The following is a 57,671-nucleotide window of genomic DNA, read 5'->3' as shown; positions in this document are numbered from 1 at the left end:
GATTATCGCAACCGTCACGCCCTCTATAAAACTGATCCCAATCTGCAAGCAACTCATGCGGCGTTCCCTTGGATTGTCACCTGGGATGACCACGAGGTGGAAAACAACTACGCCAATGCTATCTCAGAAGTTGATAATGAACCGGATCAAGACCCCCAAGTCTTCCTACAACGGCGAGCCGCTGCTTATCAAGCTTACTATGAGCATATGCCGCTCCGACCCTTCTCCAAGCCTGAAGGACCGGATATGCAACTTTTCCGTCGGCTTTCCTTCGGGAACTTGGCAACCTTCCATGTGCTAGATACGCGCCAGTATCGCACGGATCAGCCTTGTGGAGATGGTACCAAGGAACGTTGCCCAGAGAATTTTGACCCAGAGGCAACGATTACTGGTAAGCGTCAGGAAGAATGGCTATACCAAGGTTTAGACCGCTCAAAGGCTCGTTGGAACATTGTGGCACAGCAGGTTATCGTTGCTCAGAGAGACTTGACACCTGGGGAAGGCGCAACTTTCAGTATGGATAAGTGGGATGGGTATTTGGCTTCGCGCGATCGCCTGATGCATTTCCTGGAACAACGCAAACCATCTAATCCAGTCGTCTTGACAGGCGATGTGCATTCCAACTGGGCAATGGATCTCAAGGCTGACTTTAATAAACCAGAATCCGCTACAGTTGGGAGTGAGTTCGTTTGTACCTCGATTACCTCAGGTGGAAATGGGGCAGACTCAAGTCCCACAGTTGAAGCCTACTTGCCGGACAACCCACACATTAAGTTTTACAACGGTCAACGCGGATATGTCCGCTGTGTGCTGACTCCGGCAAGTTGGCAAACAGACTATTTAGTCTTGTCAGACGTGACAACCCAATCTGGCACAATCAGCAACCGTGCTTCATTTGTGGTTGAAAACGGTCGTCCGGGAATACAGAAAGTCTAGAAGAATTGCTGCTTTTTGTTGTAATAAAGCCGGTATCACATCTCGAAGGGATGCGATACCGGCTTTCTTTGTTCCATAATTTTGGCAAATTGGCAACCTATTTATTGCAACTGGTGCGATATCTAAATATACCGAATTTGAATAGGTAATCTAAGCTTCAACCTATAAAAAATTTATTTTTGAAAATCACAGGAGATTAAGTATGTCCCCGGTGCTGAAGCGTCGTCAATTTCTTCAGGGTTCGCTTGCGGCTGCGGCGAGCGTAGGTGTATCTGCCGTTCGTGCTTCCGCTGTTCGTAGTAAGGAAAATTATGTTGAGGCAATAGTTATCGGTAGCGGTTTTGGTGGAGCAGTCGCATCACTGCGCCTTGGTCAGGCAGGAATTGAGACAATCGTATTGGAGCGAGGGCGACGATGGCAAATTACCGACGCTGGTGACACTTTCAGCACATACCAACAACCAGATGGTCGCTCTACCTGGCTTAGCCCTACTACGGTTGTATTTAACAAGGTTCCCATTGACATCTATACTGGTGTCCTTGATGTCAAGATAGGCGATGGCATCATTGCCTATCGGGGAGCAGGCGTCGGGGGAGGTTCTCTTGTCTACAACGCTGTTACCTATCAGCCGACACGAGAACTGTTCTACCAAGTCTTCCCACGCACCATTAACTACGAAGAACTCGATTCTGTCTATTACCCACGGGTACGTTCTATCCTCAACCCTTCTCCAATCCCAGACGACATCCTACAAACGAACTACTACTTGTCAAGCCGCATCTTCTTGGAGCAAGCAGCAAAGGCAGGTCTAAAAGCCCGCAAGCTTGACATAGCTGTTGATTGGGACATCGTGCGTCAGGAAATCGCTGGTCAGAAGGTTCCTTCCGCTATCACAGGTCAAGTGTATTACGGTATTAACAGTGGTGCTAAAAACAGCCTAGACCGCAACTACCTGAGCATGGCAGAGGCGACTGGAAAAGTCGAAATCCGACCCCTACATGTGGTCACTTCAATAGAGGAATGCGATAAAGAGCGTTTCCGAATTACTTGCCATCAAATCAACGAGCAAGGAGAAGTGCTTGCCCAAAAGTCCTTTGTTTGTCGCTATCTGTTTTTGGCAGCTGGTTCGATTGGAACCACTGAATTGTTGCTGCGTGCCAAGGCAAATGGCACATTGCGCCGTCTGAACAATCAGGTAGGGAAATTTTGGGGGACTAATGGCGATGTAGTGAGCGCTGTCATCACCAATGGTCCGACGAATCCTACACAGGGTGGTCCCGCAGCGACAGTCATTGAGCATTTCGACAATCCAATTGCCCCAGTGGTGAGCGAGCAACTTCCCTTTCCCATTGTGCCGGAAGGTATCATTAGTTCTATTGGTCAAGCAATTGCCAAGCCAGAGGGCTATCTCACCTACAACGCCTCTACCCAGTCAGCTGATTTGTTCTGGCCCAGCGACTCAGCCAACAATCAGAAAAATGCTCAGGCTCTCCAGTATACCTACCAACTGCTCAATCAAGCCAATGGTACAACTTTGGCTCAACCGCTTGACTTTAGTGCCACAGCTCACCCCCTTGGCGGTGCAACAATTGGGCAAGTATGCAACACCTACGGGCAGGTTTACGGCTATCGTAACTTGTTTGTTGTTGATGGTTCGTTCATCCCAGGCTCGACAGCCTGCACTAACCCCTCGTTCACTATTGCTGCTTTGGCGGAACGGAGCATGGAGCGCTTTCTCAACCGGAGTGCTTAACATCAAAAAATATAAGTTTCAAAAGCTCGTAGCGGCGAAGTTTCGAGTTTTGAGTTATTTTGTAGTTTATGAATACTGCCACTCGCCTACAAATACTCTTAGCCGATTCCCCTATTGGCAATGTATTACCTGCGATCGCTCAAATTAACCTTCCTTATTGGTGGTTAGCAGGTGGTGCGGTAAGAAATACTGTTTGGAGAAAGCTTTTTGGCGATGACTGTCAATTAATCATCAAAGATTTTGACATTGCATTTTTTGATGCCGAGGGAGACCGTTCCCAAGAATTAGCAGCCAAGTCCACCCTCACAGAACAATTTCCTGATTACCTATTTGATGTCAAAAATCAAGCGAGTTTTGCTCGTTGGCGTTCTGGTCGCAGAACATACACTAGCACAGAGGATGGCATCACAAACTGGTTGCACACCGCTACTGCTGTGGGTGTGAGGCAAGATGCACAAGGGCAATGGCAATTTTTCACCCCCTATGGCTTGGATGATTTATTTGCTGGCATTATTCGACCGACACCAGCACATACCAATAACCCAGATGCAGAACGCAAGGCGGCTGAGTTCTTGCAAAAATGTCCTTGCTTACAGCGCTTATTCTTATGATTAGACCACAAATCGTAGGGTGGGCATTGCCCGTAAAAACCCGGTGTACATTTGAGATATTGGTGAGCAATGCCCACCTTACAGAAAACCAGTGTAACGCTGGCATAAGTCAATACGCTTGGTGATAAGGCAAGATCCCCCTTAACCCCCCACCAATTCAAAAAATGTTTGCGACAGATAACCCCACCCGCCCTATCGGGCACCCTCCCCGATGCCTTGGTCCGGGTTGGGGAGGGGTCTTATCCATGTGTTGCATTCTTTTTTCAAATTGGTATTACTTATAAAGGGGGGGAATGTAGCCCCCTTTTTAAGGGGGTTGGGGGATCTTTAAGGATTAAGACCACTAACACCAACCGTATTGTGGCATAAGTGGTTTTTGTTGATGCAAGCGTTAGCAACTTAGGAAAAAACTATCTATCCCGCAAGCGGCGTCACCCAGACAATGTAAAGACGCGCCATGACGCGTCTCTACACATCCTCAAGTTTCAGTAAAAATCTTAACTCAACCGTATTATGTTATACTTATAGAAAGCAGCTTAATTCGCTGCAGGTTGCGCTTCTTGATAAATGATTTCCTGAAACTGAATCACATCTTTATGTGGATCGGCGTGAAAGACTTTAACTAACAGCTGTTCGCCCAACTTCACAGAACGTTTAAATAACATTGGCAACTGCAAGCCCAAATCTTCTAGCAAAATCAGAGCCAAGCCACTGTCTTCTCTCAACCACATCAGCACTGTTGCTTCCCAAATTTCCTCAGGATGACGGCGCAGATACTCTAAAGCCCAATATCTATTCGTTTGCCGTTCTACCATCGTCACCTCTTGGGTGATTGAAGAGACGGTCATCATGACTTCTTTCAATTGTTCTGCGGAAAAGGGCAGATTTTCACCGCGCAGGTGAGCTTTAAGTTGAAAGTGAGTGAGCAAATCACTATAGCGACGGATGGGGGAAGTGGCTTGGGTGTAAGTCTCTAAACCTAAACCAGCATGACGCACGGGGGTAATGCTCATTTCGCTCTTGGGCATACAACGCCGCATAGCACAGGCGCGGACGAATCCTGCTGGCAGCTGTAATAATTCCTGCTCAGGAGGTAATTCCGGCTGTGGCTGACCGCGAAAGGGTAACGGAATGTTATGCTTTTGACCATAACGAGCAGCAACTTCACCGGCAACAATCATCATTTCGGCTACCAATTGCCGTGCTGTGGAGTCTTCTAAGATTTCAATACTAATATCATCGCCTTTGACTTTGATCATTGCCTCCGGCATGTTGATACTGATTGCTCCTTGGGCATACCGCCAACTTTTCCGTCTTCGTGCCCAATTGGCGATCGCCGCAATTTCTGATTCCGCCTGTACGCCCAAATCCAACATTTCATCGACATCTTCGTAGGTTAGGCGATAAGTCGGTTTAATAAAACTTGGATGAATGCTATAATCTTCTACTGCCCCAGTGTCATCTAAAACAATCCCAAAACTCAGGGCACAACATACCTTTCCCTGCACCAGACTCATTGGTCCTGTTGCTAGAACCTCAGGGAACATAGGAACCATGCCTGTGGGCAAATAAACTGTACTGCCTCGCTTTCTCGCGTCTAAATCTAACTCATCTTCTGGCATCAACCAACGCGTAGGATCAGCAATATGCACCCACAACCGCTCTGTGCCATCGGGAAGTAATTCCCAACTTAGACCATCATCTATCTCGGTAGTACTTTCATCATCGATTGTATACACCTTCAGATGGGTCAGATCCAAGCGGTTGACATCTTGATCGGGCGGATGTGATTCCAATCGCTGTTGCGCCACTTCTAATACCTTGCTAGCAAATTGTACGGGAATTGACGAACGACGCACAAATAAGTTCTCATGCGGACTCCACCACCCCAAGTCTACTAACAATTGAAAGGATCCTTGGGGGGTTGCGGGGCGTCCCAGCATATTCATCGTTTCCAAGACTAACGCTGGGGGAGGATAGGCGCGAGCGAGAGAGTCATAGTTTAACCCCACACGTATAATATCAGCAAGTAGCGCCGCATATTTTTCCAGGGCTTCCAAGCGGTGGCGGTCGTGGCGTTGCCACTCTACTGGTTCACCCCTGAGCGCTTGTTCTACTCTAGCGAGAAATTCTTGCTGTCCCTTAGCTTTTAGCGCCTCTATCTCAAGCTGGTGTTTGCGTTCCGCTACTTGAGATGCACTCCGTGGCTCGTAAGCCTCTCCCTTCTGCTTAAAGTAAATTTTATCGTCTGATAACAAGTAATACGCTGCGTAGCGATGAGGTGCTTCTGATTCTGAAAACAGGAGATTTGCCATTTCGGCTGGCGTCACTGTTTCCCCGCCTTCTACCAGTAATTCCCAAGCCACCTCTAAACTGGAGGGATCTAAATAAGGCTTTACCTCCTCCAGAAACTCCGGGATCTGCGAAGGCTTGTAGGCTTCCCCGGTCACTGCGTAGCTGATTTGCCGAGGTGCGAGACTGTGGGCTTGACCCCGTTCATCTACCACAAACATACGCGCTTTGCCGTCTGGACGGTCTACTACACCCAAACGGCGATCGCTACCAACTCGAAATTCAACTAGCGTCCCCTTCTCCACAAGCCTTGCAATTATTGATAGAGTTTTGAATTTTGATTTTTGATTTCGCTGTTGAGTTACGAGTTAGGAGTAAATAACTCATCACTCTTAACTCATCACTCTTAACTATTATTAGCCTTCGGCATTGATAAACGGCAACAAAGCCACAAGGCGAGCGCGTTTAATTGCTAATGTCAAATCTCGCTGTTGCTGAGATGTCAGCCCAGTAATGCGCCGAGGTAGTATCTTACCCCGCTCGGTGACAAACTTACGCAACAAATCTACATCTTTGTAATCAATTGGTTCTCCCGGCTTAATCGGGGATAGACGACGACGGTAGTAGCTCATTGTTACTTAATTTCCTTGTGAACGGTATGTTTGTTGCAGTGAGGGCAGAACTTTTTCAGTTCTAGTCTGTTGGTTGTGTTCCGACGATTCTTCGTACTTGTATAACGCGAAACACCGGGAGAGCGCTTGTCTACGTTAGTCCGACACTCAGTACACTCCAGTGTCACTATTATGCGGACACCTTTACTCTTAGCCATAATCTTACAAAAATCGGATGAAGAGAATTAACACAAATACCTATTGTCTCATATTACTGCGTGCTTTTTCAACTAATTTTTTAATTTTAATGTCTAGCGAATAGCCACGACGCGACGAAACGACCATAGTCTTGACGTAGCGGTCATGCAAAGCTTGCCGCAGTTGGGTATCAGAGAAAGCTGCACCACAGTCAATTGCTAAGGGAATCAATAGCAGTATAGCAGTGGGATTACGTATGATGTTACTCAGGGCGATGGAAACGAGAAGCGCACCAAGCCCAATTATTCCTTCTCGCTTCAAAAGAGATTGCAAATCAGGAAGTTTGCCCGCCTCGACTTCCAGCACCTTGATATCAACAGCATAACGCCCTAAACTCTGCCCTTGATTGTTATAAGGCACAATGACCCGCAAAATCACCCAAAAAATTGCGAAGACCAGTATCTGAACAACTTGGACACCGACTTGGGAACTTCCCAATAGGGAACTCACTATCCAGACACAAAGGAAATCAATCCCTAATGCCATGCCTCTTCGCCCAAAGTCAACTTTGGGATAGTGTTTTGGGGTAACTCGTTCAATCGACATAATAAAATACGTATTTTTTATATAGAATTTGGAAGCTAGTTTTGTTTTCCCTCTACCTTAATTTAAATTGAATTGGGGATTGGGGATTAGGGATTGGGGATTAGGGATTAGGGATTAGGGATTATTATGGACGGGGATTCAAACCCCCCCAAATCCTGTAAGGGACTTCCAAATAAAAAAGTATCCAAAAATCTCTTGTGGAACGGGCGTCTCGCCTGTTCAGATCGAGGGCGGGCTTTCCTGCCCACCCCACAAAATGGATAATTTATTTCTTGGAAATCCCTAAGAACATTTTCCCAGTCCCCAGTCCCCAGTCCCCAATCCCCAGTCCCCGTGAATAAGAACAAAGCAGTTGATTTCTGTAAATTTTAGTAACTTTCAACAAGTTCCAAAGACTGCGCATCGTGATGATTCAAGGGGAGTTTCACTGTAAATGTTGTCCCTACTCCCACTTGGCTTTGTAAGTAGATCTGACCTTGATGCAGATCCACACACTTTTTGACTATCGACAGCCCTAGTCCCGTTCCTGGAATACCACCCACATTGCTAGCGCGATGGAAAGTTTCAAACAAACGTTGTTGGTCTTTCAATGGAATACCAATCCCAGAATCTTGGATTTGGAAAGTGGCGGTATCATCTTGACAGAGGACGTTAAATCGAATATTGCCGCCTTGAGGAGAATACTTGATGGCATTGGAAAGTAAGTTAGTCAAAATGTAACGCAGCAGGTTTTCATCCACTTCAACTGAGGTCTGTTCCCCTTGAAAGCTAAAGATAATTTGATGTTTACCACTAGCAGCCAGTTGCAAAGTTTGTGTGAGTTCGCTGCAGAAATCTTCTAAATCTAGCGGTGTCGGTTCATATTGTAGTTTGCCTGCATCACTTCTACCTAAAAATAAAATTTCATCTAATAATTGCAGCATCTGACGAATGGCAGTTTGAATTTTGCCAAAGTATTGACTTTTTTGCTGGTCACTCAGCTGGTGGTTGTATAATTCCAGGAGTTCTACTGCTGTCCGAATCACAGTCATCGGATTACGGAACTCATGAGAAACCATCGAAACAAAGTTAGATTTCATTTCGTTGAGTTCTCGTTCCTGTACCCATGCGTTGACAAGTTCTGCTTCAGCGCGTTTGCTCTCGCTAATATCCCGACCTTCGACAATCAGCAGCACCACTTTCCCGGTTTCGTCTTTTAATGGTTTGAGAGAAAAGTCAATCCACACCATCATATTGTTTGCGCTGTGTACCTGTAATTCATGGCGGACAAATTCACCATCAGCAGCTTTGGCAATAAGACTTTTCAACCACTCCTGATTTGTAGAAGAGAAATTCCAGCTTTCAAGTTCCCAAAACGGTTTGCCAACACAATCTTGTTGTTCACCACCACATAAGTTAAGGGCAGTTTGATTAATTTCTAGAATCATTCCCTCAGGAGTTAACAGCGCCATCGATTGGAATGTCTGTTCAAAAATTGCCCGTAATCGATGCTCACTTTCTCTGAGTTGCTTAAGAATTTGTCCCCGCTCAATAGCATAGCGAATAGCACGCCGTAGTAAGTTGGGCGTGATTTGTCCCTTGACCAGATAATCCTGTGCCTTTTTTGCCACTGCTTGTAAGGCAATTTCTTCATCCTCACACCTTGTCAATACCACAATCGGGATATTCGGTGCTGCTGCGTAAAATTCTGCTAGGGTGTTCAATCCTTTAGAATCAGGCAGAGAAAGGTCTAATAAAACTATGTCAAAGGTACTTTTGCTACAACTATCGATTGCGTCACTTAGCCGTTCAAAATGTACCACCTGCCATCTTTCCCCGCCTAAGTGCCAAAGTGTTTGCTGTAGCAATTTGGCATCACTGGCACTATCTTCTACTAAAAGAATATTAATTGATGCCGTGTCCATAAAAGAAATTTATTTTGGTGGGAACTTAACTGCTGCTAGGGAAAAATCATTAATCAACTGTACGATTTAGCAATCCTAAATGAGCGCGCGAAAATCTCTTCCTCCTGTGTGTTCCACTCTCAGTTCTAATCGGAGGTTTCCTCAAATCAGACTTTTCTGTCCGAAGGCGTGCAGTTTATTTACTAAAGGTCTATTTCACAAATTCGAGAAAACTGCTGTATGAAGAAATTAATAAATATCAATCCGCTTTGCAAGTGCAGTTGCCATTTAGGTGATAAAACCTTAATATATCCTGCTTATCCACACTAGTAGTGACAACGACCACTGGAAGTTGTGTCAGCGATCACTGTTGGTAGGAGATCATGGATAATGGTGGCATAACTTTGTTGTCATATCCATGCACCTACTTGTAACCGATAATGACTCCCTTCGGTGAACTCATAAATTTGCAATATTTTTAGCAGCATAAAAATTAAACGTTACAAAGTCAGAGGCAATACCATGCTGTCAGCAAGCGATGCAGAAGCAATTATTTTAAATTTGGTGCAACCCCTGAATATTGAACAGGATACAGAATTTGTTGATTTGTTGGCAGCTAGCGATCGCATTCTGGCATCTCCCGTCACCAGTCAACTCGATTTTCCTCACTGGGACAACTCAGCGATGGATGGCTACGCAGTACGGTACGAAGATGTGCAGGACTGTAGCGAGGAAAAGCCGGCAGTTTTAGAAATTGTTGCAGAAATCCCTGCTGGGGTGCAACCTCAATCTACAATTCAATCAGGGCAAGCGGCGCGGATTTTCACAGGTGGGGTAATGCCTACGGGTGCGGATACAGTTGTGATGCAGGAAAGAACACGCACAGAAGAAAACCGTGTGTTCATCCTTGCTGCCCCAAAACCGCAAGAATTTGTTAGGTATCAGGGAAGTTACTACAAAGCTGGGACGCAATTACTACCAGCAGGGATTCGATTGCAACCTCCAGAAATTGCTGTATTAGCTGCAGTTCAGTGTACGCAATTGAAAGTTTTTCGCCGCCCTCGTGTCGCTGTTTTGTCTACAGGTAATGAACTAGTCACACCTGACAAACCGTTGCAACCAGGGCAAATTGTGGATTCAAACCGATATGCCCTCTTCAGTTTGGTCAAGCAGAGTGGTGCCCAACCCTTAATGTTAGGAATTGTTAAGGATGAACCAGAAGCACTCAAGGAAGCGATCGCCGACGCCATAACTCAAGCTGATGTGGTTCTCTCTTCCGGCGGTGTCTCTGTGGGAGATTATGACTATGTTGAGCAAATTCTAGAGTCACTAGGAGGCAAAATTCACATTCGTGCTGTTGCGACCAAACCTGGGAAACCCTTAACAGTTGCCACATTTGGCAACGATACACGTCCAGTTTTGTACTTTGGTTTGCCAGGAAACCCTGTTGCTGCTTTGGTGACATTTTGGCGGTTTGTACAAAGCGCCATCAAAAAACTTTCAGGGCTTGCTGAAGGTTGGGAACCAACGTTTGTCAAAGCAGTGGCGCGTCAGGAATTGCGCTCTGATGGTAAGCGCGAAACTTACGTTTGGGGTCAGTTGCGCGTCTTAGATGGAGTTTACGAATTTCAGCCAGCAGGTGGGCTGCAAAATTCTGGGAACTTGATTAATTTGGCTCAAACCAACGGCTTAGCTATTCTACCAGTGGGTCAGACACTTATTTCTGCGGGAGTTGAGGTGCAAGTGTTACAGGTAGGGTCTTAAGCAATTCAAAATTCACGCATTCGCTCATTCAAAAATGTAAAGGCGATCGCAGGTTAACTTAGGCGTGTACCTATAGGTTTCACCTCTCTCGCCAAACCAATATGCGCCAATGACAGGGAGATATCTTTATACTTTATCCCGGCTAACGCCCACTGAAGCTCAAGTGTCCCTACCCAGAAGCGTGCCCGATCGATGACATCCGGTAACATAGGATAGTCGCTTTCCATACGCCTCACAATACTTTCTCCGTAATTACCGAGTTGCACGGCAATGTCACAAGCCGGGTCGCCCAAGCCAGCAGTACCAAAATCGATAAGACCGCTAATCTTGTCTGACATAGGGTCAAACAGGATGTGATACACAGCCTTATCGCCGTCGATCAGTACGGGCGTGTAACTCAGGTCAAGTTCACCAGATACCACAGGCGCAAAAAGTTCGTGTATCCAAGTTTGCTGATGACGCCACAAGTGAGGAAAGAGGGTTTCTTGAACTTGCTCGTATAACTGTAACCAATTTTGGGGCGATCGCACTGCACCAGAGGAAGATACCCCAGCATTCATTAACACTTGATTTGGGATGCTGTGCAACTGTTGGTGAAATCTGGCAAGTTGGGAAATAACATGGGCTTGTTTGTTTGCATTCAGCTTCAGCAGCGTGTTGCGGGAAAGCGGTTCACCTTTAATAAATCTGTAGCTGACAAAGCCTTCTTCTAGGTGTTCAAAGCGCGGAACTCGTAAATCAACATATTTTTGCACCACTTCCAGCACTTTGGCTTCATGAGAAAGAACCTCTTTTCCCCAATCTGTTTTGGCAAAGCGACAGACGAGGTCATGATTAACCACTACCACGTCATTGACCATTCCATCTTGATTAAAATCCAGATGGTCAAAAGAAATATTTGGATAAACAGAACGAATCTTTTCCAGATAAGAGGAAGGAATATTCACAGCGACTCCAATAACGATGACAACAAACAGATAATCAGAATGACTCGGACATTTAGTCCGATTGAAGCGGCTTAACTGATAGGCGTGTTTGTTGTGCTAACGTACCACTGTCGTTAAACTTCCCAGAACTCGTTATAAACGAGTATAACATTATATTCTTTTCATTAATTTATATTACATCTTTCCTATTGTTTAAAAAAAAGTTACAATAGATACAGAAATAAAACCGTTCATCTTTAATAAGCCACTGAAAAATTGATTTTTTCAGTCAGAAGGCTTGTGAAGACGGAAGTAGGGAAATATCCCCAAGGAACGCGCCTCATTTCATTCATAACCTTAGACAATCAATTTCTCAAAGAGGCGAAGCAAATGAAACTCACATATCGTGGTGTTGATTATGAACACAATCCCCTGATCCTTGAACCCACCGCTAGTGAAATCAGCGGAAACTATCGGGGTGGGACATGGAAACGCAACTACCCCAGACATATTCCTCACACTCAACCAACTGCTGAGTTGAAGTATCGTGGTGTGTCTCATTACATCGGCGATCCAGTACAGGTGGAGTTCATGATTTTGTCCAAGCAGCATAGCGATGCAACAAGTGCTGCACAGGTTGGTAAACCAGAAAAAATGGGCGGTGAGTTAACTGAAACTCATCTCACCAATATCCGCCGTAATTTAGAACGTCGCCTGCTAGCAGCAAGAGAAAAAGGGGACCAACAACTCATTCGTTTACTAGAGGATGAGGCAAGGCAAATTGCATGATGGTTAGTTGTTAGTTGTTCCTCGTTTGCCAACAACTAACAACTAATTCTGACGATTGATCCAAATCCCTCTGAGTCCGGCTGCCCTAGCTCCGTGATAATCTTCTGTGATACTGTCACCAATATGCCATGCAGCTTCTGGTGAACAATTATGTTTTTCCAAGGCTGTGGCAAAAATTTTGCCATCAGGTTTAGCGGCACCTGCTTGGGTGGAAATGGTGATAGATTTAAAAAAGTCTCTGAGTTCCAGACTTTGCAAAACTGAGTAAATACGGGAATCGAAATTGGACAGTATCCCCAGTTCAATTCCCAACCGCCGCCAGTTGATTAAAGCTGGTAGGACATCGGGATAGATAAACCACGCCTCAGCAGTCCCGAAGTGGATGTAGAGTTCACTGAAAAAAGTAGAGAAATCGGAAAATTTATCGAGAACGCCTGCAGCCTCAAAGGTGTTTTGAGCAATGTCAAGCCACCAATCAAATTCGCGTTGGGGAATATCTTGTTCTTCTGCATCTGGAAATATGGGTGGTGGCGCAGCTTTAAAACTTTGGATGAATGCTTTGTTTAAAGTATCGGCTGAAACTTCGACGCCAAATTCCTGCGCTATGTGACTATAAATTTCTCCCACACTGCCTTTGACTCCAAAGAGTGTGTTAACAGCATCTAAAAAGATAACTTTCGGTTTTTCCTTCATAAATTATCAGTTATTAGCTATCAGGTATCAGCGCTGACCAAAACAGCCCTGAATCCTGAGTATATAATTTTTATATTTTCTATTTTCCGCAATATTTGGCGCTCAGGAAAAGGTTTTATCTCTCCAAATTTATTCATGGAGAAAAACTTTTTTCCCTTGTTCAATCCCTTGGTATCTGCTCATCGTTACCCACATTTTTCTAAAGCCTTCTTTGTGTCACTGTTAAGTGGATTTGCCACTGACAAAGACTCACTATGAATTAAAAATGTGGGTAATGGCAAGCTTTATCCGTAGGGAATTTACTCAGCACTCAGTACTGATGAAGGCTGATTGCTATTCAGACAGTGCCTCTATAATAGGGCGAGCGAGCCAGTTAAAACCAACTTTAAGTTTATGGTCTAAGGTTGGCAGCCGATAGAGATAGGCAAGACGACGCGCTACGTATGCCAAAGGACCTTCTAGTTTAACGCCTAAACCAGTGAGGGTGGCGCTGTCTATTCCCAGTGCCATCATTTCACCTAAGAACTGATAATGGAAGGGAAGCAGAGGACGATTGGTCAAACTTGCCCAGATGTTCCAAGCTGCATAATCTGCTTGTTGGAAAGCAGCTTGTGCTGTTGCAGGGACTTGCTGACCTTCAGCATCAAGGCAATCTGCTAAATCTCCCAAAGCAAAAATTTCAGGATGATCATGGACTTGGAGAGTTGATGTGGTGCTGATTTGACCGCGCTGGTTTTGCTTAACAGGAAGGTTTCTCACCACAGGTGATACCCGCGTTCCGACTGTCCAAATTACCAAATCCACAGGAATCGTATCTACTTGATTCTTGTACTCTAATGAGATGCTGTCTTGAGCAATTGATTCTACCTTGGTTTCTAAATCGATAAAGACACCCCGTGCTTCTAAAGCTTTGGTGGCTGCTTCTCTGTTGAAGTCTGGGGAGGTTCGCAAAATTTGGTCGGACACTTCAATCAGCCGAAATCGTCCTCTTTCCCCTAGTCTGTCTGCTAGTTTGCAAGCTAACTCTACACCACTGTAACCAGCACCGACAATTGCTACCCTGATTTTATCTGCATCCGATTCTTCTAAAAGTCGCAGGCGTTCTTCCAAACGATATGCATCTGCGATCGCCCGGAACGGATAAGCATAAGATGTTGCCCCAGGGACAATATCCAGTGGTGTTTCACCACCCAGCCCCAACACCAATCGGTCATAGGAAATTTCTGGTCCATCGTGTAAGTGTACCCGTCGCTGATCTATATCAATTCCCGATACAGCACCTTGACAAAAACGTACACCTGTGTTTTGCAAAAGTTCTTCATAGGGTGGGGCAATTTCCCAGGTTTGCAATTCCCCAGTCAAAAGTTCGTAGAGGAAGGGGGAGAAGAGAAAGCGATCGCTTTGATCCACCAGAACCATTTCGGGTTTTTGCAAAGGTTCCCAAGGAAGCTGGCTTAAGCGTAGGGCGGTGTAGAGACCACCAAAGCCTCCACCAAGGATACAAATTCTAGCAGGTTGTTCACTCATCGGTCTATGGGAACGTCGATCCCAGCAGGGTAACTTAATATAAGTGTACTGATTTCTTTCGTTCAATTGCCATTAACCAGCAATTCCAGTACTTTCCCTCGTGCAGTTCATGTTCGCGCAACAGCTTGATTTTAACAAAACCACATTTTTCGTAACAGCCGATAGCGCGAGTGTTCCACACTTGTGGATCTATGACAACTTTTTTGGCTTCCAATTCCTCAAAAAGATAGTTGACAACCACTGAAATCAGTTTTGTGCCAATTCCCTGGCTCCAATATTGGGTTTCGCCTATAAATAAATCCATTGCATAGACATTATCTGTTTCTTCCAGACAATACATTTGTCTGTCGCTTTCAGGTAAGTCATTTAACGAGTAATACTGTAAGTAACCAATAGGGGTATTTTTATAGTAGAAGAGGCAGGGAATGGCTGGATCATTTCCTCTAACTATAGGCTGGTACGATTCTATAATTCTGTCTAAAGGAAAGGGATTATCTCTACCTTCATAATATTTCAATACTTTATCGTCAGTTAGCCATTTTGCCATCAACTGATAATCCTGTATATCATCTTGCATAAGACGAATAGAGATTTCGTCTTTTTCAAGCAGCATATAAAATAGCAGTTTTTTTTAATGAAATCAAGTTGTTTGTGGCGACAATAACTATGTATTGTAAGAAATATGCGTGAAAAATTGCAAATGAGTAAAAGGCGGTTTGTACAAACTACAAAACGCCTTTTTTTTCATATTTAGTTAGAAAGGACTTAATAACCGCCAATCGTTATAGGTTTATTAGGATTGGCAGTTTCGTCTGCCTTGATGTGCCATTTGCCATCATCACCTTGCTTGTACTGGTTCTTGACGCTGTTCCAAGCAACTTGACGAGCACCCTCTTCACTCAATCCATCGCTGTGGGCAGCATTGAATGCCGCAACGAAAATCTGCTGGGCTTCTTGAGGTAGTTGTTCTTTTACATCTTGACCTAATTCATCTATCTTCATAAACCCACTCCGATTATTTAGACTTGGATTTATATTAAGAAGTTCAAGGCAGATTTTCCTCTTTCTGTAAGCAGAGATAAAAAATTACCATACCTTTGGCAGAGACTCAAACAGGAGAGCCAAATAATAGCACGCTTTAGCAAAAATCTTCAAATCAGCGCGGCAATAATATTGATGCTCATAGCCAAAATTGTGGTATTGAAAAAGAAGGATAATACTCCATGTAGTAGAGCCAAACGCCTCATAGAACGTGATATGGTCTGCACATCTGAAACTTGGCTCGTCATGCCAATGATAAAAGAGAAATATAAGAAGTCCCAATAATCTGGTTCTTCGTCATTAGGAAAATCTAAACCACCAGCTATTTGCTCTGTATTGCTATTGCTTAGTTGATAATAAGTGTGTGCGTATAGCAGGGCGAATATAGTATGTACTAGTAACCAAGAACTGACAATCGTCATGACAGCAAGCATGACGTGTAGGCTGAGGAGAATTGTTGATAGATTTTTTTTATTATCACTGAGTAGGAACCCTATTGCCAACACGCTGGCACAAGCAGCAGCAACAATGAAGGTTAAGATAGCTACACGTCCTTGATATTCGACTCGCGCAAAACGGCGCATTTTTTCTGGAGTCGCCCTGATCATTATCCACCAAGTCAAGCCTAGGAAACAGTCAGCGCCTGAGTTCCAAGCACAGAGAATGCGCAAGGGGAAACGCAGCCAAGACGGCAATAGTACTGAGACTAATGCAGCAAAGCCGACAGAAATAATCAGTCGATGTCGAGAATCAGAATTTTTCAACAATTTAGGTGCAACCCAGAAATTATGAATCGTCATTAAACACTACAAAATCACTTTATCATTCAAGTTTGACTACATTGAATTAACCGCCTCAACTCCATTCCATCTTCCATTTCAGTCTTGCAATAGCTTAAGTCTGTTAAAACTAACACCTTTCACCATTTTCAATAGAATTCTTGCAAAAGTCCGTATTTAGAATTTAGAACCACAGATTAACACTCATAGAACACAGATAATTCATCTGTGTCCATCTGTGTCCATCTGTGGTTTAATTTTCATTCCAATTCACTTTTGCAAAAGGTGTTAATAACCGTAGGGTAGACACTGGACAGAAACGACTTTCATCATTAGGACTTACGCAAGAAGTCTCTGAAACTGCTATTTCCACCGTTGTGGTTTAATTTTCATTCCAATTCACTTTTAGAGGTTTATTCTTCTGAATGAGATGTATCGAGGTTTACTGATTGAGAGTTCTGTTCTGCGTTTTTTAAGTCGAGTAATTCGCACTTTTGAGCCGATGGGAGAGTTTTCAACCCCAACTTTGCTGTTGCATAAAGCCGACTAAATTCTTGCTCATAATGTGCGGCAACCGTAGGATTTTGTATAAACACCAAAGTCTCGTCATTCAAGTAATTTCCTGAATTAGACCAGTTGTGACTACCAGTGATAATTAACATTTGATCCAAGATAGCCATTTTACTATGGACTCCGCGATCGCCTATTGAACTTGTGGGAAAACCAACAGTGGTGATTGGACGCTTCCAAGGTTTAACTTTAATTAAGCTATTTTTCTTACCTAGTCGGGGACAAACACCCATTGCATCGTATGCTTTTGAATAAGTTTGTCTGAAAAAATCCGGGTCTATCAGCACTTTGATATCTTCAACTCCTTGATCATGTACACTACCAAGAGTGTCGCTAATCTTTTGGTCTGAATAAACAAATACCGCAATATGCACGCTCTTTTTAGCTTGCTGCACATAGGAGGCAATGATTCCGTTACTGGTTGTTGCGATGTCGTCTTTTGTGCTGGCTGGCGAGAAGTTAACAGTGATAGTTCCTGTGCCAATTGGAATCGTTACGGGATATCTTTTTGGCTTCTGAGATTTAAATAATCCCTGCCACATAGAGTTAAATTCATCAGTTAAAGTTTTGGCAAGTTCGGGGTTATCGGGAACAACAATCATGTTGTTAGGATTGCCACGACTTTCAAAATTTCCAAAATCTCCATGCATATCAGATGTCGTAAAGTTGCCGCTAGATATGATAGTTGTCTTTCCATCTATGACGACAAATTTATGGTGCATGAGTCCACTACCTTTAGTTGCACCGCCAGATGTGTCATCTTTTATCTCAATTCCATTTGAACGTAACATAGCTAAAGCATCAGCAGGATATCGCTTTAATTCTTCATATGCTCGTTTATCATGGCGATTCATCCGTGCAATTTCTTCTTGTTTATATTCTGCTAAAGTTTTGTTGTACTTACTATCTATTATTACCCTCACTTTTACTCCACGCTTATGAGCAACGCTGAGTGCTTCAGCAACTTTGGTAAGCCTAAACTCCATGACTGCTATATCCACAGTTGAGTTTGCTTGGTTGATAGCATCAATAATTTGCTGTTCTAAGTTGTCTCCCTTGCGCTTAATGTGTCGGTAAGGGTCTTCATAGGAAGACGCCGGATTTTGGTTAAAATAGACTTGAATCGCAGCGTCTTGAGGTAAAGGTTGGACAAGCTTGACTTTTGGTGAAGGTTTAAGAATGTTAACGAGAACAACACCACTGCTTAAAAGCAGCAATATGAAGATTGTTCTTCTTAAAAATTTAAAATTTTGTTGCTCAGAAGTAATAAAATTGAAAAGGAGTTTCATTAAAGAATTAGGAAGTATAGCGCATAAATTTAACTCAGTTGGAAAACTGAGTTATATCTTTTATCAGTATTCTTTTAAAGAGATGTTATAACAATACGGGTATTACGGAAGTTCATTTTATTCGCTTGCAATTACTTTAAGTAATGGCACTACATCGAAATTGTTGCTTTCAACAGGTAATGTATTCACCGTGATTTGGACAGTTAATAACCTCACGTAAAGATACAAAGCGCTAAAACTAACTAAGTGTTTTTGTATAGCTGTACAAGCAGGGCAAAAAATCCAACCATATATGTATAGATAGGTATCCACAAAGTTGTAAGAATTTGGCAGATTAACTATATAGTCTGAAAATACAAATAACCCGTTGCCCAACGTGTTCTCACCTAATAGGTTATGCAAATTTATCTAGATTACAGCGCAACTACTCCTACTCGCCCAGAAGCAATAGCCGCCATGCAAGCAGTTTTCACCCAACAGTGGGGCAACCCCTCCAGCTTGCATGAGTGGGGACAACGCGCAGCAACGGTTGTCGAACAAGCAAGAATGCAGGTTGCCCCTTTAATTAACGCACCTGATCCTGAATCTATTATTTTTACTTCTGGTGGCACTGAAGCAAACAATCTGGCAATTATGGGAGTTGCCCATTTGTATGCCAAGCCCCAACACATCATTATTTCTAACGTTGAACATTCTGCTGTTGCCGAACCAGCAAGGTTGTTAGAGTTGTGGGGCTGGCAAGTCACTCGCTTAGGAGTAGATGGTAAAGGAAGAGTCAATCCTCTTTCTTTAAAGGCGGCGTTGCAAGATAATACTGTGTTGGTGTCGGTCATTTACGGTCAAAGTGAAGTTGGAACATTACAACCAATTGAGGAACTGGGAAATATAGCCCGCAGTGCAGGTGTTTTATTCCATACAGATGCTGTGCAAGTGGCAGGACGCTTGCCTGTAAATGTGAAAAACCTTCCCGTAGATTTATTGAGTATGTCCAGTCACAAAATTTATGGACCGCAAGGTGCTGGGGCGTTGTATGTGCGTCCTGGTGTCGAGTTGGTTCCCTTGCTAAATGGTGGGGGACAAGAAAAGCGACTGCGTTCTGGGACACAAGCAGTACCCATACTCGCTGGGTTTGGCGTAGCAGCAGAATTGGCAACTCAAGAAATGCCGACAGAAACGCCCCGGCTGATGAAGTTACGCGATCGCCTGTTTGCCCAGTTAAGAGATATTCCTGGTTTGATTCCCACAGGCGACTGCACCCACCGCCTACCTCACCACGTAAGTTTTTGCTTAGAATATGCCGATGGAGAAAAACTCAGCGGCAAAACTTTAGTGCGACAGATGAATTTAGCAGGCATTGGCATCAGTGCTGGTGCTGCCTGTCATAGTGGTAAACTCAGTCCTAGTCCCGTATTATTAGCAATGGGTTACCCAGAAAACGCAGCTTTGGGCGCTATCCGCATGACACTGGGGCGCGAGACAACAGAAGCTGATGTAGATTGGGTGGCAATGGTGTTGAGGCAGATTTTGCACCGACTATCACCTGTAGAATTGGTTGTTAGTCGTTAGTTAAAACAGTACCAGCCGCAGTGGTAACTGGTAACTGGTAACTGGTAACTGATAATGTACCCTACCCCTGACTTTTAAAATATAAAATTGCAACCGCTATCTGCGTTTATCTGCGTCGAGGGTGCGGTTAAAATCTCAATTCCAAAATTATTTAGCATGACTGAACTTCCAAACACTCTAGAAGATGCAATTGCCCAAGCCCGTGAAGCTACCAAAGCGGCACTCGCAGAAGGGTATAAACGGTTACAAATTGAAATTTTGATTCCAGAACTCAAACCCATGCTTGTGGCAGAGCAATTTCTGCCAGTTTTTGAAGAATACGGTTCCCGACTCAAGGTTTTCTTCCCAGATGCTGGTGGTGCTGCGCTTGCGATACGCGATTGGGCAGATGTGCCGTTTAAGATTCTTGATATTGGTACAGGAAAATTACCTCTTGAGCGCAAAATTGAACCAGAGGATGAAATTTTCTTTCTGGTTGCCCCTACAGCGGTGGAAGTCGCAGAGGTGGAAAAGATGGCTCAATTAGTGGGCGATCGCCCGATAGTCATCTTAAACCCCCGCTTAGAAGATTTGGGGGCAGTGGGTATTGGTTATGCAGCGCGTCAATTACGTGAACGTTTCGTCAATACAATTGAATCTTGCTACTATCTCCGCCCTGTAGATGACGAGACTGCTGTATTTCGCTTTTACCCCAGAATGTGGGAAGTTTGGTTAGAAAAGAGCGGCAAGTATGAAAAGATTGCCGAATTACCGCAAAAGCCATCTGGTGACGATCTGGATTTCATCATAGCTAAGGCACAGTCTCCCTCTGGCACACTGGATACACCAGCAAAAAAACCCAATGTCTTTAAGGGTTTGCAACGTTTCTTACGGGCGTTGAGGAATTAACGATATTGTTTACCGATTGGGTTAAATCGGATGAGTTGGAAACGCGCGATGCCAAAAGTCACCAACCTCGAACCTACAACCCCTACCGATTGGCTTAAATCGGATTAGCCTTAATAGGGTGCGTTATGGACGTTAGTCCTAACGCACTGAACATCTGGGATGGTGCCTTGCGCTACGCGACAACACTACAAAACTACAAAACTAAGCCAAAGCCTCACCTCTTGAGGGGCTACAAAAGGATAAGGAAGATTAAATTCCTAAGCTTGATTTCTACTAATTCGCCTGCACTTGGGCGTTCAAGACTTTGTTAATGCGATCGCGCGTTTCTAGCAAATGCGCCTTAGTGTACTCGTCGTTTGAACTCACGCCATCCAGTTTCTCATTTAATTGTCTAAGTTTATACCAAGCTAATGTGCGAGCATCTTCCGGTACGCGTTCTTTTCGCAAAACCATGCGAGTCAATAAGTCTACATATTGCCGCTGTAAGCCTCGGCGAAGACTGGAAATGACCATCGGCTTGCCGTTTGGTTTCAGAACCTCAGTCCAAATACTGTTTTGCAATGTATCATATAATTCAGGTAAAGACAGAGATTGATTGGGTTGAGTTTTGAGTTCGATGTCCTTAAGGCGGGAAAGGCGATCGCTTGACAGCAAATCCGACAACACCGAACCCTGCATAAACAACACCCAATCATGAATTGGAAAGTCCAAACGACCAGTCCGGGGAGAACTGCCCCAATGCCGCCAACGCGAAGGTGCTAATTTATTCAGCAGTTCTGGTGGGAAGCTGAGAGCATCCTCAGCAAAGACATACTTTTCTATAATCTCTAACGCCTGCCGTTGTTTTTCCACAGGGACTGGCTGAAATGGTAATTGCCCTCGGGAATCACCAGGTTGAACCCTGTAGAAAGACTGACCGCCAACATATTTTGTAATGTAGTAAATATTTTGGAAATAGTTACTGAATACTGTGCCAAACTCTTCTTTGACATCACTAAAACTCTCGCCAGAAGAGAGGTCAACCTGATTGAGACGCTGCCACATAACCCGCGCATTATCCAATTGCCAATGAGAATAAAGCAGCACATTACTGCTGTTATCCCAAGCATTGGCAGTGGGATCAAGGTCAAACACATCTTCATCTGTGGAATAACTCAACTCAGGCTTGTCTGATTGGTTGGCAAGCTTATCCAAAAATGGTTTTTCTGTTGTGGGAGTTGCTGCTGGAATTGGTGTGTAGCCGTACTGAATCGCCCACTCATCATAAGGTCCGATCATCTTGGGAAAATAATCTCCCTGCTTAGTGCCTCGGGGTGCAAGATTTGGTGGAATATAGTCCATCACTGACGTAATCAGACCTTTGCTGCGAGTGATATCTCTATTGTTCATCTGTTCTGGACTCAGCAGAGTGCTTCCACGGAAGTTATGCCTTAACCCCAATGTGTGTCCCACTTCATGAGCAATAATTAACCGTAAATATTGATGAATATAGTCTTTCATTTGCTCATTACTTGGCGGGGCGTCTCGCAAAAGCTTCATTGCCAGTGAACCATAAGCAAATTGGTTAGCAGCTTCCATACCATAGCAAAGGTCGTACTGACCTGCCAGTTTTGATAAATTGTTGGTTAACCCCTCCATTTCCAAATTCTGCGTGGGTTCGCTATTTTTTGCCTCTAATTTATTAGTGCAAAGCAGGCTGCTTTCCATCAACGCAGACAGCGGCGTCTGATTTTGTGTTTGATTGAGTTGTACAATTTTAGGATACTCATTCTTGAGTGCGCGTATAAAGCTGCCATCTACGAGAATGTCTGCATCTATAATTTCACCAGTTAAAGGGTTAACGCGGGATGGTCCCAGAGCAAAATATCCATCTACCGTGTTAATCCAGCGGATTGTGTTGTAGCGTATATCTGCTGGATCCCAGGTGGCATCATCCGGCATTTGACGCACTTGAATTGCATCCTTGAATCCTGCCTTTTCAAAGGCTTTATTCCACATCAAGACGCCTTCTTTGATCGCATCGCGATACTCTAGGGGTACTGCGTTATCAATCCAGAAGACAATGGGTTTTTTGGGTGGAGAAACGGCAGCGCTGGGGTTTTGTTTTTCTAAATGCCAGCGGTTAATGTAGCGGACAAATGGCTCTTTACGCTCGTCGTTGGATAAGTCTTGGTAAGCGGTGATAAAATAGCCTACACGCTCATCGGCTAAACGCGATCGGTAATTGTTGTCAGGAAGTTGCGACAGACTATAATGAACGCGTAAAGTGAAGCCTCGAGGGTCTGGAAGCGCACCAAAACGGAGCTTTTCAATATTGACACGGGTGTTGGTGAAATTCAACACTGACTCGATTTCCATATTTTGGGGAAAGGCTTTCGCAGTTCCAAAATAGGATTTATCTGCGGCTGGAGCAACTCCTAAACTGAAAGATAATCCAGCCAAGTCTGTTAGCAGCACGTCGCCCAAGTCGATGAGAATTGTTTTGCGTTCTGGATGTATGCTTTTAATGGTAACTGAGTAGAGAACTGAGTCACTGAAAGATCGGGCGAGCGATCGCTCTTGTGGATCTCCTTCATTGGTGCGAAAATTGACATTGCGAACCACAAATTGCAATTTGTTATTCACCCGTTGTAAATAAAACAAAAAATCCTGCAACGGCATCCCACTATAGATCCCAGCTTCGCCAATGCCAGATTCTAACGTTGCTGTAGCTAAATAATTTTTATTAAGCTGTTCCGGCTTAATTTCTAGATAAATTTTATTTTTTTCCTTATCTCGATACAGAGTAAACAATCCCTGTAGTATTTCAGTATCTTTTACAACTTTTTCAAACGGCTCTAATTCCTCCTTTTTTGCTGGTTTTGGGGTGACATCAGTTTTTTCATCCGGCTTAGCAGGCTTATCTAGAATGTTCTGTACTTGCAAAAATGGTTGCTGTTCAGCTTTTTTAGTATCTTTAACTACCCACATAAAAGATTGACGCTGTGGTTGTTGCTTCCCATCAATCACCCAGACTTGCTGTGGTGGTAGCCCGAGTTTCTGGAAGTTTGTAGCGTTTAGTGTTCCAGACTGAGACGATTTCGATGACGCAAAGAGTTTTTCACCAACTTTCGCGCGTGTTCTTATACCGGTGTCAACCGTGTTCACAGCCTGTGATTTAGCGCTAGAAGCTGGTATACCTAAAAATAAACAATGCAACACAATAACACAACTAGTAAATCTTCTCATCCAATCTGTCCCCAGTCTTAATTTCTATTTTATTTCCAATATCTGTGTAACAAAGCTGCCTCATACTCTCTTTAACTAAGTGGTAATATCTGTAAACACTCTTTATCGCTTAATGACAAGCGGTCACCTTTCAAAAGCCAGTTGTCGATACGATTTTTCAGCTTTGTTGTAGTCTCTTACAGTAGGAGTTTTCCCAACAATTGCTTCTTTAGCACAGACTTCGTATTATCTTTACATCTGTCTCGGAAAGAAGTAGAGAAGTTAGTATAACAACTGAAATAAAAACAGGAGGTTACTGACAAACGAAAAACTTTTTAAGCAGACATTTTTTGCCCAAAGGCATAGCCTAATACAAAGGAGCTTCCCGCCCTTAATCTGCTTATCCATAGTCTGCATTATTACGTCATTCTCATGAAATATGGTACTAACTCATACGATTTTCTCCAGTGCCTGAAACTCTATTAGGCAAGCAAATTTTTTCATCTCGGCTTTAGTTCATCAGCAGGTGCATAGTATTAAATATGACAATTATGTCACATTTCTCTCAAATTTGTCAGCTTTTGAGAACTTGTGCGAAGGGGCATTGGTTCAAAGAGATGTTAAAGAAAACATTTCTTAGCTGCGAGACAGTTTTGCCTTTAAGAAAAATTCATAATAAGCAGGGCAAAAGAGTTGAGTGTTCCCCAGGCAATTCGCGAGAATTTATATTTCAGGAGAGAGTACGAAAAAGTTTGCAAAAATGGACAAAATCGAAGAGCAGTTTAACCGCAAATAAAGGCGCTCGGCAACTCCATGAAGAGATTTACGAGATATTGGGTGGTGGTACCCTAAAACCTGAAATTTTAGCACAAGTCATGAGAAAGCTCATGGCTAATAATGAATTTTACCCAGTGCGGCTTTTCGAACGTTTAGAAGATTTTTACCGCCGTTGGTGTCAGGGAGAATTTATTGATGCTTCACCTGCTCATAACTTGCCTTTGAAAAAGATGCTGAAGATGCAAGCACAAAACATTGCGATCGGACTAAGGCAGGTAGATATCAATACGGGACTGAATGTGATGATTTTGCTTTTGGAGTTACACCGCTATGCTCAAGAGCGAGATGATCTGAAGCATCAAATTATCTTTTATCCCTCTGGTCAAAGGGATAAAGACCATTTTTTCACTTCCCAACTCCTTCGGATCATTAACTACAGCGATGCAATTGAAATTGGAAATTTTAGTAATGTTGTTGGGGAATTTCTCACAAGAGGCAACTTTAGCGGTGCATACCTTGGTGATGCCAACTTGACGGGTGTCAACTTTAGCCGTGCTAACCTCAATAGCGCATACCTGGGTGATGCTAACCTCACAGGTACCAACTTTAGTGGAGCCAACCTCAGCACTGCTAACCTCGGTGATGCTAACCTCAGCGGTGCTAACCTCAGCGGTGCTAACCTCAAGCGTACCGACCTCAGCAGTACCAATTTGTGTGGTGCGAACCTGAGTGGAGCCAACCTCAGCCATGCTAACCTCAGTAGTGCCGACCTCAGTAGTGCTGATCTCACCAATGTTGACCTCAGAGGTGCCAACTTGACAGGTGCTAACCTCAGAGATGCTGAACTTTCTGGTGCCAATCTTACTGACGCCATCTTCTTTGGTGCTAACCTCAGTGATGCACACCTCAACGGCGTAGACTTCAGTCATGCCGACCTTTGCCGCGCAGACCTCAGCGGTGCTGACCTCAGTGGTGCTATCCTCAGAGGCACTAACCTGAGCGATACAATTCTCTTTAGTACGAACCTCACAGACGCTATTCTCGTCGCAGCTGACCTAAGTTATGCCAAACTCAACGGCGCAAAACTCAACGGCGCTAACCTCAAAAGCGCTATTCTCTTAGGTGCGGATCTCAGTGGCGTAGACCTGAGTAGAGTCATTCTCAACGAAGCCGACCTCAGTGGAGTTCTTCTCACCGAAGCCGATGTCAGTGGTGCTGACCTCAGCAATGCCATGCTTTTTGGTAGTGACCTGAGTTATGCCAACTTGAGCAGCGCTAACCTGAGTGGTAGTAATCTTAGTGGTGCTATCCTCAGTGGTGCCGACCTTAGTTACACTGATCTCAGTTATGCTATTCTCGCTGATGCAGACCTCAGCGATGCCAACCTTGAAGAAATGACCTGGAATGAAAATCTGGAGTGGCAGAGTGTACGTGGACTCGACACCGCAGTTAATGTGCCAGAAGCGTTAAAGCAACAGCTGGGTCTTTTGTAATCAGCGTCTTCCCTTCCAAATTTAGTGTTCATTTAGGTTGGGTGTAGAGATGGCGTAAGGCAAACCTAACCCCCCAACCCCCCTTCCCTGGTAGGGAAGGGGGGAGTCTTCATTGGTGCCAACTTAAGCTAAAACCCTTGTAAAATCTCGTTTCCAGGTGGAACCTGGAAAGGCAATTGAAGCGGCTCTGCCGCTCTTAAGGGAGGCAGAGCCTCCTAAGGCTGCATTCCCAGCCTCAGGCTGGGAACGAGGCAATCTCTTAAAGCTTGTTCTATACTGGTTTTCACCTTACAGCAGTTTTCACGTATTTGAACCACACTGTAAGGGCACAGCAATGCTGTGCCCCTACGGCAAATGTGGTCTATTTACCTGAAAATAGCTGTAAGTTGACACCAATGGGGAGTCTTCATCCCCTCTGGTTGCAGGAGAGGGGGTGGGGCAGAGGTTAACCGAACCGTATTGCCCCAAACCCCACACCCGCAATTGTAAGTTAAACTCTATGTAATCAGTAATTATACAGAGGCTGGCGCATGAGAAAGCGCTTATCGCATATCTGGAGAGGTTTTAGGGAATTATTTTCAACAGAGACTTTGGAGACAACAGTTGAGTCTGGCAAGGCAGTTTTGGAAGGAGCAAAAACCCTCCAAGAGCAAGGTAAAAACCTGGAACTGTTGAAACCTCTGGTGGAACAGTCTTCCTCTCTTTTGGAAGTGTTGTGTTCACCAACAGTGCAAGTGGTGGGTGCAGGCTTGCCTTTTGTACCAATTGCTATAGCTATACTCAGGTTGTACCGCCACATCACTCGTAAAGAACCAATCTTGGAAGAATGCGTAACTTTGCTCAGTCAGGCAGCATATCTTGAAAGTTTCAAGGAAATTATATCTTTACCAGACAACCAGAGCATATTAGCTCATTGGAATAGCAAACCTCATACTGAAGCGGTAAGAAAACAACTTCAAAAACTTGGTGATTTTGAATTAGATGCTAAAGCTACCAGGCGAGCAATAGTTTCCTTCCCTAACTCGGAATTGGCGCAAGAATACAATCAAGTCTTATCAGCACGGTTGCAACAAGCAGGACTCGGGGAAGATGAAGCGCGGACATTTGCTGAACGAGTTGCCTTTAATAGCGAACCTCACTTTATTAAAGCATTATCACAAGCTGGTGAGTCAGTCAAGCAACTAGCAGAATTATATCGCAATGGTGGACTAGAAGCACTCAAAAAATACGACAGCATCGACCAGTACCTAGAAGAACAAATTGCCCCAAAACCAGATGAACCAGTATTTAATGAAACCTTCTCCTTTAGAGATATTTATGTGCCACTGAAGGCAAGAAACGTTGATAAAAATGGTGATATGGATGATAAGCCAGCGCCATGTGATTTAGAAACTTGGGCGAAAAATATTCTCCTAGACCAAGACGCAAATAAAAAAAGGCAAGTTATCTTTATTCAAGGTGGACCTGGAAGAGGTAAAAGTGTTTTTTGCCGCATGTTTGCTGATTGGGTGCGGCAGTATTTACATCCAATGTGGACACCAATTTTGATTCGCCTTCGCGATATTGATGAATTTCAGCCGAGTTTAGAAGAAACCTTACGCTCAAGAGTAAAGTATGATTTCGCCCAAAGCGATGATGGCTGGCTAACTGATGCTCACAAAAGATTTTTGTTTATTTTAGATGGCTTTGATGAGTTGCGAATTGAGCGCAGCAGTAACCAAAGCGTAGAAAGATTTCTCAGGCAAATAGGGACATTTCAATTTGATTATAACGGAAAACATCGAGTCTTAATTACAGGCAGAGCAATGGCTTTGCATGGCATTGACCGCCTACCAGCAAATCTGGAACGGGTGGAAATTGCCGAAATGAACGCCAAATTGCAAAACCAATGGTTTACCAACTGGCGAAAGCATTTTGACACAGATAAAAGTACAGCATTTCAGCAGTTTTTGCAAGATAATGACCGCTGCCCAAAGCAAGTTCAGGAATTGGCAAAAGAACCACTCTTGCTGTATATGTTGGCGGCAATGCATCGAGATGACAAATTAGATATTAGCAAGTTTGAGCAAGCCAGTGGTACAGCAGCGAAAATTTTAGCTTACGAACAAGCATTAGACTGGGTACTGACAAAACAGCGTTCTGACGACCGCCACCCTGATTTAAATTATGAACTGACCAAACAAAACCCAGAAGCGTTACGGCGGCTGTTAGCAGAAGCAGCCGTGTGTGTCGTGCAGTCAGGGGGAGAAAGTGCTTCCATGCAAATGGTGAAAGCACGCTTACAGCAAGACGACGAAGCGAGACAATTAATTGAAAGAGCAGAAAAAGGACTGGGAGAAGAAGCGCTGAAAACGGCATTGAGTGCTTTTTATCTCAAGTCAAACAGCAGCGGTGGAGTTGAATTTTTCCACAAGAGTTTTGGAGAATTTCTTTGTGCTGAACGACTGAAAGATAGCTTGGTGGAATGGACAGAACCAGGCAGGCGGGGTAAAACTTTCAATATTGACGATAAGCAACTGTATGAGCAAATTTACGATTTACTTGGCTATGGTGCACTAACACAGGAGATTGTAGAATATTTGATGGGTTTGTTAATTGGGGACGGGCAAGATGCCCATCCCACAAGCAGCAATAAATTTCAACCAGTGCAGTTATTTCAGCGGTTAGAAGATTTTTATCAACGTTGGTGTGATGGGGAATTTATTGACTCCACTGAAGAAACTTTGCCCCAAAGAAAAGCGCGAGAATTGCAAAAACAAGGAATTAAGCTGGGTCAGCGTCAAGTGGATATTTATGCAGGGTTGAATGTGATGATTTTGCTGTTGGAGTTGCATCGATATGCTCAAGAGCGAGATGATCTGAAAGACAAAATAGCCTTCTATCCCTGTGGTCAAAAGGATAGTGAAGGTTTTGATGAAACGCGATTACTTCGCATCATCGGCTATAGCTATTGCATTAACGTTGAAAAATTTTCAGTCACAGTTGGGCAATTTCTTTCTAAAGCAAACCTTAGCGGCGCAAACCTGTTTGGTAGCAACCTCAACAGTTCCAACTTCAGTGGCGCAGACCTTAGTGATGCAAACCTGTTTGGTAGCAACCTCAACAGTTCCAACTTCAGCGCAGCAAACCTCAGCAGCGCAAACCTGTTTGGTAGCAATCTCAACAGTTCCAACTTCAGTGGCGCAAACCTCAGCAGCGCAAACCTGTTTGGTAGCAATCTCAACAGTTCCAACTTCAGTGGCGCAAACCTCAGCAGCGCAAACCTGTTTGGTAGCAATCTCAACAGTTCCAACTTCAGTGGCGCAAACCTCAGGGACGCAGACCTCAGGGGCGCAGACCTTAGGGACGTAGACCTCAGGGGCGCAGACCTCAGGGGCGCAAATCTTAGCAATGAATTATTCGGAGACATCCGCTGGGATGAAAATACAAAGTGGGAGGATGTGAAAGGGTTGCAGACAGCTATTAATGTGCCAAAACCGTTACGGCAAAAGTTGGGGCTGGAGTAAGAGGAAATGAGGGAGATCAGGGGGTGAGTCCGGGAAAGATTTTCTCGTTGTCTCCCCTCTTCCTTGGCGTTCTTGGCGTCTTGGCGGTTCGTTTTCTTTCCCCTCACCTAACGCGATCGCCTTGTCACCAAACATGAGCCGATATTGCAGATATTTATCTAAGCGCGATCGCTTTTGAGTCTTTTGACTCGAACTTTTGTGATAGCATATATGCTATCATAATAACATGGCAATTAAAATTGTAGTTGATACCAGCGTTTTTATTAGTGCGCTGATTAGCTCTAAAGGCTCTAGCAGAGAACTCATTCGACGCTGCTTGAAAGGTGAATATCAGCCTTTGATGGGAAATGCTTTATTTTCTGAGTATGAGTCAGTCATTCAGCGCTCAGAAATTGCCGCCAAATGCCCTTTAACGAGTGAAGAAATTTCTGCTTTACTTGCATCATTTATGAGCGTCAGTCAATGGATTTCTATTTACTATTTATGGCGACCTAATTTAAAAGACGAAGCTGACAATCACTTAATTGAATTAGCAGTTGCAGGTAATGCTCAAATTATTGCTACTCACAATGTAAAAGATTTCCAAAACGCTGAATTATTATTTCCTAACTTATCAATATTAAAACCCGAAGAAATTATTAGGAGTTAAACAAAAATGGCAACTTTAACTATTCGTTTACCAGACGATAAGCATAATAGATTGAAAGAACTTGCTCAAACCAAAGGCATAAGTGTTAATAAGCTGATTGAAGAACTTTCCACCATAGCTTTAGCAGAATTTGATGCCAATACAAGATTTAAAGCAATGGCTGCGACGGGCAATCCAGAAGAAGGCTTAAGAATACTGGCTAAACTTGATAGTCTGACAGAATAGAGCTTTTAGGCGATGAAAATCAGTCTATCCTGCTTGTAGGATAGCACTGGCTGTAATAAGGTTCAGATCAGATGGTTTGCAGCGCCTAATAATCTATGTAGAGACGTAGCATGCTACGTCTCTACACCCATGGAATTGTCACAAATAACCCTGAACTTAACTATATTGGCATTGGCTGTATTCTGACACTGTTCACTAAGTTAAAAACAACTCCTTGATCCCCGCACTGCCAATCTCCACTGCAAGTGCTGCTAGTAAAAAACCCAAAAGCTGGGTGATAATCACTTCTCCTTCTACACCAATCCACTTGTCGATACCGTTTGCTAAACGCAAAATCAACCAACTAGAGAACATTGCCCCGACAATACCCACGATGACGCTGATATGAGGGCTGGGAGATTCCGACATCAACAGCATGACCGATGTCAGAGTACCAGGTCCGGCTAGCAGTGGCAAGGCAAGTGGAGTAATTGCGACATCTCGCTCTTGATCGATAACAGGTGTATCTAATTCTCCTTGAAGCATTTGTAAGGCAATCAACAACAGCAGTAGTCCCCCTGCGACTCGCAAAGACCCCAAGCTGACATCCAAGTAACGTAATATAAATTGACCACCAAAGGCAAAGAGTAAAAGCACTCCTATTGCCACTACTATGGCTTTATCTATAACTCTGTTTCTGCTTTCTGGTTCCATGCCCTTGGTGAGAACCAAAAGTATTGGTATGTTACCTACTGCATCCGCAAGAACAAAGACTGCAATAAAGGTTTTTACGAGAATCGAGATATCCACAGCAGATCATAAGTTATTAGTTGTTCTAAAAAATTACCTCAAATGGAGTTTAGTTTCCTATAACTTATAGCTGAAACTAAAAGCTACATGATGATATGAGTTATGATGGATGCTGGACAAACCAAAGAATAGTAAAATCGTGGCATACTCCCAGCACTGAACCGAGTACCGTCGAATCAGCTAAAAAGTGAACGGGGCGATCGCTGCAATATCTGGGTCTAGGTTGCCTACCTGACTGGTGCTGAGTATCCATATAGATGCTCCTTGTTTAAAAAATATCTGCGTTACGCTATCGCTTGCCTTTCGAGGCAGAATAGTTCGCCAACTGACTAAAGCTCTGAAAAGTTGTTGTAGAGGACTGTCTGCAAGAGAACTTCCTATAGTTGTAGTGGAAGAGTTCTCCCAGTCAGCCCGTGCGATGCCAAAGGGTAATAGCTCATGTCTGAGTACTGTGGCTAACTTCACCAACTGCTTAAAGCTGGTGGCATATTCGGGATGGCGGAGTAACCAATTTTTAAACTGCGGATTGGTTTTGATGGCATACCTAATCTCTGTAGGGTTGACTTGAATGGCAACCTGAATCGCTCTAATCGCTGCATATAATGCCTGGTTAGAATCTTGGGAACAATTGTTTGCAGGACCAACATAAGTTGCACCGGTACCATCTCCAATCCGGTAACGCGCTGTCATGATTTCCAGTTGACGGTTCAAAAGTTCCAATGGTGTGCGCTTGACTTCATCAGCATCGTAGTCTTGTGTGAGAGCATCAAATTTAATCAGGATATCGCAAACGGGACGAATTCCTAACCAACCAAACTGGCGATCGCCCATATAACGAGTCCAGGACAGAGTCCCTGCAATCAGCCCATCACCGTTGTGAGTGTAAACTTGGTGATACCTAATATCAAAGCGCAACTCACCTGTCAGTGGTTCCCGCACCACCTCTGCCACTCCATAGGCGGAATGACCAAAGTATACAGGGGCTTTAGCTGCAGGCTCTCGTTTTTTGCCACCTATACCGCCATACACGTGTACAAGTAAGGCACAGTCACCTTCACGCCATTTGGAGACTGCTTTTTGGATATCCGTACCCCTTGTACTTAAAAAAACAGATTGTATTTGTCCTTTATGCTTGGTAATATTCCGCCAAGAGCGTTTTCTAAGATATTTACGCGCTGGTTTTCTGCCAACAATCACCTCTTGGGGTTTGACTCGCAACAAAGCACGGGGGGCGATCGCTTGCACAACAAACATCCCTATAGCATTTTTTGCACCGTAAATATACCATCCTGAGGCATTGACGGGAGACTTTTCGATACCACTGTTCATTGAGTTGGAAATTCCGTTTTGATTAGGAATTACCTCAGGCAAAAGCACGACTTCTTCAACAGAGTCAAATTCACGGGAATTGCGATTGAAATGAACCACTCGGTATTGTTCACTTCCCTGTTGAATGGGCTGCAAAAACTTCACTAACGCATAAAAGCGCCCAGAAATTTGAACTGGTTCACTGGTAACGTAAAGAGTTATCTTCCCGTTTTGTTCAACTGCAACTGGCTCGCGCAGCATCACAACTATATCATCATTGGGTCTTGAACCAGCCAGCGATTCCAATGGAGTCACCTGACGCCAATGATTTATCCGAATCGGAACGATTTTTCCCTGTGTGTAGTTGTATAATGCTTCGGCGTTGAAGTGAACATCCTTTTTGGTTGACTGAACCGATACTTTTGATTGAGGATCGTCAATCCATTTCAAATACACGACTTGTCCCACCAAGTGTTTGTGTTGCTCATCTGCGTGATGCACTTCAAACAGAACACCTGATTGGCGTTGCTCTTTAGGCGGTAAAATCAGCCGTCCCATCCAAGAGGCAATTGGTCGATAAAGTTCTGGGTTTACCGACTGGTTTAAAGGATAGTATTCTGGTCGATTAAACGCTGCTTCCTGATACCGTTCATAATCGCTAATCTTCTTTTTAACAAGTTCTTGATTGTAGGGATACTCCTCTAGCAAAATACTTGACATAATGTCAACCGTTTGCTGCAGATAGCTGCGACCATCGCTTAAAAATTTGTTGGCATCTAAAGGACCCCCAGCACCCATATGCCCCACTGGACCGAGTGAAACAAAAGTGATTTTCCCCATGCGTTTGGCACGGTTCCAGTAAGATAAGAAAAATATCCTCCAGCGCTTTGGAAACAAAATCGGACCTAAACGCTCAACCGGATCTTTGTCGCCTACCAGATGGTAGAGATGCTCTACCAACAATGCATTGTTATTGCCACTGATCACACCAGCCAAGGAAATAACCTCAATAGGTGCCTGATCTAATGCTTGCTTAAGATACGAAAGCGCTCCCATTGCTATCTGTCCACCACCGCTGAAACCAATCAGTGTAATCGGTACTCCGCTACCGGGTTTGTAACCGTGGTTAATCAGGCTATTGTACATGACCTGCGCCGTCCCCTGGTTATAAATTGGTCCAAAGCGTTGGTCAGCAGAAACCGCAACAACGAGGAGATTGCGAATATTAATCGTCATGGCAAGCAAAGCGTTGAATATACCACCATTAGTGGATTGACTGCGTCGTTCCGCGAAACGCCAAAAGGACGCGAGTATCCCGCTGCCTTCCGTAAGTGGTCGATTGAGGACTGAGTAGGGCATAAGTCCTCGAATGATCACAATATTATCTGGCAAAGCTGCCCCTAAAGAGCGTAAAAACTGGTCCCCATCTGGGAAATACTTGAATGAAGCTTGACCGATACCATCAAGGTAAATGACATATCGGACAACGTTTGTTTGCGGTGGAATTGCTTCCTCTAATATTCCTAAATGACCTTTAGTATCAATTTTATCACCATACCACCCTGCCCACCAACCCAAGGCTTCAAGGGGAACCAGGAGTCCGGCGAAGACAACGGCAATAAAACTAATCTGCAACAAATCAACTGTGAGCTTAAGCGCACCCCCCAAAGCGTTGTACCAAACTAACCACAAATGGCTCAGTGGCGGGTAGAGTAGAGTACAAAGTAGAGCAATGAAAACAATGCCTAAAAATGTGGTAATTCGCTTCACACTTATACCTCCCCGTTGTCTCTATCACCAGCGTTAGTTTGGTTATCTCTACGTAACATCTGCGGTCCTGCTTGCAGAAGTTGTTCCAGTCCTTGCATATCTGTAACCAGCCGTGTCCCTGCGACTGTATTAGACAGCCACTTGCCAACTATTGCAACTGGTCGTCCAATGGTGCGCTGTACAATCTGAAATACAAGCCATCCCAACACACTGCACGAAAGCGCCTGCCAAGCAGTAAGATCAAGGGCGACGCGCAAGCCCATTACAAATGCTAACAGCGTCCAAATAGAAAGCAAGACTTGAATTGGCACACCCAAATAAGGCAATGCTACTAAAAAACTCAATATCAGTGGTGCGTAGGCAAATCCCAACGTACACCAAATGATGCCATACGGGATATTAACCTTGAATAGTACAAAGCTTACCAACCATGTACTTAAACCCCAAAACAAAACGGTGAATACAAATAACACAGATCCAATCAACAGACTCAGAAAAAAGCGAAGCGGTTTGACTCGGTTGACGAATAGCACCGTCCCTTGACCCAACGCCTGAGAAAACCCAGCAATAAGTACAATGTATAAGGCTGCTATTGCACCTTGGGGTAGCGATTGAATCAGCTCAAAGGCTTCCTCTTTGAGGGCGATCGCTCCGAGTACAAGTTCCCAAAATCTATTGAGGGCGGTCTGGGTCATGGCAAATGCGATGAAAAAGCTTATAACTGTTCTCGTTGTTCTAGTGTATTTTAATACTTCAGAAATTTGAAAAAAACATTAGTCATTGGTCATTAGTAATTAGTCATTGGTCATTAGTTCTCACTCCCTCCCTCCCTCACTCCCTCGCTCATCTCATTTTTCCAGAGTGAAACCGCAACTACTTCATTCCATCACCATTTTCCGTTTCAAAGCGCATCAACTTTCTCACATCATCGATTGGCAATCGTAACTCTTTGCTAATTGCCGCTTCCACTTGATTAAGTTCTGTTACAGGAAATTCAAATTCTAGTTCTTTGAGTGCTTTGGAAGCTGTCTTAACTCTGACTCTTGAAACACCTTGATGCTTTTTTATTTGAACTGTGATTGACAGTACAACTGTTCTCGGTTGCTTGGCTGATAATGTCTCAACCTTCAAAGGATTCGTTGGTTGATGAGAGCGGCTTAATATTCTATCCATCAGAAATCCACCTCCTACCCAAAAAGCTAATCCAAGCAGTGGTAGGGGTAGCCAAAACTCTAACCCCAAAGAACGCAAAATCTTTAACCATCGGGATTGGAGCATAAATTAAGTAGCTTCACGTCACAGATACTACGCACACTAAGATCAAGAAAAAACTTTTCTTAGCGCGATCGCCCTATGTTAATTTTACTGGTGGAAGATGACCTAGCCCAATTAGAGCCACTGCGAGCTGCGCTTACCAAAGCAGGACATACAATTGATGCGATAGAAGATGGAGAAACGGCTCAGTGGCTGTTTTCTCAGAAAGATTATGACTTATTGATCTTAGACTGGATGCTTCCCAAAGTCAGCGGGGTTGACCTTTGTCAGGAATATCGACGCGTTGGGAAAACTTCCCCAGTACTGATGCTGACTGCTAAGGACACAATATCAGATAAAGTTTATGGTTTAGACGCCGGAGCAGACGATTACTTGGTAAAACCAGTTGATATTATCGAACTGCTAGCAAGGGTGAGAGCTTTGAGAAGGCGCTCCCCACTTTGGCAAGGAGACAAACTTACATTAGCAGATTTACATCTCGATTTGAATAACCTAACTCTTGAGCGAAATCAACTCACATCTCAATTATCTGGTCGAGAATTTCAACTGATGGAGTATCTGATGCGTCATCCTCGTCAAATTTTATCTCACAATCAAATAGAACAGGCTCTTTGGGGATGGGGGACAGAACCAGAAAGTAATGCTGTGACAACACTAGTGCGCCGACTGCGACAGCGCCTGCAAACAGTTGAAGCAAAAGATTGGCTGGAAAATGTTTATGGTATGGGTTATCGGCTTAATGTTCCGGAAAAATGAGATGGGGGGGATGGGGGAGCAGGGGAGAATAATTTGTGACTAATGAAGATGTAGAGACGCGCTGTTTGAAGCGTCTCTACAAATGACTAATGACTAATGACTAATTATGTTTGTTCGTAGCCGTCGCAATTTAGCTTACTTATTTACAATATCGATGGGGAGCATCCTTATCGCATTTGCTGGTATAGCGTATTACCTGATTGTTCAGCAACAGCTTCAGGCTTTTGATGAAAGATTGTATTCTGATAGCAAAACTATCGCCAGAAATCCACCATATAAACTGTATAATAAACGACCACAGCTTGAGCGAAGGGATGTCCCAATTTTTGGTGATACAGTACCACCAATTAACAATGGTTTTGCGTATGTTCGGTTGTACAAATTCAATGGAGAATTGGTTGATTCTACTGGTGTGTTTGGTTCTAGAAAATTAACTGTTGCTCCTGGTTTTCAAACTATTCAAATCAGTAAGAATCGAAATGGGGTAACGACGAGCAAAGAATGGTTTCGAGAATTAACGTTGCCACTTATACAAGATAATTTGTTGACTGGCTATATTCAAGTGGCTGTTCCTCTGACACCTCTACGTAAAAACTTAGATAAAGCAAGGTTATTTCTAACACTGGCTTTACCAGCAACTTTAGGGACGATAGGTATTACTGGTTGGTTTTTGGGGGGGCTTGCCATGCAACCAACTCGTCGGGCATACGAACAACTACAACGCTTCACTGCTGATGCTTCTCATGAGTTACGCGCTCCTGTGGCTGCGATTTTAAGTAATGCACAAGTGGCTTTAATGCCTCCACAGGATGAATTAGAGCAGCGTTTTCGTCTAGAAAATATTGCGGGGATTGCTAAATCAATGAGCAATCTCATTAATAATCTGTTGTTTCTGGCTCGTCAGGATGGACCGCTGAATAACACGGCTTTAAAGACTATAGACCTTGTTGGACTACTGCAACCTATAGCCCAAGAGTATCAGCAACTAGCAGCTGCACAAAATCTAAATTTTACTTTTCACTTACCCCAGTCACCTGTTAACCTCAAAGCCGACCCAGATTTGTTAAAACAGGCGATTGTAAATTTACTTAGCAATGCTTTGAAGTACACTCCTCTTGATGGTACAGTTGCACTAAGATTGGTGACACAATCTCAGCGAGCCATTATTCAGGTGGAAGATAACGGCATTGGCATTCCGGAGGAAGATTTACCTCATATATTTGAACGGTTTTATCGCGTTGATACAGCGCGATCGCGTCAAACAGGTGGCTTTGGTTTAGGACTGGCGATCGCCCAACAAATTGTGCAAGCGCACCGAGGACACATTAGTGCCAAAAGTGTGCTTGGGCAAGGTTCTACCTTTCAAATTGAACTACCTCTGAAGTAGAGGGATTGGGGATTGGGGAGTGAGGAATTCAATTTTTGGCGTTGCTGAATTCATGTATGGAAAAGATGTCGTGTGATTCTAAACCCTTGTAGAGACGTACCATGGTGAGCCAGCGCTCTTTGGAGGGTTTCCCGACCTAGGCGACTGGCGTCACGTCTCTACACTTGGATTCATACTTCAAATCAGCAACGCCCAATTTTTTATCTTTACCCAGAGGCACTGACATTTTTTTGTCATACTTGTCCATCACACTAAGAAATAACAAGAATATCAAAGGTCTGTCATACCATGATTGGTTTATCATTCACAATGAGCGTAAACCGCACCCCGCCAGTGCATGCTCCCCTCCCTGCTTGCGGGGAGGGGTTGGGGGCGGGGTTCTTGTACACACCTAAATTTCTCCAAACTTAACACCGCCAAACGTATGATTGCACGCTCTAAGTTGTTTTGGGTAGCCATAATTACCGTAGTTGCGAGCCTTGGTTTTCCTGGAGAGGTAGCGGCACATCACGGCTATTACACAAACTATGATCTCGGAAATCCACGGACAATCACAGGCGTGATTAAAGCAGTCAGATATACGAGTCCCCACATTCGTATGCAACTTCAAACAACTGGTCGCTCGAAGCAAGTTTGGAAGATTGACTTGCCATCACCAACTCAGGCGCAGTGGCAAGGATTAACCCAGAGCGTTCTCAAGGTAGGCTCCACTGCAACTGTGGTAGGATGGCCCGCTTACAATCGTTCCAACGAAATGGGAGCGTCGCAAATCACGATTGGTGGAAAGACTGTAGTGGTGAATTGACCAAAACAGTTGTAAGTGCTTAGTAGAGAAGACCAAAAAATTACCGTGACACTTTTTACTCAAAACTCCAGACGAAAACTTAACAAAAGCAGGAATGGAATCATGGATAATCAGCAACAGATAGACAAAGCCATGGTTAAAAAAGGATTTATGCATGCTGCGCTAACTGCAGCAACAATTGCAACTTTCCTAGCTTCTGCAACTGAAAATGCGAGCGCCCATCACGGATGGAGTGAGTACAACAACGAGCAAACGCTTAACCTCTCTGGAGAAATCCAGAATATCAGTTATGGAAATCCGCACACCACAATAGAAGTGAAAACAGATGATAATAAAGTGTGGCAAGCAGTCCTTGCACCACCTGCCCGATTGCAGAGACGTGGGTTACCCCAAAGCGCTTTGCAGGTTGGACAGCAAGTGAGGCTAGTAGGCTACCCTCATCGCACGGATGTTAATGAAATGCGGGCAGAGCGAATTACTATAGGTAAGCAAACAGTAGAACTGCGCTGATGCACATTGCTGATACAACCTGGTGGCTGTGGTTAGAAAACAGTGCCTTGTCCTCACTGATTCGCCAGTGGCTATGGCTTTACCCAATTATTTCAACGACACACATTCTTGGTCTAGCCATTGTCTTTGGCTCAGTTGCTTTGTTCGATTTAAGGTTACTTGGTTTCTCCCGCCACCTGTTGGTAACAGATATGGCACGATACCTCTTGCCTTGGTCTTTCCTAAGTTTTGCGGTTGTCGTGCTATCAGGTTTTCTCATGTTTGCAGTGAATGCAACCCAAATAGCAGCAAATCCAGCTTTTCGCCTGAAGCTTTTGCTGTTGTGCGCTGCTGGGGTGAATGCGGCTTTTTTTCATAGAGTGGCTTTTAAATCGGTTAAGTTCTGGAACCGGGGTGTGAGAACTCCAAGAGTGGTTAGGGCGATCGCAGTCATTTCCCTTGTACTTTGGACTGGTGTGATTATTTGTGGTCGCCTGATTGCATACGTTTGAGAACCTGCGATTCATAGCTGTAGGTACAAAGGTGACGAACACGAAATTTCGATCAATTTTTCTATTTAAAACATTAGCAAAATCATGGTTACAAACGGCGCTGGTAGCTGTTTTGGTTGGACTTCCTACAGCTTGTATTGCCCAGCCAAATCGTACTCAAGAAGCTGTTGAGGTTCAGGAGTCCAACCGCACTTTTACAGATGTACAAGCTTTAGTGAATCTTGGTCCGCGAGTCGCTGGCACACCAGTCATGGAAAAGGCAAGCGCTTATCTCATCGAACAGTACCGCAAAGCTGGTTATGTGGCTGAAGTTCAAACTTTTACTTATCCCAAGTTTCAAGACTTAGGCTCAAACCTCACTGTTGATAAAGCGACGGTTGAGGGGAAAGCACTCAATGGGACAGTCGCAGGAAAATTGAATGCGCCACTGGTAGCAATTCCTAATGTCGGACGCAAAGCTGATTTTGCTGCTGTGAATGTTAAGGGGGCGATCGCCATTGTCCGGCGCGGTGAAATTCGTTTTTCTGAAAAAGCGAAAAATGCTGCTGCTGCTGGTGCCGTGGGTTTGGTTATTGTCAACAATCAACAAGGCGATGTGTACGGAACGCTCGCTGAGGAGGTAAAAATTCCTGTACTAGGGCTTTCTGGTAAGCAAGGTAATCCCTTAATTCAACGTGTGCAAAGCGTACCCCTGAATGTCAATTTGAATGTAAATGCGCAGCGGCGTGTTGTTAATGGGCGCAATATTATAGCACATCTTGCAGGTGTGACTCAACCCAAAATTATTCTAGGTGGGCATTACGACTCAGTACCTGGTTCTCCGGGAGCAAACGATAATGCTTCGGGAACAGCAGTTGTCCTGGCTCTTGCCCGTAATCTATCTAATACACCGACTGCTCGTCAAGCCTGGTTCATCGCCTTTGATGGTGAAGAAGACGGGCTGCACGGTTCGCGGGCTTTTGTGAACGCGGCTGAGCCGCAGTTTCTCTCAGGGCTGAAAGCTATGGTCAATTTCGATATGGTTGGCGTCAACAACCAGTTAGGAATTGGTGGTACGTCATCTTTAACGACATTTGCGCGAAATATTGACCCTCAAGTGAAAACTTTTGGCTCATCTGGCGGTAGCGACCATGCATCGTTTGCTGATAAAAACGTGCCGATTCTGTTCTTCTACCGAGGTGACGAGCCGAACTACCACACGCCAAATGATAAAAAGGTAGACCCAAAACTGTTAAATGAAACGACTCAGCTAGGGCTGGATCTTGTCAAGCAGATTGTTAACGCTAGCTAAGGAACGTGGGTGAGGAAAACGGCGTTTGTCTCCAATGTTTCTGTGTCAAACCATCCTCATTTATAGGAAATCTAAAATGTCTTTTCTTTTTTCTTTGAAGAAGTCTCTCACTAATTTGTCTTTGGTATCTTTAGGAGCTGCAACGGCTATGTTGGGCGGACATTTCATGCCCACAAATCCAGTGCTGTCTCAGCAACCAATTGCTCAATTACCTTCTGCATCCATTGGCAACACAGATACTAACTTTGTTTCCTCTGCGGTAGAAAGAACCGGATCTGCTGTCGTGCGGATTGACTCTACACGCACCGTAAGAAATCCATATACATATGGTACACGGGTGGCAAGAGGTACAGGTTCAGGGTTCATTATTAGGTCGAATGGTCTTATTCTGACAAACGCTCACGTTGTTGGTGGAGCAGACAGGGTGACTGTAACTTTGAAAAACGGTCAAAGCTTCACAGGTCGAGTTTTAGGGCAGGATAAATCAACAGATGTGGCAGTAGTTCAAATTCAGGCTAATAATCTGCCGGTTGTGAGTCTTGGTAATTCTGACCAGTTGAAACCTGGAGAATGGGCGATCGCGATCGGTAATCCTCTGGGTTTAGACAACACCGTGACAGTAGGCATTATCAGTGCAACCGACCGCACGAGTCGTGCATTAGGTTCCCGAAATCGCGAAGTTGGCTTTATTCAAACCGATGCTGCTATTAACCCTGGTAACTCAGGTGGACCCCTGCTAAATCAACGAGGACAAGTCATTGGTGTGAACACTGCTATTATTCAAGGTGCCCAAGGACTGGGATTTGCAATTCCGATTAACTTGGCGCAGCAGATTGCTAACCAATTAATTGCACAAGCAGCAGCTTAGGGACTTCCAAATAAAAAATATCCAACCTTTTCTTGTGGGATGGGATTGGTGGCGTCCGTCCTATAAACTGGGCGGGCTAGAAGCCATACGTGTCAACTTAAGCTGAAAACTTTGTAGTTACGGCATATCACGCCTTTATACTTGCTCACAATTCTCGTTCTACCCCACCCCGGTTTTGTCTCGTGCCAAAATCTCCCCTCCCCTTTGTAAGGGGAGGGGTTGGGGGTGGGGTAAATCAACGTGGAATAAAGGTTTGAACGTGATTGTTGACACCAATGGCTAGAAGCCCACCCCACAACATTGCATTGGATAATTTATTTGTTGGAATACCCTTAATTACCAAAGAAAGGCACATGGCAGAGGGCAAGCTATGCTCAAGCAAGGAAAGCAGTTGTAATCAGTGCTGTCGCGCAACGTTGTTGCGCAGCATTGGCTGAAAACAAATTATTGGGCTAATATTGGGAAGCTATTAGCTTGCGCCCTTCAATATCCGTGCAACTACCGCTGTCTATGGCTTTCAGCGCCTTAGAGCTTAGAGGATGTCTGAAAAGTCAAAATTTTTGGTGTTTATTAAACTTTTTTCACCATTTTTGAGATGTCAGGGGAGCAACCGTTGAGCCTTCCGATTGTTTGTACTCTATACGTTTTTATAACTTCAGCCCTATGTCTCAAATTAAGCCATCCAATCATTACTATATTTATATAAAACGAGGTCAAAAGCCAATTCCTTGGAATATATACGACCCTAATCCACCGACTGAACTCGGCTTAAGTGATTATTTTAGTAAAGTATTCCAGGCTATGGAAAAAAGTTTGAATCTCAGCGGTTTAATATTTTATATAACTTGGGACGAAATTGATGAACTCCCATCATATGGACAAAATGTTGTTGCTGTCGTGCTGGGAGATGAATGGTGTCGCATACCAAAATATTTTCATAAGGTCAAGGCTGTATTTAAGTGCCTTGGCACATCCCCAATGCTTGGGTGTAATCCCTTCCTCAAGCCTTCTTTGATAAACCTTTTGACACTGATTCAATTTCTCAGAATCTTGGTTTTACGCTTGCCTTGGGTGGTAAATTATCAGTTTTACAAGTTTAAGAGTTTGCTATCCGGCACAGCCAAAATTCCACCCATCTACGATATTCCACAGGGCTATGGCAACTCAAAGGATTTGCCAATTAAGGATATAGAAGCACGCCCCTATGAACTTTTTTTTGCTGGCAGCTTAGTTCAGGTACCATTACCTGTATGGTCTTTGAAGTACTGGTTGGGAACTCCAAAAACCCTTTCTCGAAAATTAATGGTATCAAGTTTAAATAGTTTCAAGGAAAAATATCCTGAATATAAAATTGAATTATCAATTACTCCTGGTTTTCATTATTCAATGAATGAAGGTGGAAACAGCTATTCTGAAAGAATGATGAATACCAAAATATGCATTGTCCCTAGAGGTACTTCGTTTGAAACCATTCGCTTGTTTGAAGGAATGAGATATGGTTGCATCTTAGTAACGGAAGTTTTACCTCCACGATGGTTTTTAGATGGATCACCTGCTATTCAGATAAGAGATTGGGGCGAATTAGAGGAGATACTAAAAAAGCTGCTTACAAACAAGCAACTCATGCAAGAAAAACACCAGGAATCTTTGAATTGGTGGAATAAGAAATGTTCGGAAGCTGTTGTGGGAGCGTACATTGCTGAAAAATTGAACTTATTATCCACCTGAGCCTCGCTGAGTCCTATGCCTTCGGCACGGCTGAGCGCAGAGCGCACGCCAAGGGCGAACGCCGAACGGACACGCTACGCGAACGCGAGAATTCAAAATTCAAAATTCAAATTTTAAAAATAATTAATAAATTTTGAATTGACTGTAAGTAAGTCGGCAAGAAAAAACCAAACTATGTAAAGAAAAGTAAAATTTCTGTATTTGGCTCGTAGTAGCGCTATGGCTGACGCCACGCTGCGCGAACAGCGCTAAAGCGCTACTACAAACCAGTGATGATTATTTGCGCCGACTTACTTAGGTTTGAATTCCTAAGTACAGCTTTGCATTAATTCGTAGCGTTTTAAAACGCAGAGGGACGCGGTGAACCAGCGCTGCAGGAGGGTTTCCCTCCGCAGGCGACTGGTGAACCCGAAGGGAGTCAGCGCAGAGTAACGCAGAGCCTTTCTGAAATTAATTCGTTACGAACTTGTGAAATTCTGTACTAAGAACGATTCGTAGAAGCTGTAACTTCAAACCACAGACACAATTAGATCTCTTGCATAAATCTTATTTTGTCTCGCGCAAAGGCGCAAAGACGCAAAGAGTAACACTAAAAAAGGTACTTACGAAATGTAGGCAACGATGTTTCAATCCCTAATAGGAATTCGTAGAAATTGTAACAAGCTACGCACCTGGTCAATGTTGAGAAAATTAGGTTTCAATCCCTAATAGGGATTCGTAGAAATTGTAACACCTTGAAACTAGAAGCGCTTAAAGCATCCGATAAGTTTCAATCCCTAATAGGGATTCGTAGAAATTGTAACATTAAAAGTAATATCTACTTGTACTTCACCTAAAGTTTCAATCCCTAATAGGGATTCGTAGAAATTGTAACTTTTCTGCCTTGAATTCAAAGCCACACTCTGTACAGGTTTCAATCCCTAATAGGGATTCGTAGAAATTGTAACACCCTTAAGCTTGGCTTTGTTCCCCTTGTTGAGATTATGCGTTTCAATCCCTAATAGGGATTCGTAGAAATTGTAACCTGAAATCTCTTTGGAATGTATACCATTTTATTAGGTTTCAATCCCTAATAGGGATTCGTAGAAATTGTAACGTTTCTTTAGTCAATTGTCTATTGGCAGCTTCGAGTTTCAATCCCTAATAGGGATTCGTAGAAATTGTAACTTAAAGGTAATATCTACTTGTACTTCACCAAGGGTTTCAATCCCTAATAGGGATTCGTAGAAATTGTAACCTCTTACTCGAAGACTTGAAATTCCATTCAAATTGTTTCAATCCCTAATAGGGATTCGTAGAAATTGTAACCAGTTGCTTCAAGTGTTGGATTAAGCGCCAACGGGTTTCAATCCCTAATAGGGATTCGTAGAAATTGTAACTCCTTGGTGCCGCCTTTCGTTTTGTGAATTGCAGGTTTCAATCCCTAATAGGGATTCGTAGAAATTGTAACATAAGCCGGAAACGCTCTTTAGCAGGTATTACACAGTTTCAATCCCTAATAGGGATTCGTAGAAATTGTAACAAGGAAAATCAGAACAGGTGAAAAAAGGCTAGTAGGTTTCAATCCCTAATAGGGATTCGTAGAAATTGTAACTTCGCGCGTTGTCTCCTTCAACCACAAGGGTAATCGCGCCTGTTTCAATCCCTAATAGGGATTCGTAGAAATTGTAACAGGATTCTCTACTAGTGTTCAAGATAGGTTAATAGTTTCAATCCCTAATAGGGATTCGTAGAAATTGTAACGGTTCGAGACGCGGTGGGATTTGCTCGAAGGAAGCTGTTTCAATCCCTAATAGGGATTCGTAGAAATTGTAACCAGCGTCGCCCAGGAGGGGCAGCAAGGCGGGTTGGGTAGTGTGTTTCAATCCCTAATAGGGATTCGTAGAAATTGTAACGCAGGATTGTTGGTTTTGTTAATAATTAAATATTCGTTTCAATCCCTAATAGGGATTCGTAGAAATTGTAACCTTTTTTGAACCTCTAGCCTTTGACTTTTTTATAGTGTTTCAATCCCTAATAGGGATTCGTAGAAATTGTAACTCAATCACAGTTGTAAGGCGAAAAAACACAAAACTGTTTCAATCCCTAATAGGGATTCGTAGAAATTGTAACTAAATGTACTAACAGATACTATTACCCTCACTGCTGTTTCAATCCCTAATAGGGATTCGTAGAAATTGTAACCTCGTTCTTGTAATTGCATAGATTAACATGACAAGTTTCAATCCCTAATAGGGATTCGTAGAAATTGTAACCAACCTGGAGACTCTGCAAAACAAAGTGATAACGGGATGTTTCAATCCCTAATAGGGATTCGTAGAAATTGTAACGTCGGGGTTTCCTGGGTTCATGTTATTGAGTACAGTTTCAATCCCTAATAGGGATTCGTAGAAATTGTAACCACTTGTCGTAGGTTTGTATAGAGACGAATATTACGTTTCAATCCCTAATAGGGATTCGTAGAAATTGTAACCAACAGGCATATTTTTACTTAGGATGATTTCATCTTGTTTCAATCCCTAATAGGGATTCGTAGAAATTGTAACTATGTTTGTGCTTTATTATTTTGGCTAAAACCATCGGTTTCAATCCCTAATAGGGATTCGTAGAAATTGTAACAATGGAGCTACTAATAGTACAGCTTGGGAAAATAAGTTTCAATCCCTAATAGGGATTCGTAGAAATTGTAACCGCTGGCATATGAAAGGCTTACTATATTCAGTTTTCTAGGTTCAGTTGCGCGAATCGGTAAAAGCATACCGTTTTCAGACGCGATTCCAAAATCTTCTGTTTCATCATACAAGCGAAAACCTTTATTTGGCAAGCTTTTGAGAGATTGCGCGGATGGTAAATTGGTTATGAACTCTTCAAAGCCTTGTATCATGGGTTGTTCAGCGATTTTTTGACTTCCGTTTAAGAAAACACCCACCCTTCCGCGCAGCAGATATCTCTAATCGCGTTGCTTTTACCTATTATGACAACCATTTTAGAGTGCGATCGCCTTCTGGGGAAGCTCCACCGACAAGCAAGACAATTTTTATAACAGCCATTCTAAAGTGCGATCGCCTTCGGCGGGCGCTCTGCGCTATCGCTCCAAAAAAGCTGTTCCTTGCCGAATCGTTTGCTGGATGATTCGTAACTCACACTGAGGAATCAGCCGACCACAAGATGATGCAATTGAAAATATAGGAATATTAGCAGATTATGTGGGGCAATGAGTTTTTTTAGGACTTTTAGTCTTAAAATTCTTCTAAATTCGCAATTTCTTCTTAAATTGAAGGCTACCAGCTTCTCAACAGAGAGATATTTTGGTAATCTCTCGTAAACCAGGGTATAAGTCTAGCGTTGCTTAGACCAGAAAAATCTGGAATTTCACGGTGTAGCATATATCCTCTCAAATGTACAGTTGGACTAAATGATTTAACCAACTCGGTTGCTTTGTCCATTGTTAACATTCCATCACACAAGACTTGTTGAGGACAAGTTAACTTTTCTTAGTGTGGTAGCTTAACTGTTTTCAACCTCACACAACATTATTCATTGTTGAATTTATGAAGTCTTATCTAGCCGCCGCTATTCAAATGACCAGTGTGTCCAATTTACAAAAAAACTTGGCACAAGCAGAGGAATTCATCGATTTAGCCGTGCGTCAGGGTGCTGAATTAATTGGTTTGCCAGAAAACTTCTCTTTCATGGGAGAAGAAAATGAAAAACTCGCTCAAGCTTCGGCGATCGCCACCGAAACAGAAACATTTCTCAAAACGATGGCGCAGCGTTTTCAAATCACCATCTTAGGTGGTGGCTTTCCAGTTCCTGTAGACCATACCAGCAATAGAGTCTACAACACTGCCTTACTTATCGACCCTAGTGGGCAAGAACTCGCGCGTTACCAAAAGGTACACCTGTTTGATGTTAACGTCCCAGACGGCAACACCTATCGAGAATCTACTACAGTCATGGCTGGCACGCAATTGCCCCCTGTCTACTTCTCGCAAGAACTGGGTAATATAGGGCTATCAGTTTGCTATGATGTTCGCTTTCCTGAACTCTACCGACACATAGCTTACAAAAACGGGGATGTCATATTTGTACCGGCTGCCTTTACTGCCTTCACAGGCAAAGACCATTGGCAAGTCTTACTGCAAGCCCGTGCCATTGAAAATACCTGCTATATTATTGCTCCAGCACAAACTGGAATCAACTACGCTCGCCGCCAAACTCACGGACACGCCATGATTATAGACCCTTGGGGAGCGATTTTAGCCGATGCTGGTGAGGAGCCGGGAGTGGCGATCGCCGAAATTAACCCTTCAAGGCTAGAACAAGTCCGCCGTCAAATGCCTAGCCTACAACACCGTGTCTTTGTGTGATTTTGCCCAATTTTTTTTCGTTTCCTACTTCCCCTCCCTGCTTGCGGGGAGGGGTTAGGGGTGGGGTTCTTTCGTTTCCTACTTCCCCTCCCTGCTTGCGGAGAGCAGCGCCCTTCGGGTATGCCTTCGGCACGTCTGAGTCCTTCGGACAGGCTGAGTCCCTGTCGGGACAGGCTGAGTCCCTGTCGGAACAGGCGAACGCGAACGCGAACGCGAACGACGAACGCAGTCGCCTAGCTCGGGAGACCCTCCAAAGAGCGCTGTCTGATCGTGCGGGGGTTCCCCCGGTTGAGGCGACTGCGGAGGAGGGGTTAGGGGTGGGGTTTTTTCGTTTCCTACTTCCCCTCCCTGCTTGCGGGGAGGGGTTAGAGGTGGGGTTTTTGCGTTTCCTACTTCCCCTCCCTGCTTGCGGGGAGGGGCTAGGGGTGGGGTTTTTGCGTCCACCTAACGGGACTTAAACAAAAAAACAAAGGAACTTAACTAGTATCAAGCTCAGTCTAACCAACAGAAACGCCTAAATTTGCCGAGCTTGAGTATGTAACAAATATCAACTTTGTATAAAATTCCCGATGTAATGCTTAGCCGTCCTTATAGTTTTATTAACTTTTATTTATACTTTTGCCTCTTCTCCTTATAACGAATAGGGAATAAAGTGTAAGCGTCACTTTAAGTGGAATCAATGCAGCGTCACAGAGCGGAAGCGTTCTGGAACTTAAGTATGAAGCTAATCCTTAATAATCGTATCCTGAATTACATATTTTTTAATTTCCCTACCCGAAGCATATTTCATGCCCTCATTTGTGGATTGTTTACTGTCTCAGGATTGTTACCGCAACTGGCTGTTGCTCGTCGTTCACATCCAAGACATACTGAGCCTAAATATAGTGAGCCTAAAAGCACTCCCACAACGACCAATGAAGCTTGCAGCAATGATGTAGGGGTAAATAACCAAGTTTCCCAGTTGGCTAGCAATTTTGTTTTGGCATCCACTTGGATCAGTAAGCCTAACTGGGGACTAGAAAACATTGTCGAAGCCGTCGGTCCGTACGTCTATGCCTTCTTGAATCGTAGTGCTTGGCCCAACATTAATGAACGGGCGAAGCAGGCAAGAGTACCGATTCTCATGTATCACGACATCTTACCAAAAAAAGAAGTCTTTTTTGATGTCACCCCAGAAGAATTAGAAGAGCATTTCCAGACTCTTAAAGAGAATGGCATGACTCCCATCAGTCTTGACCAGCTCACGACTCATTTACAAACTGGAATGCCACTGCCAGAAAAACCAGTTCTGTTGACATTCGATGACGGTTACGGGGGACATTACCAGTATGTTTACCCTTTGATGAAAAAATACGGTTACCCTGCTGTATTTTCTATTTACACCAGTGGTGTCGGCAACAACGCTGGTCGAACTCACGTGAGTTGGGAACAACTCAAGGAAATGGCAGCTGACCCCTTGGTAACAATTGCATCCCATAGTGTCAGTCACCCACCAGATTTAACAGTTTTGCCACCAGAACAAATTCAAAAAGAAGTTGTTGAGTCTAAGGCAACTTTGGAGGCAAAGTTAGGCATTCCCATTCGGTACTTCACCTATCCTGCTGGAAAATATGATGCACAAGTTGCAAATATGGTGCAAACAGCAGGGTATGAGTTAGCATTAACCATGAATGATGTGGATGAACGATTTGCAGGTGCATCAGAAAGTTTATTGGCAGTTTCCCGGTTTGGTCAATCGAAATTAAAAGATGCGATCGCCCAAGCTTGGGGAGGACCGCAATTACCAAGCTGGAAAATAGGCTTTAACTTTGCAAGTCCAGTTCAAAGAACTGACATCACGATTGACAAAATTCCCCTCATCCTAGTTTCAGGTGGCAAACCGATAACCATCCACGCAGATAGCCGTTATACAGTTAAGGAGATTTTAGCTAAAAGTAACACCAATGCTGTAGCGGCTGTAGACGGGGGATTCTTCTCCATGAAATTTTTAAATTCCAATGTGATGATTGGACCAGTATACAGCCAGGTGACAAAACAATTCATTCCTGGCAACAATTGGGACATCCAGAAAATTGCTACACGTCCATTGGTACTGATTAGCCCTCACCAAGTGCGCTTCATTCCCTTCGATCCAACAAAGCACAATACCTTAGAAGGAATACAAGCTGAAATGCCTGAAGTCACTGATGCTTTTGTTGCAGCAGCCTGGCTGGTTAAAGATGGTCAACCCCAGGAAGCAAGCACCTTTAACAAGCTGTTTGACTTTGATGCTGCGCGTTATCGGGCTTTTTGGGGTATTAACCAAAATAAACAAGCCACTATCGGTGTTTCTCTGGAATCTGTTGACTCCATATCTTTGGGAGCAGCACTAGTTAAGGCTGGGTTACAGGATGTCGTTATGGTTGATTCGGGTCAAAGTACTTCCTTGGTTTACCAAGGGGAATCTCTCGTACGTTACGAACCTCGCCCTGTCCCGCATGCCGTTGCACTTTTAGCACCTGGTGGGGCAATGAGTAACACCCCGTCCTGCGTTTTAGTGCAAGATAAAACAAAAAACCGGGGAACTTAAGTACCACCCGGCTCTGTCTACGCAAAGAGAATCCTCAGTAATTTAGGGACACAGCTAATTATGTAGTGTCCCTATTTACTTATTCTGTAAACTAAACGGTTGCAGCTTTCTTGGTCACTGCGTTAAGTTCGCCCTTGGCATACTTAGCAGCAAAGTCTTCGAGTGAAATCTGCTTAATCTTGCTAGCATTGCCAGCGGTGCCAAACTGCTGATAGCGCTCAACACAAACCTTCTGCATATACTTGATAGAAGGCTTGAGGAAGTGACGGGGGTCAAATTCCTTGGGATTTGCTGCCAAAGCTTCACGCACAGCAGCGGTAATCGCCAGACGGTTGTCCGTGTCAATATTCACCTTACGCACACCGCTCTTGATACCTTTTTGGATTTCTTCTACGGGTACGCCATAGGTTTCGGGAATTGCACCACCATACTGGTTGATCAGTGCAAGCAAATCTTCGGGTACAGAGGAAGAACCGTGCATTACCAAGTGGGTGTTGGGCAAACGGCGGTGAATTTCTTCAATGCGGCTGATTGCCAAAATTTCCCCAGTAGGCTTGCGGGTGAATTTATAAGCACCGTGGCTGGTACCAATAGCTACCGCCAAAGCATCTACCTGAGTTTGCTCCACAAAGTCAACTGCTTGATCTGGGTCAGTCAAAAGTTGGTCGTGGGAAAGAACGCCTTCCGCACCGTGACCATCTTCAGCTTCACCCGTACCAGTTTCCAAAGAACCCAAGCAACCGAGTTCGCCTTCAACGCTGACGCCCAACGAGTGAGCCACTTTCACCACTTCGCGGGTAGTGTTAACGTTGTACTCGTAGCTAGCGGGGGTCTTGGCATCGGCTTCCAGGGAACCATCCATCATCACGCTGGTAAAGCCGTTTTTAATCGCTGAGTAGCAGGTAGCAGGTTCATTGCCATGATCTTGGTGCATGGTAATGGGAATATGAGGGTAGGTTTCTACCGCTGCCAAAATCAGGTGGCGGAGGAAGTTTTCACCAGCATACTTACGAGCACCACGAGAAGCTTGCAAAATCACGGGGCTATCTGTCTCTTGGGCAGCTTGCACAATTGCTTGAATCTGCTCCAAGTTGTTAACGTTGAAAGCTGGTATGCCGTAACCGTTCTCTGCTGCATGATCCAACAGCAGCCGCAAAGGTACGAGCGCCATAGATAGTCCTCCTAATAGGGTTGTCAGCTAGTGGGTGAGACAAGCGTACGTAATGTATACGCTATTCTTAATAGTATTTTAAGCTTATAGGAAATTATAACTAGTGATGGGTACCTTATGTTGAAAAACTTTAACCAAAGTAGGGTGCACATTGCCCACATCACTCTACCATTTCGATGACTTACTTTTGTACCTTGAGTTACAAGGGACAAATAAACTGGTTGTCCAACTCACAACTTGGAGTCTTTATGAACCACTGATTATTTTTTTTATGGGTCGCCCGGGATTCGAACCCGGAACTAATCGGTTAAAAGCCGAGTACTCTACCGTTGAGTTAGCGACCCGTTCCGTCATTGGCAATGACTAAGCTATCATAGCATAACCTGACCGAGATTTGTAAAGGGGGTTTAGAAAAAATTTGCTGTCAGGCGTACAGTTGCCGTATGACTGGCTTGCGGCTTTAACACAGTCAAATGTTCACCTGTGTTTATAGCGTTGCGAGGAGCGCTCCAGGGTTCCAGGCAGTAATAGTTTTTGCCTTTAACAGTCCAAAAGACCAGAGTGGAATATGTATCGTCATATTCCAGCGTCAATTTCAGTTTGCGAGCATGATCTGTGACTGTAGCTGATTTAGCGCTGAGCTGCTTAAAGGCTACATCAATTTCATCACGGTTAAAATCAAAATCCCCGTTAAATGAGTGAATTTCCTTGGTTATTTGGTCTTGGTACTCCTGTCCGGGAATTTCAAACTTGAGTTGAGTTTTATCCACTGTGAGAAAGTAAGGATGAAATCCTGTAGAAAAAGGCATTGGTTCAGTGGAAAGATTGGTATACTGCTGCTTGATTTCTAATGTATTGCCCTCTATTTGATAAGTAAAAGCGAGTTTAAAGTCAAAAGGATAAACTGCGCGTGTTTGCTCGTTGCTGCTCAAGACTAAAGTGAGGCTCGCTTTTTCTGGAGTCACTTGGTCTTGTGTAGATTTCCAAGGCAAGTCACGGGCAAAGCCATGTTGTTTGAGAGTGTATTGCTTGTCGTTGAGGGTGTAAGTGTTATCAGGTAAGTTCCCGCAGATGGGAAACAATATTGGAATTCCACCCCTGACACTTAATTGAGGATTAGCAAAGCGTTCTTCGTCCAGGTAAAGAATTTCTTGATTTTGTACTTGCCAGCTGGTGATGATACCACCTCTTTCTGGCACGACCTCCAGCCGGGACTGATTTGTTTGGATATACTGTTTATTCATTGTTATTGCTATTGGAGTGCGTAGACGTGGAACGGAGTCTGTTCGTTAGATATCGCAAACACTGCTGTTGATCGACGCGCTATAGCGCTTCTGTAGATTAGTTAGGAGACGCGCCAGTTAAAAGACGCGCCATCACGAGCCTCTAGAATTATTCGTCTTCCGCAAACACAAAGCGATACAACTCGCTGGGATCTGGTTCGGGGCTACTTTCAGCGAATTTCACGGCTTCGTCGATAACTTGCTGTATCTTACGGTCAACTGCTTTAAGTTCTTCATGGGAAGCCAAGTTTTGCTCGACCATATAAGCAGCCAATTTCTTAATTGGATCACGAGCAAACCAAAACTCTTTTTCAGCCTTGCTTCGCAACTCGTCTGGATCAGCTAGAGAGTGACCCCGAAAGCGGTAAGTCAGGGCTTCAATTAAGGTGGGACCTTCTCCTGCGCGGGCGCGGGCTACGGCTTCCTGCGCTACTGCTCGCACCGCCAGGATATCCATACCATCGACTTCCACACCCACCATGTTAAATGCATTAGCTTTCTTGTAAATCTCTGGTTGGGAAGTCGCGCGTTCGTGAGCCATGCCGATCGCCCACTTATTATTTTCCACTACAAATAGTATCGGTAGTTTCCACAGCGCAGCCATATTGAGCGTCTCGAAAAACTGACCGTTATTAGCAGCTCCATCGCCAAAAAAGCAAGCGCTGACTTGGTCGGCGTTTGGATCACCTAACACTTCCCGGCGGTACTTCGTCTGAAAAGCCGCCCCAGCAGCTACAGGAATTCCCTCAGCCACAAAAGCATAACCACCTAGTAGCCGATGTTCCTTAGAGAACATATGCATCGAACCACCACGTCCTTTGCTGCACCCTGTGGCTTTGCCAAATAACTCTGCCACGACTTCTTTTGCCGGGACTCCTGCACTTAGAGCATGAACGTGGTCACGGTAAGTGCTGCACACAAAATCTTCACCCGGTCGCATCGCGCCTTTGATGATACCGCTGGAAACGGCTTCCTGACCATTATACAGGTGGACAAAACCAAACATTTTGCCTCTGTAGTACATTTCGGCACACTTATCTTCAAAGGTGCGCCCTAGTACCATGTCCTCGTACAACAGCAACCCTTCTTCTTTAGTTATCTGTACGGTAGCCGCATCAAATTTGGGTAATGTGCGTTCTTGAACCATTATTTTGTGAGTGTTCCTGTCGTAAAACTTAAAGTTATGATTTGAGATAAGTAGCGCTTGCTCAGCGTAAGCTTTTAAAAAGATAGCGTTTAAAGGAGTCAATAATCAAACTTGATTCACTGCTGTGGTTCATCTCGTTCTACAGCAATGGGTAGTATGGCAACCTTGATTTCTAGATTACCAACCAAAATAGCAAGTTTTCTGCATATTTATTAACAATTTAGAAAAATGGTCGCGAAAGTAAGTATTTCTCTGTAGATTCTTGTAATGAAAGAATAACTTATGATATACTTTGGTTCGCTCTCTAGTAGCAAACCTATAAAACTAAAACGGTGCTTCTCTGACCGTATGCCGAAGAAAGTGGTTCTGAACCACCTCCAGGAATGGTCAAGCCAAACATTTAGGACAGAAAGTAAAAATATATTCTTGCAAGCACAGTATTATTATTTATGTTGCTATTTAAAATCCTATGCTGAGTTTCTGGTGTATCAAGCAAGTTGCAGTATTGTACCAGAAATAATAAAAAGATTATTAAAAAGTTTAGAGACTTCTCAGCTAAGGGAAAAGACTAGTACCATAGCAAGATTAGATTTTTGGAAAAATACGAGTAAAGTTGTTGCAAAACACACTTGTGGTGTGGGGTCAACATGTTATTATGGCACTTTTTTACAGGGCTGGAATACTCTAGGAGAATTATGTTGATCGCGCTGCAGGGGACGTGAGCCGTGCGCATTCCGCTAGATTACTACAGAATTTTAGGGATACCGATGGCGGCAAGTGAGGAACAGTTGCGGCAGGCATATGGCGATCGCATCGTACAATTGCCGCGCCGTGAGTATTCCCAAGCAGCAATTACATCTCGAAGAAACCTTATAGAAGAAGCTTATCTTGTTCTTTGTGACCCAAAAGAACGCAAAAGGTACGATCAGCTTTATCTTGCTCATGCGTATGGTTCTGACAGCACTCAAGGTGGCGCTGTCGCTGTTGAAAGCCGCGAACAAGGCAAGCTTGGTCGTATTGATTCTCAATCTCTAAGTATCGAAATTTCCCAAGATGAATTAGTTGGTGCTTTGTTGATTTTGCAAGAACTTGGGGAATATGAGCTTGTCCTACAACTGGGTCGTCCATACCTGGTTAATAGAAACCTTACAACAGGGAGTTTTCAAGGAGATACACAGGAGATTTCGGAAATTCCTTCTCCTGCTGCTGAACGTCCAGATGTTGTGCTTACGGTTTCCCTTGCTTGTTTGGAACTGGGGCGCGAGCAATGGCAGCAAAGTCACTACGAAAATGCTGCGATTTCCTTGGAAACGGGAGAGGAACTTCTCGCACGCGAAGGGTTATTCCCAAGCGTTCGGGCAGAAATTCAGTCTGACTTGTATAGATTGCGACCATATCGAATTTTGGAATTACTCGCACTCCCTGAAGAACAGACGAGTGAACGAAAACAAGGGTTGCAATTATTGCATGATATTTTAGATGAGCGCGGTGGGATTGATGGGACTGGAAACGACAAATCTGGTCTGAGTATAGATGATTTTCTGCGATTTATTCAGCAACTGCGTAACTACCTAACAGTCGCAGAGCAGCACAAACTATTTGAAGGTGAAAGCAGACGTCCCTCAGCAGTCGCTACTTATTTAGCCGTTTATGCTTCAATAGCACGGGGGTTCACTCAACGCCAACCCGCATTAATTCGTCAGGCAAAGCAAATGCTGCTCCGTCTGGGGAGACGTCAAGATGTCCATCTGGAACAGTCGCTGTGTGCGCTTTTGCTCGGGCAAACAGAAGAAGCAAGCCGTGCTTTAGAACTTTCGCAAGAGTACGAGGCTCTGGCTTTTATTCGGGAAAATTCTCAAGACTCTCCCGACCTGTTACCAGGACTGTGTTTATACGGGGAACGGTGGTTGCAAAACGAAGTATTTCCCAACTTTCGAGATTTAGTGGAACAGCCAGCTTCCCTGAAAGATTATTTTGCCGACCAACAGGTGCAAGCTTATTTAGAAGCTCTTCCCACACAAACACAAACCACAAATGAAGCGACGGTCATGAACCGCCAGTCTTCCCAAACGCAAACCACTCGTCGGAGTCGGCGCAACAATTTTCAAGTGGTTGAGGGACAACTCCCAACTCAAAAAATTCCCAACTCAGAAATACCACCCACATTAACCCCGAAAAACCCTGACTCTTCAAACTTTTCCTCAGCCAGTGATACGACATCACCTTCTGCTTCGGGTACTTGGTGGAGTGCAAATGCAGAAACACCAGTAGCACCAATTCCCAACACAAACCCGACATCTCGAGCAACTTACCACAATTTGAATGGTCGGTCCAAACTGGAGACAGCGCAGAGTCAAGGGCAAACCCAAAGGAGGCGCAAACGCAGTCGTGCCACTTCAGGAGGTGGTTCAGATAACCGTCATCGGTCTACTCATCGTCGGCAACTTTTTGCCCGTATTTCTCCAGCGCAAATGCGGTTTTTGGGCATAATGTTTGCTTGTTTGGGGAGCCTGTTGGTGTTGTGGTTGTTGATGGCAGCAACTCTGGGATTGTTCAAACATCTGTTTTACCCTGGACCCTCGTTGCAAGGCGAACAGTTATCAGTCGAGTTGAATCAACCCCTAGTCCCTATTCCCGACCAAAATAGCAAACCACAATTACCAGCTGGACCTCTGAGTGAAACCACAGCCGCAGAAATGGTTCAGGCTTGGCTAGATACCAAAGCTGCAGCTTTCGGACCCAACCATGAGATTGATAGTTTGGGAAATATTTTAGTTGGTTCATCCTTGACAAAATGGCGGGGATGGGCACAACAGGAAAGATTAGCTAACCGCTATCGGAAATACGAGCATAGCGTGAAAGTAGAATCTTTGGAGAAAAATAATGCTGATCCAAATCACGCTGCGGTAGAAGCTTCGGTGACTGAAGTGACACAGTATTATGAGAATGGTCAAATAAAAAACCCAGAACCTGCGAAGGACAAGGTGCTAGTTAGGTATGGATTGGTTCGTGTAGATGGTGTGTGGCGTATTCGGGATATGTCAGTTCTTAACAAGATAAGTATGATTTTTTAGATAAAAAAATGAATCATAAATGAGAGGAAAAAGTCTATAGCAATCCTCCGCACATTTGTGAAAATTGCCCATGCTTAGATTCCCGACTTCTTAAAGAAGTCGGGAATCTTGTTGTTCACAAATGATTAAGGATTGCTATAGATGGCAAAATGTCAAGACTTTTTATCTCAAAGAAAGCTAGGTTATACCAAATCCGGATCTAATACCCCCTTTATAATTTAGTCCTTGTCTTGCGAACGAGCGTTTGTGTGCCCGTAAACTCCGCGATTACGAACATCGCCTGGGCTAAAAAGGGTTAGAAAAGCGGATTTGGTATTACTTCTATCTAAGTACAGGATTTCACAAGTTCGTAGCGTTATAGTTCGTAGTTGCGCTAAGCGCGAAGACAGCGCAACTACAACCCCTTATTGCGATATGAATTTATGAAATGCAGTACTAAGCTTCCTTTAGCTAATTCGGGCAGAAGCCCCACGTCTCACCCGTAGGGGAGCGTGGGATGA

General features: G+C 44.0%; 42 protein-coding genes, 1 tRNA gene, 1 CRISPR repeat array and 1 riboswitch (1 of these 45 running past the window's edge). Of the genes, 22 read left to right on the top strand and 21 right to left on the bottom strand.

The features are described from left to right. The 3 genes from AACT52_RS26625 to AACT52_RS26615 all read left to right on the top strand — a co-directional run. On the top strand, positions 1-936 hold the 3' portion of the coding sequence (locus AACT52_RS26625; protein WP_073634037.1) for an alkaline phosphatase D family protein. It extends 651 nt beyond the left edge of the window; the window shows 936 of its 1,587 coding nt (coding positions 652-1,587); its start codon lies beyond the left edge, outside the window; the stop codon is at positions 934-936. 202 nt (positions 937-1,138) lie between these two features. Further along, the gene (locus AACT52_RS26620; protein ID WP_073634036.1) at positions 1,139-2,689 is read left to right on the top strand and encodes a GMC oxidoreductase; all 1,551 of its coding nucleotides are present in this window, start codon (positions 1,139-1,141) and stop codon (positions 2,687-2,689) included. Between the two features lie 68 nt (positions 2,690-2,757). Next, positions 2,758-3,300, top strand: coding sequence for a nucleotidyltransferase family protein (locus tag AACT52_RS26615; protein ID WP_073634035.1), 543 nt, complete (start codon positions 2,758-2,760; stop codon positions 3,298-3,300). Positions 3,301-3,836: 536 nt separating this feature from the next. Here AACT52_RS26615 and AACT52_RS26610 read toward each other — a convergent pair. From AACT52_RS26610 to AACT52_RS26590, 5 genes are all read right to left on the bottom strand, one after another. Beyond that, positions 3,837-5,897 carry a ribonuclease catalytic domain-containing protein gene (locus AACT52_RS26610; RefSeq protein WP_073634034.1) on the bottom strand — a complete coding sequence of 687 codons (2,061 nt, stop codon included), beginning with the start codon at positions 5,895-5,897 and terminating at the stop codon, positions 3,837-3,839. Positions 5,898-6,008: 111 nt separating this feature from the next. Continuing rightward, a complete protein-coding gene (rpsR, locus tag AACT52_RS26605) occupies positions 6,009-6,224 on the bottom strand; it encodes a 30S ribosomal protein S18 (RefSeq protein ID WP_041038502.1) in 216 nt (71 codons plus the stop codon). Positions 6,225-6,226: 2 nt separating this feature from the next. Next, entirely contained in the window at positions 6,227-6,421 is a 195-nt protein-coding gene (gene rpmG / locus AACT52_RS26600) for a 50S ribosomal protein L33 (protein ID WP_073634033.1), read from the bottom strand. A 40-nt stretch (positions 6,422-6,461) separates the two neighbouring features. Then, complete coding sequence (locus AACT52_RS26595; RefSeq protein ID WP_073634032.1) at positions 6,462-7,007, bottom strand: RDD family protein; 546 nt, start codon at positions 7,005-7,007, stop codon at positions 6,462-6,464. Positions 7,008-7,375: 368 nt separating this feature from the next. Further along, entirely contained in the window at positions 7,376-8,911 is a 1,536-nt protein-coding gene (locus tag AACT52_RS26590; protein WP_073634031.1) for a hybrid sensor histidine kinase/response regulator, read from the bottom strand. Between the two features lie 501 nt (positions 8,912-9,412). Between AACT52_RS26590 and AACT52_RS26585 the strand changes: the two genes are divergently transcribed. After that, on the top strand, positions 9,413-10,654 hold the full coding sequence (locus AACT52_RS26585) for a molybdopterin molybdotransferase MoeA (protein ID WP_073634030.1): 1,242 nt from the start codon (positions 9,413-9,415) through the stop codon (positions 10,652-10,654). A gap of 53 nt (positions 10,655-10,707) precedes the next feature. Here the strand turns inward: AACT52_RS26585 and AACT52_RS26580 are convergent, their stop codons facing one another. After that, positions 10,708-11,601 carry a phosphotransferase gene (locus AACT52_RS26580; protein WP_233154083.1) on the bottom strand — a complete coding sequence of 298 codons (894 nt, stop codon included), beginning with the start codon at positions 11,599-11,601 and terminating at the stop codon, positions 10,708-10,710. 225 nt (positions 11,602-11,826) lie between these two features. After that, positions 11,827-11,920, top strand: a riboswitch (Glutamine riboswitch). Positions 11,921-11,970: 50 nt separating this feature from the next. Between AACT52_RS26580 and pirA the strand changes: the two genes are divergently transcribed. Next, positions 11,971-12,369 carry an arginine synthesis PII-interacting regulator PirA gene (gene pirA / locus AACT52_RS26575; RefSeq protein WP_073634049.1) on the top strand — a complete coding sequence of 133 codons (399 nt, stop codon included), beginning with the start codon at positions 11,971-11,973 and terminating at the stop codon, positions 12,367-12,369. Positions 12,370-12,411: 42 nt separating this feature from the next. Here pirA and AACT52_RS26570 read toward each other — a convergent pair whose 3' ends face one another. From AACT52_RS26570 to AACT52_RS26545, 6 genes are all read right to left on the bottom strand, one after another. Further along, entirely contained in the window at positions 12,412-13,062 is a 651-nt protein-coding gene (locus tag AACT52_RS26570) for an HAD-IA family hydrolase (protein ID WP_073634028.1), read from the bottom strand. Between the two features lie 333 nt (positions 13,063-13,395). Next, complete coding sequence (locus AACT52_RS26565) at positions 13,396-14,589, bottom strand: NAD(P)/FAD-dependent oxidoreductase (protein ID WP_073634027.1); 1,194 nt, start codon at positions 14,587-14,589, stop codon at positions 13,396-13,398. A gap of 34 nt (positions 14,590-14,623) precedes the next feature. Further along, a complete protein-coding gene (locus AACT52_RS26560) occupies positions 14,624-15,202 on the bottom strand; it encodes a GNAT family N-acetyltransferase (RefSeq protein WP_073634026.1) in 579 nt (192 codons plus the stop codon). Between the two features lie 152 nt (positions 15,203-15,354). Beyond that, positions 15,355-15,591 (bottom strand): ChaB family protein, encoded by a 237-nt coding sequence (locus AACT52_RS26555; protein ID WP_073634025.1) that lies wholly within the window; start codon positions 15,589-15,591, stop codon positions 15,355-15,357. A gap of 149 nt (positions 15,592-15,740) precedes the next feature. Beyond that, the gene (locus tag AACT52_RS26550) at positions 15,741-16,430 is read right to left on the bottom strand and encodes a DUF1345 domain-containing protein (protein WP_073634024.1); all 690 of its coding nucleotides are present in this window, start codon (positions 16,428-16,430) and stop codon (positions 15,741-15,743) included. Between the two features lie 392 nt (positions 16,431-16,822). After that, a complete protein-coding gene (locus AACT52_RS26545; protein WP_233154082.1) occupies positions 16,823-18,196 on the bottom strand; it encodes a phospholipase D-like domain-containing protein in 1,374 nt (457 codons plus the stop codon). 468 nt (positions 18,197-18,664) lie between these two features. On the opposite strand from AACT52_RS26545, the gene AACT52_RS26540 reads away from it, so the two are divergent. Beyond that, positions 18,665-19,834: a cysteine desulfurase family protein gene (locus AACT52_RS26540; protein WP_073634022.1), complete on the top strand. Its 1,170-nt coding sequence runs from the start codon at positions 18,665-18,667 to the stop codon at positions 19,832-19,834. Between the two features lie 156 nt (positions 19,835-19,990). Beyond that, positions 19,991-20,722 (top strand): DUF1995 family protein, encoded by a 732-nt coding sequence (locus tag AACT52_RS26535; protein WP_073634021.1) that lies wholly within the window; start codon positions 19,991-19,993, stop codon positions 20,720-20,722. Between the two features lie 273 nt (positions 20,723-20,995). Here AACT52_RS26535 and AACT52_RS26530 read toward each other — a convergent pair whose 3' ends face one another. Further along, positions 20,996-23,950 (bottom strand): zinc-dependent metalloprotease, encoded by a 2,955-nt coding sequence (locus AACT52_RS26530; protein ID WP_073634020.1) that lies wholly within the window; start codon positions 23,948-23,950, stop codon positions 20,996-20,998. 596 nt (positions 23,951-24,546) lie between these two features. Between AACT52_RS26530 and AACT52_RS26525 the strand changes: the two genes are divergently transcribed. From AACT52_RS26525 to AACT52_RS26510, 4 genes are all read left to right on the top strand, one after another. Next, a complete protein-coding gene (locus tag AACT52_RS26525; RefSeq protein ID WP_096549513.1) occupies positions 24,547-26,199 on the top strand; it encodes a pentapeptide repeat-containing protein in 1,653 nt (550 codons plus the stop codon). 530 nt (positions 26,200-26,729) lie between these two features. Next, the gene (locus tag AACT52_RS26520; protein ID WP_073634018.1) at positions 26,730-29,705 is read left to right on the top strand and encodes an NACHT domain-containing protein; all 2,976 of its coding nucleotides are present in this window, start codon (positions 26,730-26,732) and stop codon (positions 29,703-29,705) included. 226 nt (positions 29,706-29,931) lie between these two features. Then, the gene (locus AACT52_RS26515; RefSeq protein WP_073634017.1) at positions 29,932-30,354 is read left to right on the top strand and encodes a putative toxin-antitoxin system toxin component, PIN family; all 423 of its coding nucleotides are present in this window, start codon (positions 29,932-29,934) and stop codon (positions 30,352-30,354) included. A gap of 6 nt (positions 30,355-30,360) precedes the next feature. Further along, a complete protein-coding gene (locus tag AACT52_RS26510) occupies positions 30,361-30,579 on the top strand; it encodes a toxin-antitoxin system HicB family antitoxin (RefSeq protein WP_073634016.1) in 219 nt (72 codons plus the stop codon). Positions 30,580-30,774: 195 nt separating this feature from the next. Here AACT52_RS26510 and AACT52_RS26505 read toward each other — a convergent pair whose 3' ends face one another. The 4 genes from AACT52_RS26505 to AACT52_RS26490 all read right to left on the bottom strand — a co-directional run bounded on the left by AACT52_RS26505 (position 30,775) and on the right by AACT52_RS26490 (position 35,724). Then, the gene (locus AACT52_RS26505) at positions 30,775-31,368 is read right to left on the bottom strand and encodes a MarC family protein (RefSeq protein ID WP_041035218.1); all 594 of its coding nucleotides are present in this window, start codon (positions 31,366-31,368) and stop codon (positions 30,775-30,777) included. A gap of 180 nt (positions 31,369-31,548) precedes the next feature. After that, positions 31,549-34,446, bottom strand: coding sequence for a CAAX protease (locus AACT52_RS26500; protein WP_233154081.1), 2,898 nt, complete (start codon positions 34,444-34,446; stop codon positions 31,549-31,551). Between the two features lie 2 nt (positions 34,447-34,448). Further along, positions 34,449-35,141: a YIP1 family protein gene (locus tag AACT52_RS26495; protein ID WP_073634014.1), complete on the bottom strand. Its 693-nt coding sequence runs from the start codon at positions 35,139-35,141 to the stop codon at positions 34,449-34,451. A 178-nt stretch (positions 35,142-35,319) separates the two neighbouring features. Next, complete coding sequence (locus AACT52_RS26490) at positions 35,320-35,724, bottom strand: hypothetical protein (RefSeq protein ID WP_073634013.1); 405 nt, start codon at positions 35,722-35,724, stop codon at positions 35,320-35,322. 75 nt (positions 35,725-35,799) lie between these two features. Here AACT52_RS26490 and AACT52_RS26485 point away from each other — a divergent pair, with 75 nt between their 5' ends. The 10 genes from AACT52_RS26485 to AACT52_RS26440 all read left to right on the top strand — a co-directional run bounded on the left by AACT52_RS26485 (position 35,800) and on the right by AACT52_RS26440 (position 50,496). Next, on the top strand, positions 35,800-36,477 hold the full coding sequence (locus AACT52_RS26485) for a response regulator transcription factor (RefSeq protein WP_073634012.1): 678 nt from the start codon (positions 35,800-35,802) through the stop codon (positions 36,475-36,477). A gap of 106 nt (positions 36,478-36,583) precedes the next feature. Then, positions 36,584-37,864 (top strand): sensor histidine kinase, encoded by a 1,281-nt coding sequence (locus tag AACT52_RS26480; protein ID WP_073634011.1) that lies wholly within the window; start codon positions 36,584-36,586, stop codon positions 37,862-37,864. A gap of 424 nt (positions 37,865-38,288) precedes the next feature. Next, entirely contained in the window at positions 38,289-38,669 is a 381-nt protein-coding gene (locus tag AACT52_RS26475; protein WP_073634010.1) for a DUF6152 family protein, read from the top strand. 102 nt (positions 38,670-38,771) lie between these two features. After that, positions 38,772-39,179 carry a DUF6152 family protein gene (locus AACT52_RS26470; RefSeq protein ID WP_083630567.1) on the top strand — a complete coding sequence of 136 codons (408 nt, stop codon included), beginning with the start codon at positions 38,772-38,774 and terminating at the stop codon, positions 39,177-39,179. Continuing rightward, a complete protein-coding gene (locus tag AACT52_RS26465) occupies positions 39,179-39,670 on the top strand; it encodes a DUF6644 family protein (protein ID WP_073634009.1) in 492 nt (163 codons plus the stop codon). The genes AACT52_RS26470 and AACT52_RS26465 overlap by 1 nt, the downstream gene beginning before the upstream one ends. A gap of 31 nt (positions 39,671-39,701) precedes the next feature. Further along, positions 39,702-40,961: a M28 family peptidase gene (locus AACT52_RS26460; protein WP_233154080.1), complete on the top strand. Its 1,260-nt coding sequence runs from the start codon at positions 39,702-39,704 to the stop codon at positions 40,959-40,961. 76 nt (positions 40,962-41,037) lie between these two features. Continuing rightward, positions 41,038-41,829 (top strand): trypsin-like peptidase domain-containing protein, encoded by a 792-nt coding sequence (locus AACT52_RS26455; protein ID WP_073634008.1) that lies wholly within the window; start codon positions 41,038-41,040, stop codon positions 41,827-41,829. 663 nt (positions 41,830-42,492) lie between these two features. Next, a complete protein-coding gene (locus tag AACT52_RS26450) occupies positions 42,493-43,557 on the top strand; it encodes an exostosin family protein (RefSeq protein WP_073634007.1) in 1,065 nt (354 codons plus the stop codon). A gap of 623 nt (positions 43,558-44,180) precedes the next feature. Further along, positions 44,181-46,248: direct repeats of the CRISPR family, unit length 37 nt; unit sequence GTTTCAATCCCTAATAGGGATTCGTAGAAATTGTAAC. A gap of 860 nt (positions 46,249-47,108) precedes the next feature. Then, on the top strand, positions 47,109-47,927 hold the full coding sequence (locus tag AACT52_RS26445) for a carbon-nitrogen hydrolase family protein (protein WP_073634006.1): 819 nt from the start codon (positions 47,109-47,111) through the stop codon (positions 47,925-47,927). A gap of 718 nt (positions 47,928-48,645) precedes the next feature. Continuing rightward, positions 48,646-50,496, top strand: a complete 1,851-nt coding sequence (locus AACT52_RS26440; protein WP_073634004.1) for a polysaccharide deacetylase family protein — start codon at positions 48,646-48,648, stop codon at positions 50,494-50,496. A 91-nt stretch (positions 50,497-50,587) separates the two neighbouring features. Here AACT52_RS26440 and fba read toward each other — a convergent pair whose 3' ends face one another. The 4 genes from fba to pdhA form a co-directional block, all read right to left on the bottom strand. Next, the gene (gene fba, locus AACT52_RS26435) at positions 50,588-51,667 is read right to left on the bottom strand and encodes a class II fructose-bisphosphate aldolase (RefSeq protein ID WP_041035195.1); all 1,080 of its coding nucleotides are present in this window, start codon (positions 51,665-51,667) and stop codon (positions 50,588-50,590) included. Positions 51,668-51,939: 272 nt separating this feature from the next. Continuing rightward, a tRNA-Lys gene (locus AACT52_RS26430) sits at positions 51,940-52,011 on the bottom strand. 63 nt (positions 52,012-52,074) lie between these two features. Further along, positions 52,075-52,911 (bottom strand): aldose epimerase family protein, encoded by an 837-nt coding sequence (locus AACT52_RS26425; RefSeq protein ID WP_073634003.1) that lies wholly within the window; start codon positions 52,909-52,911, stop codon positions 52,075-52,077. 148 nt (positions 52,912-53,059) lie between these two features. Continuing rightward, a complete protein-coding gene (gene pdhA / locus AACT52_RS26420; RefSeq protein WP_073634002.1) occupies positions 53,060-54,097 on the bottom strand; it encodes a pyruvate dehydrogenase (acetyl-transferring) E1 component subunit alpha in 1,038 nt (345 codons plus the stop codon). A 725-nt stretch (positions 54,098-54,822) separates the two neighbouring features. On the opposite strand from pdhA, the gene AACT52_RS26415 reads away from it, so the two are divergent. Continuing rightward, on the top strand, positions 54,823-57,171 hold the full coding sequence (locus AACT52_RS26415; RefSeq protein ID WP_073634001.1) for an IMS domain-containing protein: 2,349 nt from the start codon (positions 54,823-54,825) through the stop codon (positions 57,169-57,171). Positions 57,172-57,671 lie beyond the last annotated feature (500 nt).

The organism is Scytonema sp. HK-05 (genome assembly GCF_963872035.1).
GTDB lineage: Bacteria > Cyanobacteriota > Cyanobacteriia > Cyanobacteriales > Nostocaceae > Kalymmatonema.
This window is presented reverse-complemented; position numbering and strand designations above follow the sequence as displayed.

What these genes read in the sequence shown, in the direction of transcription:
- AACT52_RS26515 (WP_073634017.1), top strand. Translation starts at nt 29,932, where the DNA reads ATGGCAATTAAAATTGTAGTTGATACCAGCGTTTTTATTAGTGCGCTG.
- pdhA (WP_073634002.1), bottom strand. Translation starts at nt 54,097, where the DNA reads ATGGTTCAAGAACGCACATTACCCAAATTTGATGCGGCTACCGTACAG.
- AACT52_RS26490 (WP_073634013.1), bottom strand. Translation starts at nt 35,724, where the DNA reads ATGCTCCAATCCCGATGGTTAAAGATTTTGCGTTCTTTGGGGTTAGAG.
- AACT52_RS26520 (WP_073634018.1), top strand. Translation starts at nt 26,730, where the DNA reads ATGAGAAAGCGCTTATCGCATATCTGGAGAGGTTTTAGGGAATTATTT.
- AACT52_RS26480 (WP_073634011.1), top strand. Translation starts at nt 36,584, where the DNA reads ATGTTTGTTCGTAGCCGTCGCAATTTAGCTTACTTATTTACAATATCG.
- AACT52_RS26550 (WP_073634024.1), bottom strand. Translation starts at nt 16,430, where the DNA reads ATGACGATTCATAATTTCTGGGTTGCACCTAAATTGTTGAAAAATTCT.
- fba (WP_041035195.1), bottom strand. Translation starts at nt 51,667, where the DNA reads ATGGCGCTCGTACCTTTGCGGCTGCTGTTGGATCATGCAGCAGAGAAC.
- AACT52_RS26565 (WP_073634027.1), bottom strand. Translation starts at nt 14,589, where the DNA reads ATGAGTGAACAACCTGCTAGAATTTGTATCCTTGGTGGAGGCTTTGGT.
- AACT52_RS26510 (WP_073634016.1), top strand. Translation starts at nt 30,361, where the DNA reads ATGGCAACTTTAACTATTCGTTTACCAGACGATAAGCATAATAGATTG.
- AACT52_RS26595 (WP_073634032.1), bottom strand. Translation starts at nt 7,007, where the DNA reads ATGTCGATTGAACGAGTTACCCCAAAACACTATCCCAAAGTTGACTTT.
- AACT52_RS26530 (WP_073634020.1), bottom strand. Translation starts at nt 23,950, where the DNA reads ATGAGAAGATTTACTAGTTGTGTTATTGTGTTGCATTGTTTATTTTTA.
- AACT52_RS26540 (WP_073634022.1), top strand. Translation starts at nt 18,665, where the DNA reads ATGCAAATTTATCTAGATTACAGCGCAACTACTCCTACTCGCCCAGAA.
- AACT52_RS26450 (WP_073634007.1), top strand. Translation starts at nt 42,493, where the DNA reads ATGTCTCAAATTAAGCCATCCAATCATTACTATATTTATATAAAACGA.
- AACT52_RS26620 (WP_073634036.1), top strand. Translation starts at nt 1,139, where the DNA reads ATGTCCCCGGTGCTGAAGCGTCGTCAATTTCTTCAGGGTTCGCTTGCG.
- AACT52_RS26425 (WP_073634003.1), bottom strand. Translation starts at nt 52,911, where the DNA reads ATGAATAAACAGTATATCCAAACAAATCAGTCCCGGCTGGAGGTCGTG.
- AACT52_RS26525 (WP_096549513.1), top strand. Translation starts at nt 24,547, where the DNA reads ATGTTAAAGAAAACATTTCTTAGCTGCGAGACAGTTTTGCCTTTAAGA.
- AACT52_RS26555 (WP_073634025.1), bottom strand. Translation starts at nt 15,591, where the DNA reads ATGAAGATAGATGAATTAGGTCAAGATGTAAAAGAACAACTACCTCAA.
- AACT52_RS26445 (WP_073634006.1), top strand. Translation starts at nt 47,109, where the DNA reads ATGAAGTCTTATCTAGCCGCCGCTATTCAAATGACCAGTGTGTCCAAT.
- rpsR (WP_041038502.1), bottom strand. Translation starts at nt 6,224, where the DNA reads ATGAGCTACTACCGTCGTCGTCTATCCCCGATTAAGCCGGGAGAACCA.
- pirA (WP_073634049.1), top strand. Translation starts at nt 11,971, where the DNA reads ATGAAACTCACATATCGTGGTGTTGATTATGAACACAATCCCCTGATC.
- AACT52_RS26495 (WP_073634014.1), bottom strand. Translation starts at nt 35,141, where the DNA reads ATGACCCAGACCGCCCTCAATAGATTTTGGGAACTTGTACTCGGAGCG.
- AACT52_RS26535 (WP_073634021.1), top strand. Translation starts at nt 19,991, where the DNA reads ATGACTGAACTTCCAAACACTCTAGAAGATGCAATTGCCCAAGCCCGT.
- AACT52_RS26615 (WP_073634035.1), top strand. Translation starts at nt 2,758, where the DNA reads ATGAATACTGCCACTCGCCTACAAATACTCTTAGCCGATTCCCCTATT.
- AACT52_RS26560 (WP_073634026.1), bottom strand. Translation starts at nt 15,202, where the DNA reads ATGCTGCTTGAAAAAGACGAAATCTCTATTCGTCTTATGCAAGATGAT.
- AACT52_RS26440 (WP_073634004.1), top strand. Translation starts at nt 48,646, where the DNA reads ATGAAGCTAATCCTTAATAATCGTATCCTGAATTACATATTTTTTAAT.
- AACT52_RS26585 (WP_073634030.1), top strand. Translation starts at nt 9,413, where the DNA reads ATGCTGTCAGCAAGCGATGCAGAAGCAATTATTTTAAATTTGGTGCAA.
- AACT52_RS26570 (WP_073634028.1), bottom strand. Translation starts at nt 13,062, where the DNA reads ATGAAGGAAAAACCGAAAGTTATCTTTTTAGATGCTGTTAACACACTC.
- AACT52_RS26470 (WP_083630567.1), top strand. Translation starts at nt 38,772, where the DNA reads ATGGATAATCAGCAACAGATAGACAAAGCCATGGTTAAAAAAGGATTT.
- AACT52_RS26475 (WP_073634010.1), top strand. Translation starts at nt 38,289, where the DNA reads ATGATTGCACGCTCTAAGTTGTTTTGGGTAGCCATAATTACCGTAGTT.
- rpmG (WP_073634033.1), bottom strand. Translation starts at nt 6,421, where the DNA reads ATGGCTAAGAGTAAAGGTGTCCGCATAATAGTGACACTGGAGTGTACT.
- AACT52_RS26455 (WP_073634008.1), top strand. Translation starts at nt 41,038, where the DNA reads ATGTCTTTTCTTTTTTCTTTGAAGAAGTCTCTCACTAATTTGTCTTTG.
- AACT52_RS26590 (WP_073634031.1), bottom strand. Translation starts at nt 8,911, where the DNA reads ATGGACACGGCATCAATTAATATTCTTTTAGTAGAAGATAGTGCCAGT.
- AACT52_RS26485 (WP_073634012.1), top strand. Translation starts at nt 35,800, where the DNA reads ATGTTAATTTTACTGGTGGAAGATGACCTAGCCCAATTAGAGCCACTG.
- AACT52_RS26465 (WP_073634009.1), top strand. Translation starts at nt 39,179, where the DNA reads ATGCACATTGCTGATACAACCTGGTGGCTGTGGTTAGAAAACAGTGCC.